The sequence below is a fragment of the Streptomyces sp. NPDC050560 genome (genome assembly GCF_044457285.1).
Taxonomy (GTDB): domain Bacteria; phylum Actinomycetota; class Actinomycetes; order Streptomycetales; family Streptomycetaceae; genus Streptomyces.
In genome coordinates this window covers 457,391-508,463 of record NZ_JBITGT010000006.1, presented here as the reverse complement: position 1 = coordinate 508,463, position 51,073 = coordinate 457,391, and the positions used below count along the sequence as shown (strand labels likewise).

Genomic DNA, 51,073 nt, shown 5'->3' with positions numbered 1-51,073 from the left:
CACCCGCTACGACAAACGCGCCCGCCACTACCAAGCCCTGGTCACCCTCGCCTGCCTACGACTGTGGCTACCCTGACTTTGCGGACACGCCCTAGGCCCCCGGGCGCGGAAGGCGGGGGCGGGGCGGCGCCCCCGGGGCCGCCGCCGTCCGCAACAGCGTTCAAGACCCCACGGCCTCCCGGGCCGCACGCTTGGCGGCATGACGGCACGCGGCTGGTTCCTGTTCTCCCTGATGTGCGTCCTGTGGGGCGTCCCCTACCTGATGATCAAGGTGGCGGTGGCGGACGTCTCCCCGTCCGCCGTGGTCTGCGCCCGGTGCGCGCTCGGCGCACTGCTGCTGTTGCCCTTCGCGCTGCGCAAGCCCGGCCTCGCCCGGTCGCTGCGCACCCACTGGCTGCCGATACTCGCCTTCGCCTGCACCGAGATCCTCGGCCCCTGGTGGACGCTCACCGACGCGGAGCGCCACCTCTCCAGCTCCACGTCGGGCCTGCTCATCGCCGCCGTGCCGATCCTCGGCATCGTCCTCGCGCGCCTGGGCGGAGCGGCGGAACACCTCGGCGTCCGGCGCCTCGCGGGACTCGTGCTCGGCCTCGGCGGCGTCGCCGTGCTGACCGTCCCCGACCTCGGCGGCGGCGACACCTGGTCGTTCGCCGAGGTGCTGCTGACCGCCCTCGGCTACGCCACCGCGCCCCTGATCACCACCCGCTGGCTGCGCGACGTGCCGACGCTGCACCAGATCACCCCCTGCCTCGCGCTGGCCGCCGTGGTGTACGCGCCCGCCGCGGCCTTCGGGTTGCCGGACACCGCGCCGCCCCTCAAGGTGTGGGGCGCGCTCGCGGGCCTCGGCGCGATCTGCACCGCGCTCGCGTTCGTCATCTTCCTTGAGCTGATCAGGGAGGTGGGCCCGACCCGCTCGGTGGTCTTCACCTACGTCAACCCCGCGGTCGCCGTCGCGGCGGGCGTCCTCTTCCTCGACGAGCCGCTCACCGCGGGCGTGCTGGCGGCGTTCGCCCTGATCCTCGGCGGCTCCGTGCTGGCCACCGCGGGCGGGGGGCGCGGCCGTGGGCGGGTAGGGTGGGGTGGGCAGGTGAGTCGGGTGGGCGGTCGCGGTGCGGCTTCTGTTGTGGGGGTCGTGGCCGAGGAACGTCCGGACTCCGCAGGGCAGGGTGGTGGCTAACGGCCACCCGGGGTGACCCGCGGGACAGTGCCACAGAGAAGAGACCGCCAGGCGGGTTTTCGGGCCGGTCTGGTAAGGGTGAAACGGTGGTGTAAGAGACCACCAGCGTCCGGGGTGACCCGGGCGGCTTGGTAAACCCCACCCGGAGCAAGGTCAAGAAGGGGGCACCCTCGTAATGGGGGTGTTCTCGCGCGGACGGTTGAGGGCGGCCCGCCCGAGTCCGCGGGTAGACCGCTTGAGGCCGGTGGTGACACCGGTCCCAGATGGATGGCCGTCTCCCCGGCCGCCGCGAGGCGACCGGGCGACAGAATCCGGCGTACAGCCCGACTCACCTGCCGGCTGTGACCCTGAGCAGGGACGGAAGCCACGATCCCAGGATGGACGGGAGGTCGGCTGGGCCTGCATGCCCTTCGGTAGGGACCACCCCACCTACTTCGCCCAGGTCGCCGAGCAGGCTGCCCGCTTGCCGCGCACCGATGCTCGCCGTGTCGTCGCGCCCGTGGGCTCCGGCACGACGCTAGCTGCCGTGGTCCGCGGCCTGGACTTCGGCACGCGCGCCGACAACCGCCTTGGCGGTCTCGTGCTCGATCCACACTACGAGGAAGGCGTTGCCACATCTCTGCCCCGGAGACGTGCTCTGGACGCTCGGCTTGCGCGCATGCAACGCGCCCCGCTCACGGCCCCGTGCCGTGGCCGGGGCGCATTTGTCGTTGGAGCGCAACTGCGTCCTGGGTTCAGAGGGCTTCGAGCCCACCCGCCTTGACGGAGGAGATGAAGGACGACCAGCCGGTGGACGAGAACACGAGCACGGGGCTTTGCGGGGACTTGGAGTCCCGGACGGGCACGGCCCCGGGGATGCCCTCGGCGACTTCCACACAGGCGCCGTTGCCCTGGCTCCTGGTGGACTTGCGCCATGTGACGCGGGCAAGGTCCACACCCGCGCCGTGTTCGCTCTTCATAGCTCCTTCACCATGTTCCGGATCAGCGCCAGCGTCTGCGGGACGCTCACGGCGGAGGCTCGTAGGTTGTCGAACAGCACCTCGTACCGCTGAACGTCGCTGGGGTACTGGTCGCTGTTGGCTTCGACGTAGACCACATCAGGGTCTTCCTGATCTGGGAATTTCAGGATAATGAATGGCCCTGCCAGTGTCCCAGGGTGGGCGCCGGTTGAGAAGGGAATCACCTGGAGCAGGACGTTCGGGAGATCTGCCACTTCCAGCAGGTGGGCCAACTGCTCGCGCATCACGTCCTTGCCGCCCACGGTCCTTCGGATCGCGGACTCGTCCAGTACCGCCCGGACCTCAAGCGGGCTCATGCCGCTGATTACCTGCTGACGTTGGATGCGGACGTCGACGCGCTGCTCCAGAACCTCATCGCTCAGCCCCGGTGCCGTGGCTCGGTTGATCTCCTCGGCGTACCGTCGGGTCTGGAGCAGGCCGGGGACCACGTGCTCGTACGTGAGGATCGATTCCGCCGCAGCCTCAAGCCCGATGTATGTCGAGTACGGGATGTCGCTGTAGAGCTGCCACCAGCCCTTTTTCCGTGCCTCGCGGGTCAGGATGGCGAGCTTCTCCCGCTGGTTCGGATCGGCCACCCTGTACAGATCGAGCAGTCGCATCACGTCCGCGAGTGAAGGGGCGACGGTTCGCCCGGCTTCCAGACGGGACAGCTTTGAGGCCGACCACTCGACGCGTTCGGCGGCCTCGTTGGCCTTGAGGCCGGCCCCTATGCGCAACTGCGTCAGCTCTTGGCCCAGTCGCCTGCGCCTCACCACGGGACTTGATGTCGTCACGGCGCCAGTCTCGCGACTTCTGGACCCTCATTGCAAGCAAATCTGCAATTGCATGTTGAAGTGGTATTGCGCAGCATGATGAAACTCGTAGACACTGACGCAAGGTTAGGTGGCGATGCAACCGCCAACCGAAGCTGGGTTGTTGGTGGGCATCGCCTTGCATGTATCGATGGCGTCTCGTCAACTGCCCAGCTCAGGCTCGTTGTGCTCGGTGATTCCAAGCGGAGGTGCAAGCGATGAGCGGGCGAGATCTCCTGTCGGAGTGGCGGCCGGCACGTACGAACGCCACCGGCGCATCGGCGCGCGGGCCCGGGGCGTCAGCCGAGCTGACAGCCAGGATCGACGCACACCAAGATCCCAAGGGCATTTTGAGGGACTGGCGCCGTGACATCCCGGCGCAGGAACGAGCCATGGAGGGACTGGCCAAGAGCCTGGCGTTCCTCTCGGCCGAGCCGCTGGACGCCTTCCGCCCGACGGAATGGCGACCGCGTGAGCGTCCGCTCGTCCGGCGTCGCCCTGGTCGCCAGACATCATCCCGGCGCTGACGGGATGACCAGGTCCGCGCTTTCTTCGCCGTGGAACACCCCAGCCCTCTCCCGTCGGTGAACCCAACATCCCGGCGGGGGAGCGAGGCGCCACCAACTCCTCCCTCGCTCTTCCGAATGTGGAGGCCACAGTGTTCGCGATCGGTATGTGTATCGACGAGCGCTATTTACTGCCATCCCTGGTGGCACTGACGTCGCTCGCCGAGCACTTGCCTCGTGCAGAGCGGCGGGAGGCCGCTGTCCGGATACTGACGCTGGATTTGAGCCGCAAGAGCGTGGAGACCTTGGCTGCGGTGTCCCGGCGGTGCGGCTTCCGTTCGTTCGACGTCCGTTGGCAGGCCCCGCTTGCCGAGAGCGTTATGGCCGACGGCGGGTACATCTCCATCACCACATATCTGCGGTTCGGTTTCACCCCCGGTTTCCTCGGCCGGCCGTACCTGATCTACGTGGACGCCGATGTCCTCGTCCAGGGAGACATCAGCGCTCCCCTGCACGAGCTGCCGCCCTACCAGGTCGGCGCGGTGCGGGATGAGTTCAACCCGGCCGTCGGCCGCTGCCCGGCGCTGCCCGGGGTCGCGGAGCGGTGGCCGCACCTGGTCGGTCGGCCGTATTTCAACGCCGGAATGCTGTGGGCGCCAGTCGGCATGCTCGGGCACATGCGCTCCGGAGTCCGCACGGCGCTCACGAAGGGCCGCCTGTACATCCTGCACAACGATCAGTGCGCGTTGAACCTGTGGCTGCTTGCATCGGGCGCCGTGCACTCGGTCGCCCCGATCTTCAACCGGTTCGAGCTTGGCCGGTTCCTGGAACGTTCCGACTGGGTTCGGCGGGTCGTTCCTCATCCCCTGCACGACCGGGACGCGCACGCGCTGCACTTCGTCGGCGAGCTCAAGCCATGGCTGCGTTCGTGTCCGAACACGCCCGAGGTCGTGGCTTACCGGGCACATCTGCGGCGCACCATACGGCACCTCGGCAGGACCGGGGACCACATCGTCCCGGAGGGATCATGACCGAGGAATCCGTACCTGTCGTCGAACTGGCCTGCACCGCGTTGGCGGGGACGAGCCTGGTCGAAGTCCGGCGCGCCTCCACGAACGCTGGGACCGCTGTGTACCGCGTCGCGCTGTCCGACGAGCGGCACGTCGTCGTGAAGCTCGTTGCGGCCGGCCGCAGTCACAGCGCCGACGATGAGGCCCGCCTGCTGGCTGCGGTCGCTGCCTCCGGCCGGGTCGCTGTCCCCGCCGTCATCGCCAGCGGCTCGATTCCCGGCCTCGGGACCACGGCTTTGATCACCGCGGACGTCGGCCCCAGCACGCTGGGAGAGGCAGTCCGCGAGGGGCAGGTGACGAAGTTGGCTGCCATGGTGAGGTTGGCCCGGCTACTGAACGTCTTCCACACCATCAAGCCGCCGGCCAACAGCCCTCTGGCGCCCGGGATCCTGGCGCAGATCAGCGCGCTGGCCCGGCACTGCCCATCGTCCGTCTTCGCCCTCCTCGCCCCGGCTCTTGAGGTGATCGCCGAAGGTGCCGCCGACGGCCGGCAGGTGTGGTGCCACGGCGACCTGCACTTCGAGAACGTCGTCCACCAGAGCGCGTCCGAGCAGAACAGCGGCCGTAACGGTCTCTCCGAAACGGTCATCGACCTGGCGGCGAGCACGGTATGCGTCCCCGAGTACGACCTGGCCCAGACGCTGGTCACCTGTGACGCCCTTGCCCCCAGCGACCGTGTGCTGCTGGCCGCCGCTTACGGATGGCCGGTTGACCACCGCCTCGTGGACGCGTTCGTGATCTTTCAGGCCGTACGCGGCTGGACCTACGCGGCGTACCGGGAAGGCCGGCACTCGCGTCTGTGGGCGGCCCGGCTCCGGCAGGCGCTGAACAGTGGTCCTGCCTGGCGATCGGAGAGGAACGGCTGATGAGCGAGCCCGCGGTTTCCGTGATCATCCCCGCCTACAACGAGGCCGCCTACTTACCGCGTTACCTGCCCACCGTTCTCGCTTCGCTCCGGCACTGGGAGGCGGCCAGCAGCCAGGCCGGCGAGATCATCGTCGTGGACAACGCGAGCACCGACCCCACGGCGGATATCGCTGCCTCCTTCGGCGCCCGCGTCCTGACCGAACGGGCTCGCGGCATCGGCCATGTACGCAACACCGGCGCCCGCGCAGCTCGGGGCAGGAAGTTGTTCTTCACCGACGCCGACGTGGCCCTGCCGCTGGAAGCCGTCACGGCATCTGTCGCAGCGATGGACGCAGGAGCCGTGGGCGGCGCCATCCCTCCCCTCTACACCCCGCACCGGCTCGGCGCGCGTCTGCTGTGCGCCTACTGGGACCACTACCGTGCTCGTCACGGCGGTGCGCAGGGTGTCGCCCAGTTCTGCACCGCGCAGGCTTTCCGGGCGGTCGGCGGGTACCGCGCCGACTACTTCATGAGCGAGGACGTGGAGTTCTTCGCACGCCTCTCCGCGCTCGGGCAGCAGACCGACGGGCCGGCCGTCATCCTCGATGAGCTGCGCGTCCGCCCCTCCACCCGCCGCTACGACCAGTGGTCGAGCCTACGAATGCTGTGGTGGCAGAACCCCGTCACCGCTCGGCTGGCTCTCACGTCGCGGCGCTTCTGGCGCCACTGGTACACCACCACGGTCCGCTGATCGGAGGAAGACGCCGTGACCGATCTGCCCATCCCGGATGCCGTCGGAATCTACACGTTTCCCACCGACCTGCACGCCGCCCACCAGGCATGGATGTCCGCCCTTCCCCAGGACGGCGATGTCTTCAACCTGACTGTCCCGCTGACCGGCGCCGCGTGCCGGATCCGACGGCGCCGCCCGGCCGGGCGACCGGTGGTCGTCATCGAGCCCCACCACGACGACTTTGCTCTCTCGGCGTCCGGCTACTTTCTCGCCCGGCCCCGTCCGCTGACCGTCATCACCGTCTTCACCCGGTCCTCCAGCGTCCACCCGTCGCTGGAGGCCACCTACGCCGACGTGGAGTCGGTCTCCCGGCTGCGCGAGAAGGAAGCGGCCCAGGCGCTGCTCCCGCTGGCAGCCGAGCGGATCCTCCTGGGCCACAAGGACGCCGACCCGCCGTACTGGGCGTACGACCCGCGACGGCTGGAAGCGATCACCAGCGAGCTCGCCGACGTGCTGGACCGCTTCCCGGACGCCGAGCTGATCGCCCCGGCCGCGGTGACCCGCCACCCCGATCACCTTCTAGTGCACGAGGCCGCCCGGCACCTGGGCTGCCGCTGGTTCTGGGAGGACCTTGCCTTCTGGTCCACGTACGCCCTCGCCGGCTGCGACCGGAACCTGTTCCAACAGCGCACGGGAGACACCCTGCGGCCGGAGACCCACGACATCACCGACGTGATCCTCGACAAACTGACGCTGCTGCACATGCACGGCTCACAGATGCACCCGGCACCCAAGATGTACCGGCCCATCCGGCACGCCTTCACCGTCGCCGCCGACATGCCGCCAAGCGGCCGGGGCCAGACGCCCGGTACCTACGCCGAGCGGCACTACCACCTGGGAGGCACCCCGTGATCGTTGCGGTCGAAGGCCCGTCGTATGCGGGCAAGACCACCGCCATAGCCGCGCTCCGCCATGCCGCTGGCATGCGGGAGGTGGTGTTCTTCGACTGCTACGTGAAGTGCATCTCCCGCCCCGAGGACATCCCGCGCCCGGCGACCACCTCTGCCGCCGAACAACTCGCCGCGTTCGAGACGTTCATGCTGATCGAGGAGGACCGTGTTCGGCGCCTGGCCGGACGTTCCGGCGTCGTCGTCATCGACCGGTCTGTGGACACCCTGCTGGCCCACGCCTACGCGCTGGACGAGATGGACGGGTTCGGCGTGTACGACGAGGCTCGCGATCGGTTGCAGGTGCTGCCGCATCTGCGCCCTGACCGCACCATCTACCTCGACGCCTCCGCCGAAGTCCTGTCGCTGCGGCGCAAGGCTGCCCGGCACGCGGACGCCGAACCGGACTACTTCCTCCACGACGCCGCCTTCCTGACGCACGCACGTGACTACTTCTGCACACCGGCACGCGAACCTGTGGCCGCGGAGATCACCGTCGTCCCCGGAAGCGGCAGCCGAGAAGACACGGCAGCGGCAGTGCAGGCCCTGGTCAGCCTCTGGTGCGGGCAGTGACCGGGGCGACGGTGCTCTTCGTGTGGCGACGCACGCCGCCGCCCCTGCTGATCGGCGGGGCGGAGGTCTCCCAGCAGTTGCTCGCGGAGGAATTCGCTCGGGCCGGCTGGAACGTCGTCTACCTGGGCAGCCATGAGGCTCCCTGGGACGGCAGCTCCCAGGCCGGTGCTCTCCGTGCCCACCTCGACGCGCACGGCGTGGCCTGGGACAAGGCCCCCGACCAGATCCGTTACTGCTGGAACGGCGTACAGTGCACCGCCGTCAGCCAGGACCGTATCGAGGACGCCCTCACCACGATGGTCCGTCAGTTGTTCCCGGCCGTCGTGATCACCTCCCAGGAGGGATCAGCGGCACTTGCTGCCCTTGCCCACCGCTGCGCGGGCCGTGTCGTCGGGTGGATCCACTCGGTCTCGAACACGGGCACGGGCGTCCTACGCGGCGGTCCGAGCGACGTACTCGTCACGTCCCGATTCGTCGCTCGCCGCGTGAGGTGCCCCGAAGGAACACGGCCGGTGACCTTCTACCCGCCGTTCGCCGCGGTGGTAGCGGACGCCCCGCTCCCGGCCGATGGACGTGCAGACTCCGCCCACGGCGGAGTTCTCATGGTCAACCCGGTACCCGCCAAGGGGGCAGCTCTCGTCCACGAACTCGTTCAACGGCTGCCCGACCACCTCTTCACCCTCGTTGAAGGGTGGTGGGACACGACCGACGAGTTCACCGGATACCCGAACGTCCGCTACGTCCCGCGTACATATGACATGGCGTCTCTGTACGCCTCCCACCGGCTGCTCCTGGTCCCCTCCCAGGTAGAGGACGCATTCCCTCGGGTGATCATCGAGGCGGGGCTCCACGGCCTGCCCGCACTCGGCTCCGACCGGGGCGGCATCCCCGAGGCAGTCATGGACGGTGGCCTGATACTGCCTCCCGACGATGCGGAGGCATGGACGAAGGCAATCATCGCCGCCGACCCCGAGCAGCTCGGGGTACGCGCTCGCCGACGTGCCCATCCGCTGACGAGACGCTGCCTGCCGGAGTTGGCCGCCGCGGGCGTCATCCCCGAGGCTGGAAGCTAGCCGGCCGCGAAGGCGTCCCGCACTTCGTCCAGGCGGTGCGTCCACCAGTGCAGCAGCGCCTCGTCGGAGAGGAAGAGCTTGCCGAACGCGGGATCCTCGCGGGTGAAATGGAACTCAAGTTGCCAAAAGTCCGTCAGCCGCTTCCACCACAACCGGTTCACGGCGTCTGCCAGAACCTCTTCCGGAAGTGCGGTCACCGACCGGTAGCCGGACACGAAGGCGGCAACCCGCTCCAGACTGAACCGGCCGCCCATGCCGAACTGCACCTGCGCGGTCCTCGCCACCTCTTCCGCGTACGGCCGGATCGCGAGCCGGTCCCAGTCGAGAATGGCCACGACCTCGCCACCGCGGCGCAACAGGTTGCGGTACTGGAAGTCGCCGTGCGTCCACCCGTACGCGCCCGCGGGCGAGTCATCCGCGGGTCGGCGGTCGCCGTACCGCTTCAGGAGCGCCTTGCGCTCACGCAGGGCCTCCACCGCCTCTTTGTCGAACACTTCGGCAGGCGCCTCGGGGAACCTTGCCGCCAGGGCATCCGCCGCCCCAGCCGCAGTGGTGGCGGAGGTGACCTGCACCGAAGGGGCGCGGTCCGGGACGGGCCCAGGCGCGTGCCGGGACAGACTGCGGTGCAGACGGGCCAGCAGGGCACCGAGCGCGTGTGCCTCGCCGAGGGGGAGATCGGCGCCCTGGGTGTGGCTGCCGTCGATCCACGGCAGAACACAGAACCCGTGGCCGCCGACTTCGAGTACGTGCCGACTGCCGGAGTCCGACAACGCGGCGGGCACGGGCAGGCCGTCGTCGGCGAGCGCTGAAAGCGCCGCCAGATTCCGCCGGACCTTCGCCAGGGGAACGTCGATGATCTGCTTGACGGCGTACGTGCCGGTCGACGTCTCCACACGCCAGTTCCGGTTCATGAGACCGTCGGCAAGATACTGGTGTCCTCGGACCTCGCCCAGGCCGAATGCACAGGCCAGAGAGGGTAGAGCAGCCGGCACGGTGGCATCGGGGGGCGCATCCTTCACTTCAGGCACGATACGCGACACAGGCACGCTGAGAGAGCTGGAACGACACTGCGTACCCGGCGGTGTGATGCTGGCTCTCTGTCACTGAAGGACACGGGACGCTGGACCACGTACCTGCGCCGTCATCCGGGCTTGAGCCGCCGCTCCCGTCCAGGTCAGAGCGTCGGGCGGCGGCCGTTTCTTCGTGTTCCCTGGGGAGTCACTGGGGAGAATGGGAAGCGCTGGGGGAGTGCGGGCGGGCAACGCCGCGACCGGACCCGTGCCCGGGTGCCGGTGTCGTCAGGTACACCACGGTCGGGTAGGTGGCCAGATGGGACCGGGGCGCCGGGATTCATAGCGTCGGGGCATGAAGAAACCATGGATTCTCGCGGTGTCCGTCGCCGTCTGCGCCGGCACGGTGGCGGTCGCACAGACCGGTACCGCGGCCGGGCCCAAGCGGGGCCCCGAGCGGGGCCGCGTCGTGTCGAGCGAGCGCATCGCCCGGCTCTCGGCCGACGAGACCGCCGCCTATCTGAGCGGACAGCACTACCCCTCGCCCGCGCCCCGCAACGGCGTCGACGCGTACCGGATCGGCTACCGGACGGTCGACGAGAACGGCGGACCCACCACCGCCAGCGGGCTCCTGGTCCTGCCGAGGAACGCCGACCGGCATCCACGTCTCGTCGCCTACGAGCACGGCACGATGGCCGCCAGGGAGGACGGCCCCTCGGTCGACGACAACGACGCACGCGCGTCGACCGTCCTCTTCGCGGGCCGCGGCTACGCGGCGGTCGCCCCCGACCTGCTCGGCCTCGGGACCGGCCCCGGGCACCACCCGTACATGGACGCCGCGACCGAGGCGTCCGCGTCGCTCGACATGCTGCGCGCCGCACGCAACTTCGCCGCCGGTCACGGCCGCACCCTGGACGGCAGGGTGCTGGTGACCGGGTTCTCCGCGGGCGGCCACGCCGCGATGGCGGTCGGCCGCACCCTGCAAGACCACGCGGACCGTCACTTCGCACTGGCCGCCGTGGCCCCCGTCAGCGGTCCCTTCGACGTCGAACACGCCGAGATCCCCGCCGCGTTGCGTGACGACACCCTCGATCCGAAGGAGGCCGTCTTCTACCTCGGCTACTGGATCACCTCCATGAACCGGCTGCACCACCTCTACGACTCGCCGTCCGAGGCGTTCCTGCCGCCCTACGACGACACGGCCGAGTCGCTCTTCGACGGCGACCACAGCGACGAGGAGGTCTTCCGGGGCCTGCCCGACACGGTGGACCAACTGCTCACCCCGCGCTTCCGGCGGCAACTTCTCCACCCGACGGGCGCGCTGCGGAGGGCGATGCGTGAGAACGACACCACCTGCTCCGACTGGACACCGGAGGTGCCGGTGCGCCTCTACGCCGCCGACGGGGACCGCGACGTGGCCATCGCCAACTCCGAGCACTGCCGCGCCCAGCTCGCGGCGAACGGCGTGGCCGCCCCGCTGACCGACGTGGGCGACGTCGGCCACTTCGACTCCCCGGTGCTGTCGATGCCCCGGATCGCCGAGTGGTTCGAACAACTGCGGCCCGCCCGCTGACACTCCGGGACGGTCCCGGCCGTTTTTTTCACCCGGCCGGAAAAGGGGTGGCAGAAATGCACCCATGACGCCACTCCTGGCGAAAACGGTAAAGGTGGAGAGGGGAAGAGCGGCCGTCCAGCGGAATACCGCTCATTGCCGAGAGGGAACGGAATCGAGCCGGTCCGGGGCCGAGCTGTCCAACTGCTCGCGATAAGCAGTTGGACAGTGGAGCGGACCCTGCGGACACCCTTCCCCCGGGCCGGGGAGACGGCATCCGCACCCCCGGTCCCGGGTGGACCGTGGGCGTTGTCGAGCGTGGCACATTCTCCGCGGTTCGCAAAGCCCCTGTCCGAGTGCCTTGTTGGACACCGCAGGCCACGGCCGTGGACACCGCGCCCACCGGCCCGGAGCCTTGGCCTTGAATCCCCTCCCCACCCCCGAAGTTCGATATTCGTACCTTCCTTTTTTGTGTTGTCCGTGTCGGGGCGAGATGCGGTTGGGTGCTCTTGCCCAAATTTTCCAAGTCGTGCCAATCTGCTCACGCAAGGAATCATTCGCCGAACGAATGGAGGGGTTATGGCTCCCAACGTTGCGGTCCTTGAGGAGAAACTCGACATCCCCGTCGAGGAACTCATGGAGGCGCTGAGCGACGAGGCCAAGGCCGAAGAACTCATCGCCGCTCAGGGCTGGACCCGGGAAGACCTTCTTGAGCGTGCCGAGGCACTGACGCGGTCACTCTCCGCGGACATCTCCACGCTCAACATGGTCTGAAGGGGCGTCTAGCCCCTGGGTCCGTCCGCGGACCCGGGCGCGCCCTGCCTTCGCGGAGACACCACGCGTGGCTCCGCGGAGGCGGCCCCCACCCGCCGCCGAAGAGGAGAACCGACGCCCGTGGCACTCGTGACAACAGATCCGCAGGTCGGGCTGCCCAGGGCCCGAGCGGCATTCCACCGGTACATCGGATCGGTCCTCGGCCTGACCCTGTGCGGAGCGACGCTCCAGGACCACAGGGGCGAGGCCCTGCACCCGACCGCCTACCGGCTGCGCTGCCGCGACCCGCACTCGGCATCCGACCACGGCCTCGGCGAGAGCATGCCGCTGACCACGCTCCAGCGCGTGCCGGACGACCCGGTCGGCGAGACCCTGACGGCGCTCCTCGACCTCACCATCCCCGAGAACGCCAAGGTCCCCCTCTTCTCCGCCGACTGGACCACGGGCGACGGCGCCGCCGCCGGCTCCTGGGAGCACACCCCCGACACCTCGGGCGACTTCACCTTCTCCTACCCCCTGCCCCCCACCGACCAGCGGCCGGACCCGCACACCTACCTGGTGTCGCTGCTCGACATCGTCCTCGACGAGGCCGACCTCCTCACGGCCGAAGGCACCGTCGTCAACGCGTCGGGCATCCTCACCGAATCCGGCCATTTCCCGCTGGCGGTACGGCCCCTGGCCCGGCCCCACCCCCTCGCGGAGCGCATCGAGAACGCCAGGGCCACCATCAGAAGGCAACCGCTGTTCTCGGTGTCCCAGACCGAGCCCACCATCCCGGTCCTCGCCCGCCACTGGTCACTCCTCGCCCCGCTCCTGCGCCTCAGCAAGAACGGCGAGCCCACCCGCCCCGAGGGCTTCCGGCTGCGGCGCACCTCGGACTGGGTGGTGCCCTCGCACGGCCACCCCTCGGAGGTCTACGAGCACCTCGCCCGCGTCTGCAACGTGGCCTGCTCCTTCTGCTACCTCTTCGGCAACCCCGACACCCTGGCCATCGCGCGGGCCAAGAAGAGCATCGCCCGCGACGAACTCGACACCCGCATGGCCTACTACCGGCCGGGACAGCGCAGGGCCCTGTTCTCCGCGCAGTGGGAGCTGAACGAGTTCCTGGTCGACCCCCGGCTGCCCGAGGTGATGCGGACACTGCGGCAGACGACGGACCGCCCGTTCTTCTTCACGACCAACGGCAACCCCCTGACGCCCCGCATCGTCGAGCAGCTCGCCCAGGTCAAACCGGTCCACTTCGTGGTGTCCACCAACACGGTCGACGAGCCGCTGCGCCAGGAGGTCATGAAGGAGCGCCCCGGCCGCACCTGGACCGCCCTCCACTGCCTCCAGGAACTGCGCAAACACGAGATCCCGTTCGGCGTCAGCCTCGTCGCCACCCCCGACTTCCCGCTCGCCGACCTCACCCGCACCATCGAGACCGTCTCGGAACTCGACCCCAACTTCATCCGGGTCAACGAGCCAGGCTTCACCCGCGACCACCCGTCCCCCATGGACTTCGACACCGACGTCCTCTGGGGCAGCGTCATCGAGTGGGCCCAGTCCATGCGCGACAGGACCCATGTCCCCGTCATCGCGATCCCCAGCGCCTACGAGGAGAACTTCTTCTACGACGACCCGCTCGCCGCCCGCGTCATCGGCACCGTCCCCGGCTCGCCCGCCGCCTCCTGCGGACTGCGGCCCGGCGACGTCATCCGCGCCGTCGGCTATCTGCGCCCCACCACCAGGTCGGAGGTGGTCAGCGCCCTGATGCTGATGAAAGGCAAGGTCACACTGCGCGTGCAGCGCTCGGGACAACGGCTCGACCTCACACTCGACACCGGCCTGCCGCCCCGCTATCCGTACACGGGCCCCTACATCGGCAAGTACCTCGTGCCGCACGGCGTGGTGACCGCCCCCTCCCTCAGCAGCGGCGACGCCCGCGGCATCGCGCGCCAGATCGAGGAGGCCGGAGCCCGGCAGAGCTGGCTCGTGACCTCCTCCCTCATGCTCCCGGCCGCCCGCGCCTTCATCGAACGCTCCGTCACCGACCACGCCGACGGCATCGACTTCGTCGTCGCCACCAACGACTACCTCGGCGGCAACATCCGGGTCATGGACATGTGCACCGTGGGCGACATCCACGCGGCGCTCGTACGCCACCAGCACAGGACCGGCCGCACCCCCGACCTGATCCTGGTGCCCGCCACCGGCTTCAACGCACACGGCCGCGACCTCGTGGGCCGCCACTGGGGCGACCTCGAACGCGCCTGGAAACTCCCCGTACGCCTGCTCGGCCACACCACCCAGTTCGTCTTCTGAAAGGGGCCGCCATGAGCAAGACCGTTCTCGTACGGCCGCCGGTCGACGTCCTGCACAAGTTCAGCAAACCCGTGGAGTGCCTCGGCATCGCCTACTGCGCGGGCGCGCTGCGCCACCACGGCCTGGACGTCACCCTGCTCGACGGCATGCTCCACGACTGGAGCGAGGAGGAGACCGTACGCCGCATCCTCGACGAGCGCCCCGACGTCGTCGGCTTCACGGTCATCCTCAACCACTTCCCCGAGCGGACCGCCCGCGTCTGCGGCCTCCTGCGCGAGGCCGGGTACAGCGGGCACATCGTCATCGGCGGCCACGCCGTCTCCTTCATCCCGCGCCGCGTCCTCGACGCCAACCCGGCCGTGGACGCCGTCGTCTCGGGCGAGGGCGAAGGCCCCCTCGTCGGCTACGCGCAAGCGGTCCGCGACGGCGCCGACCCCCGCACCGTGCCGGGCGTCCACGCCCGCTGGGACGGCGAGATCCGCTGGAGACCCGCCCCCCGCGTGCACAACCTGGACACCCTCGCACCACCGGCCCGCGACCTGACCCGCGAGATCATCGACCTCGACGGACTCGTCTGCGTCTCCACCAGCAGGGGCTGCTACGCCCGCTGCACCTTCTGTAGCATCCCCCGCTTCTACGGCCTAGAACGCGACCGCCCGCTCGCCAACGGCGGATGGCTCGCCCGGTCGGTCGCCCACACCGTCGCCGAGATGGCGGACCTCCACGAGCGCTTCGGACTCGTCGAACTCCTCATCGTCGACGACGAGTTCTTCGGCGGCACCGAGGCAGGACACGAACGCGCCCACATGGTCGGCCAGGAGCTGGAGGAGCTGGACCTGCCTGTCGGGTTCGCCATGTCGTGCCGCGCGGAGAACGTCGACGAGCGCGTCCTCACCGCCCTGGCACGCGGCGGTCTGCGGCACGTCTTCGTCGGCCTCGAAACCGGCGACGACGAGACACTGCGGCTGTACGGCAAGGGACAGTCGGTCCGGCAGAATCTGGAGGCGGTCCGGGTCATCAAGTCCCTCGGGCTGTCGTTCCAGCCGGGCTTCATGATGTTCAACCACCGCACCACCCTGCCCGAACTGCGCGCCAACTTCGACTTCCTGCGCAGCATCGACGAGTTGAAGCCCGTCACCGTGAACAGCGCGGTCGACCCTCACTTCGGCACCCCGCTCAACCGCGTCATCGAACACGACGGCGCGCTGCGCGACCACGGCGCCACCATGTCGTCCCGCTACCTCGACCCCAGGACGGCCGTCGCCAAGCGCGTCGCCGAGCTGACGGCCGCCAGGTTCGCCCCCTTCCAGGAGGTCATCGCGGGGCTCCAGTCCTCCGTCACCTACGAGTGGCGGCGCAGCGTCCCCGGCCGCAGCCCCGGCGTCACCCGCTCCATCGACCGGTTCGAGACACTCTGCAACGAGGCGTTCGTACGCGTCGTCGAGCAGACCGTCGACGAACTGTCCGGCACCGACGCCCCCACCGCGGCGGAAGCGCTCGCCGACGCCGGCCGCAGGCTCGACGAGGCCCAGTCCCGGATGGCGTTGGCCAGGGCACTGCTGCTGACCGGGGTGGCCAGGGCGGAGGGGACCGCCCGCTACTACACGCAGAACGACATCATCGCGATGCGCCGGGAAGGGCGCCAGGAGGCGACGGTATGAACGTGCTCGCGACGCTCTTGGACGGCATCGACCCCGGGCGGCCGCTGTTGCCGCAGATGGCGGCCGCCCTGCGGGAGGACACCGACTGGCGCACGGCCGTCACCGAGCACACCGCCGCCCTCGGCGACCGGGAACTGGCCGCGCTGGCGCGGCACGACGGCGAGACACCCGACGTCGACCCGCGCGTCCTGACCGTCGCCGAACGCGACGGCGTGGGACTCCTCCGGGTCAACCTCTTCAGCAGACACCGCTTCGACGCGCTCTGGCGCGCGGGCACCCTCAGCCCGCACTACCACCGCCGCTCCTTCGCCACCCGCCTCGTCCAGGGCTCGTACCACCATCTCCGGTTCGAGAACGCCGGAGGCCAGGACACCCCCCGGCTCACCTGTGTCTCCCGGGAGGTGCTGCGGGCCCCCGGGGGGTACGGCATCGAGTGGCAGGAGTACCACTTCGTCATGTTCCCCGCCGACGGCACGGTGACCGTCAACGCCCATCTGCCACCGGCCGTGCCCGCCAAGGTGACCGCACCGCCGCCCTCGCCGGCGAGCCTGGCCCGGCTGCGGGACGACATCCTGGGCGCGCTCGCCGCCGAGCACGCGCCCGCGGCCTGATGCCCGCCAGGACGGCGCCGGACAGCCTGGTCCTCGGCACCTGGGGCCTCGCGGGCCGCGGCGGCCTCCCCCTCGACCGCTCGTACGGGGAGGTCACCGAGGACGCCGCGCTGGAGACGATGGACCTGGCCTGGGCGGCGGGCCTCAGACACCTCGACACCGCGCCCGGCTACGGCGCGGGGGAGGGGCTGCGCAGGGTCGGCCGCTGGCAGGCCGACCGCGGACGGACCTGGCATGTCGCGGCCAAGCCCGGCCGCCCGCTCACCGCGCGGGGCCCGGCGAGCGATCTCAGCCCGCCCGGGCTCCTGCGCGAGATCGCCCACACCGCCGCCCTCACCGGGCCCCCGGCACACATCCTGGTGAAGGACCCGCCCCCGCGCTCCTACACCGACGGCGGCCTGGCCGGGGCGCTGCACGCCCTGGACGGCCGCTTCCCCGGCGCGCGGGTCGGGGTGGCGGGCCATCTCCCCGAAGCCCTGGCCGAGTTCGCCGAACGCCCCGAAGGGGCCGCGCCGCCGCGCGGCCGTATCGCGCAGATCGAACTGAACGCGGTGAACCACCGCGTCGCCCGCCCGGCCGCCGACCGGCTCGCCGCGCGGGGCTGGGAGGTCTGGGCGATGCAGCCGCTCGCCTATGGCTTCCTGGCACGCGCCGACCCCCCACCCGCATCCGGCAGGGACTGGCGCTCCACCCTCCCCCCGGAGGCCAGGCGCGCCCTGCGCGCCGCCGCGCGCTCCTTCGCGCGGGGCGTGGGCGCCGACCGCGCACCGACGGGCTGGACACGGGGCCCGGTCCCGCAGGCGTCCTGGGCGATCGCGTTCTGCCTCGGCATCCCCTCCGTCACCCGCACCGTCATCGGCCCCAAGAACGCGGCCCAACTGCGCGACGCACTCCTCGCCCTCGAACTCCTCTCCCATCCGGACGCGGTGGAGAGAACGCACGCCTGGGCGACAGGAACACCGAGAGAAGCGGCCGACACGGCCCGTTGAGAATCCCCCCGCAAACCCATTCGAGACAGCCGAGGAGTGCCGCCCGTGCACGCATACCGGCAAAGCTGGGAAAAGGACGGCTTCTTCCTCGTCCCCGAACTCCTGAACGAGACGGATCTGAAAGAAGCCCTGGCGGAACTCGCCCAGTTGTACCCCTCGGGCCCCGAATACGCCGCACGCAAACACCACACCCACGCCGGGGCGACGACCGATTCGCCGCAGACCCCCCGCACGAAGAACAAGCTCTTCATGCAGAACCCCGAACAGTTCGCGGGCCAGATCGACTTCCCCTGGACGGGACACGCACTCGACCGGCTCACCGTCCACCCCCGTATCACCGATATCGCCGCCGACCTCCTCGACACCACGGACCTCCGCCTCTACCAGGCCCAACTGTGGGCGAAATACACGGGCGCGACGGACTACGAGCAACCCCTCCACCTCGACTACTCCTCGCACACCCTGCTCGTCCCCAAGAAGCGTGCACGGCCGCAGCAGGTCGAGATGTTCCTCTATCTGACGGATGTCACCGAGGGCTGCGCGCCGACCCGGCTCGTGTCACGCAGCCTCACCCGGGACATGTCACCCGTGCCCTACCACGTCTGGCGCGGCACCCACCCCGAGCTGTACGGGGCCGAGGTGTCGCTCCCCGGGCCCGCGGGCAGCCTGCTCGTCTACGCGCCGGACATCTGGCACCGCGCCGTCGACATGACGGAGCCCGAGGGCGCCAGGATCTGGATGAACCTCGCCTACCGCACGGCCGGCACCGACTGGCTCGGCCTCCAGAGCTTCCCGCGCATCGCCATGGTGCCCGCCTGGGGGCGTTTCGTCGCCGCCCGCACACCGCGCGAACTCGCGCTCTTCGGCTTTCCCCCACCCGGCCACGACGCCTATGACGAGGACGTCCTGGAGGGAATGGAGCGCCGGTACCCCGGCCTCGACACCACCCCCTGGCGCGCCGCCCTCACCTCCCGTAATCCATCGAATTCCGCATCCGCACATGTCCTTCCTTGATCGGGGCAGGATGCCGTCCCTAAGGTCGAAACATGCCAGCAATCGAGGCAGTTGACCTCTGGAGAACATATGTCTCACGGACGGGTTGGCTGCGTCGCCGTCGCGATGACATCGACGCCGTGCGAGGAGTGTCCCTTGATATCGAACACGGCGAGCTTTTCGGACTGCTCGGGCCCAACGGGGCGGGCAAGACGAGCATCATCAAAATGCTCAACACCCTGCTCCTGCCCACCTCGGGAACGGCGCGCGTACTCGGATACGACGTGATCCGCGAACCCGTCCAGATCCGCCGCAGAATCGGCTACGTATTCGGTGGCGACCGGGGCCTCTACGACCGGCTCTCCGCCCTGGACAATCTGCGCTACTTCGCCGAGATCTACCATGTCGAACCCCGCGAACAGCGCGCCCGTATCGCCGAACTCCTGGAACTCGTCGGCCTTGCGGGAAGGGAGCGGGAACGCGTGGAGGGCTACTCGCGCGGCATGCGGCAGCGGCTGCACATCGCCCGCGGCCTGCTCCACCGCCCCGCCGTGCTGTTCCTCGACGAGCCCTCCATCGGCGTGGACCCCGTCGCCGCGCGCGACCTGCGGCGCACCATCCGCACCCTCAGGGAGACCGGCACCACCGTGCTGCTCACCACCCACTACATGGCCGAGGCCGACGAGATGTGCGACCGCATCGCCGTGGTGGCACGCGGCAGCGTCCAGGCGCTCGGGGCACCCGCCGAACTGAAGTCCCGCGTCCTGGACCAGGACGTGCTGGAGGTCGAGGCGTACGGGGCGGGGGAGGAGGACGTGGCACGCGTCCGCAGGCTGCCCGGGGTGCGCGCGGTGCAGGTCGAGGAGCGCGGCGTGGCCCAGACCGTCGTCGTGCAGAGCGACCGCGGCACCGACCGGCACGGCGCCGTCCTGGCGGCGCTCGGCCGGGTTCGTATCGGACGCGTCAGCAGCCGCGAACCCAGCCTGGAGGACGCCTACGTCGCCATCGTCGAGGGGGCCGCGCAGGCGCCGGGGCCCGCCCGCGACCCGCGCACGCCCCCCGGGGCGCCGGACGCGGCCCCGACGGGACGGGAGCTGACATGAGCACCACCGCCCGCCGACTGCCGCGCCTGCTCGCCGTCGGGACACGCACCCATGTCGCCTACCTGTCGCGCTCGCCCCTCGACATGGCCTTCGCGATCCTGCTGCCGGTCGTCTACGCGACGCTCGCCGCCTATCTCTTCCGGGCCGGAGGCCACCCCGACAGACTCCTGGAGGCCGCCGTGGGCGCGGGGCTCATGGGCATCTGGACCTCGGTGCTCTTCGGCTCCGGCACCGCCGTCCAGAACCAGCGCTGGCTCGGCACCCTGGAGACACTGGTCGCGGCGCCCACCCCGCTGGTGCTCGTGCTGCTGCCGGTCACCGTGGCCACCGCCGTCATCGGCACCTACGCGATGGCGGCCACGGTGCTCTGGGGCGTGCTGCTGTTCTCCGTGCCGCTGGACTTCGCCCACCCGCTGCTGTTCCTCGCCGCCGTGCCGGGATGCGTGCTCGCCATGGGAATGATGGGGCTGCTGCTGGCGAGCACCTTCGTCCTGCTCCGCCATGCGAACGCCCTGACCAACGCGCTGGAGGCGCCGGTCTGGCTGCTGTCCGGCGTCCTGACCCCCACCGGCGCGCTGCCCCACTGGACGGCCCCGCTGTCGGCGGTCCTCCCCACCACCTGGGGCGCGCGTGCGCTGCGCGCGGCGGCCTCCGGCGGTGACGTCCTCGGCCCGCTCGCCGCGGCCGTCGGACTCGGGGCGCTGTACACCGCCGTCGCCGTCGCCGTCCTCGGGCGGGTCGAACGGCGGGCACGTCAGTCGGCCACCCTGGCCCTCAGCTGAAGGAGTCCTGACGGTGCGTGCGTTCACCGCGTCCCTGCGGCTGCTGGTGGTCGGCGGCGGCATCTCCTACCGTGCGCTCTTCGTCGGCACGACGCCCTCGATGTTCGTCGGCACCCTGCTGGTGGGCCCGGTCCTGCAACTGCTGTTCTTCGTCTACCTGGGCCGCCAGCTCCAGGTGGCCGACGACACCTTCTACATCCTCGGCAACGCCGTGCTCGCCGTCTCCAACGCCTGCGTCATCGGCGGCACCATGGCCGTCGCCAACGAGCGGCGCTACGGGACCCTCGGGGTGGTGCTGCTCAGCCCGCGCAGCCGCGCCCTCCTGTGGACCGGGCGCGCGCTGCCCTACACCGCCAACGGCCTCTTCGTCACCGTGTTCGTACTCGCCTGTGGCGCGCTGCTGCTGGGGCTGCGTATTCCACCGGGCGCGGTCCCCGGGCTGCTGCTCGCCCTCCTCGCCGCCGCCCTGTCCGGCTCCGCGTTCGGCCTCGCGCTGGGCGCGCTCGGACTGCGCTTCCGCGACGTGTTCGTCGTGTCGAACGTGGCGGGCGCGCTGCTCCTGCTGCTCACCGGCGCCAACGTGCCGCCCGGCACCCTCCCCGGGTGGCTGGCGGCGGTGGGCCGGTTCCTGCCCCTCACCCACGCCGCCCGGGCGGCACGCGCCTTCGTCACGGACACCGGCGCGGGCGTGCGCGAAGGGCTGCGGCAGAGCGCCACCGAGTACGCCGTCGGCCTCGGCTACCTCCTGGCCGCCGTACTGCTGCTGCGCTGCTTCGAACACGGAAGCCGCGCCCGAGCCACCCTGGACACCCTGTGACAGAAGCCGAAAACACCACAGAGACAAAGAAATCGATGAGCGCAGCAAGAAAACGCAGCAAGAAAACGGCAGCAACAAAATGAACGAGAAGGTGATCGAATGATTGTCGGCGACATGCTCTCCGGCCGTGTCGGCCTGTCCGCGCTCACCGTGGACCGCGACAGCCAGGCCCTGGCCCAGGAAGTCACCAAGCGAGTCGAGGAGTTCGGGGCGGCCCTGGTGCCCGGCTGGCTGACCGGGAACGACCTCGGCGACCTGCAAGGCGAGTTCGAGGCCGCCTTCGCCGCGGCCAAGGGCACGGAACTGGCGCCGCTCACCCCCGAGGGCAAGGACATCTCGCACCGCTACGGGCGGACCAGGACCGGCCTGCACCTGAAGTTCAACCACGGCGACGAGCTGAAGAACGCCATGCCCCGCAGCCACGAGGTCTTCACCCAGGAGTGGATGGCCGCGGCCGCCGCCTCCTATCTGGGCCTGCCCTGCACCCTCAACCGGCACCTCATCCTGACCGACGACTTCACCCCGGACGAGGAGATCACCTGGTACCACTTCGACGAGGTCGGATCGCTCAAGTTCCTGCTCTACCTGGACGATGTGGATCGCGACAACGGTCCCTTCCAGGCGGTACCGGGCACCACCCGGGCCACCAGCCGCCTCAGGGAGAGCGAGTGGATCAAGCACGACGACTTCCGCAAGATCCGCATCGACGTCTTCAACCAGTACTCGGAGGAGCTTTTCCACACGCTCTACGGCCAGTACAAGTCCTTCCTGCTCTCCCGCGCCCTCACCTTCCAGGCACCCGCGGGATCGCTGCTCGTCTTCGACACCGACACCATCCACCGCGCGGGACCGCTCGCCGAGGGCAGGCGGCGCCGGGTGATCCGCGGCAGCTCCTACCGGGGCTACTGGCCGTGATCCGCGGCCACCACGCCGCCACGGCGGCCGACCCGAAGGGCCTCCACAGGTCCGGTTCGATCGCCGGCCTCGCGCCCCTCTGGTCCGCCGCCACCCGGGGCGCCCCGACCCTGTGCGCCACGCCGCGGTGGCTGGAGTGCAACGAGCCCCCAAACGCCGGAGGACTCCACTACGCCGTCACCGCCGACACCCGCGGCGCACTGGCCGTACGCCGGATCGACGCGGGAGGCTTCCCGGCCAACGACCCCCTCGCCCCCTTCACCGCCGACACCCCCCTGGAACCCGCCGACCGGCAGCGGGCGAAGGCGCTCGCGGCCGCACTGCGGCCGTACCTCCCGGCGCTGACACCCACGGCGGCCGCGCTGCTCCCCGGCGCCTACGCACCGGGCGTCCTCGCCCCGGAGGAACCGCCCGTCATCGCGGCCCTGCTCGACGAACTGGAGGCGACCGCGGAGCGCTGGCGCTGCCCCACGAGCGCCGTCATGCACGTCCCCGACACCGCACACGCGCTGCGCACGGCGCTCGCCGCGCGCGGATACGCGGGCGCGACCACCCTCGCGCAGACCGTGCTCCCCCTGCCCGGCGGCACGTTCGACGACTACCTCGCAGGGCTGACCAGCAAGCGGCGGCGCAACGTACGGCGGGAGGCGCGCGCCTTCGCCGCGAGCGGCATGACGGTACGGCGCGCCGGCATCGACGAGTTCACAAGCGAGCACGCCGAACTGCACGTCAGGCAGTTGCGCCGCTACGGGCACGACGCCACCGCCGCGCAGATGGTCGACATCGTCCGCCGCAGCGCCCGCTTCTTCGGCGACTGGGCGGTGTTCCTCGTCGCCGAGCGCGCGGGGCGACCTGAGGGCTTCAGCCTCAGCTACGCGCACAGCGGCGAACTCCACCCCAAGATGTCGGGGTTCTCCCCCTACGCGGACCGCCACTTCGCCTACTTCGCCCTCGTCTACTACGAGCCGGTCGCCGCCGCCCAGGAGCTGGGCCTGCGCCGGTTGGTGCTCGGCCCCGGCACCTACGACGCCAAGTCCCACCGCGGCTGCCGCATCGAGCCGCGTACCAGCTACGTCCGGGTGACCCACCGCGCCGCCGCGCCGCTGGTCGCGGATCTTGCGGCGCTCGCCGACCGGGGCGGCAGGGCCGCACTGCGCCGCGCCGCCGCCCCTGACACCCCCTGACCCCACCACCTCTCACCCCACCACCCCTCGACCCCCGCGGAAAGCGAGCCACCCCATGCCCACCCCACGGCGCACGATCGTCCTCGTCGGATTCTCCGGCGACTGGACCCTCTTCCTCGGACGGCTGAACCCCGAAGAAATCGTCGTCTTCGTGGAGGAGCCCGATGTCGTACGCAAGCGCGGGGTACGCGACAAGCTGGCCGCGCTCGACTGCCCCTGGCGACTGATCGAGTGGCCGCACCGCGACCCCGGCGCCGCGGACGCCTTCGCGGCGGCCTTCGGTGATCTGCGCGCCGCCGCGGTGGTCCCGGCGCTGGAGTACGCGGTGCCGTTCGCCGCCCGGCTCGCCGAGCGCTACGGCCTGCCCGGGGCGAGCCTGGGAGCGGCGCTCGTCCTGCGCGACAAGGCCGTACTGCGCCGGGTCGCCGCCGCGGCCGGTATCGCCAACCCCGTCTCGCGCGAGGTCGGCTCCCTCGACGCCGTCAGGGGCTTCGCCGCGGAACACGGGCTTCCGGCCATCCTCAAACCGGCCGACCTCCAGGCATCTCTCGGCACCTACGTCCTCACCTCGGAGGCGGACATCCCCCTCGCCTGGGAACAGGCCCAGGACCAGTCGGACGGCGACGCCTTCAACCCCGACCGGCTGCCCCCCTCCCGGCTGCTGATGGAGACCTTCGTCAGGGGAGCGGAGTTCAGCGTGGAACTGCTGGTCGCCGAGGGCGAGTGCCTGTTCGGGAACGTCACGGGAAAACAGCTCTACAAAGGCCCCCACCCCGTCGAGTCCGGACACACCGTCCCCGCCGACGTCCGCGGCGACACCGGCGCCAGGCTGCTGCTCGACACCCGGCGCCTCGTCGACGCGACCGGTTTCCGCACCGGCTTCGTCCACGCCGAGTGGATCGTCCCGGACGGCGTCCCGCACCTGGTGGAGGCGGCAGGACGCCTCCCCGGCGACATGATCATGCCGTTGATCAACCACGCCTACGGCACCGACCTCGTCGCCGCCTTCCTCGACGTCATGCGGGGCGCCCCCGTCTCGGTCCCGCTGCCGAACCGGGCCGCCACCCGCACCGCCGTGCGGTTCGTCACCGCGGACGAGGGCGTCGTCGAGGCCGTCGCCGGAGTGGAGGAGGCCCGCGCCGTCGACCACGTACTGGAGGCCCTCGTCTTCGCCGACCCGGGAGACGAGGTGCGCGAGCTGCGCAGCTCCTTCGACCGTGTGGGCTTCGTCACCGCGGCCGCCCCCACCACCGGCGCGGCGGTGGACGCGGCACGGGCCGCGACCGACCGCATCACGGTCAAGACCGTACCGGCGCGCCCCTGACGCCCCGGGCAATTCTGCGGAGCGCGGACACGGCGGCGCGGCTAGGCTTGCCGCCATGAAGCTCAATGGACCCGAGTCTGCTGGGACGAAGGCGTTCTACGTCAGCACCCCCATCTACTACGTCAACGACGCCCCCCACCTCGGTCACGCCTATACGACCGTGGCGGGGGACGTCCTCACCCGCTGGCACCGGCAGCGCGGCGAGGCGACGTGGTATCTCACCGGCACCGACGAGCACGGTCAGAAGATCATGCGCACCGCGGAGGCCAACGGCGTCTCCCCGCAGGAGTGGTGCGACCGGCTCGTCGACGGGTCCTGGAAGCCCCTCTGGGAACATCTGGAGATCGCGAACGACGACTTCATCCGCACCACGGAGCAGCGCCACACGGACCGGGTGCAGGAGTTCGTGCAGGCGCTGCACGACAAGGGCGAGATCTACAAGGGCGGCTACGAGGGCCCGTACTGCGTGGGCTGCGAGGAGTACAAGCTCCCCGGGGACCTCCTCGACGGCGAGGGCCCCTACGCGGGGCAGAAGGTCTGCGCGATCCACAAGCGGCCGGTGGAGATCCTCAAGGAGGAGAACTACTTCTTCAAGCTGAGCGAGTACGGCGACAAGCTGCTCGCCCACTACGAGGCCAACCCCGGCTTCATCCAGCCCGAGTCGGCGCGCAACGAGGTCGTGAACTTCGTCCGCCAGGGCCTCCAGGACCTGTCGATCTCCCGCTCGACCTTCGACTGGGGAATCCCCATCCCCTGGGACGACAAGCACATCATCTATGTGTGGGTCGACGCGCTGCTGAACTACGCGACGGCGGTCGGCTACAACGAGAATCCGGAGAAGTTCGAGTCGACCTTCCCCGCCGACGTCCACCTGGTCGGCAAGGACATCCTGCGGTTCCACGCGATCATCTGGCCCGCGATGCTGATGGCCAACGGGCTGCCGCTGCCTGGCAGGGTCGTCGCCAACGGCTGGCTGATGGTCGGCGGCGAGAAGATGAGCAAGTCGAACCTGACGGGCATCAAGCCCCAGGACCTGACGTCGCACTTCGGTGTGGACGCCTACCGCTGGTACTTCCTGCGCGCCATCGCCTTCGGCCAGGACGGCTCGTTCTCCTGGGAGGACCTCTCCGCCCGCTACACCAGCGAACTCGCCAATGACTATGGCAACCTGGCATCCCGGGTCGCCGCCATGGTCGCCAAGTACTTCGGCGGCTCGCTGCCCGAGGCGACCGCCGTCGGCGACGCGGAGCGCGCCGTCCAGGAGGGCCTGGCCACGGCGGTCGCCGAGGCCGACCGGAGGATCGGTGACGAGCTGGACTTCCAGGGCGGCATCCAGGCGGTCTTCGACTTCATCAAGCAGGTCAACGGCTACCTCACCGAGCAGGCCCCGTGGTCGGTGGCCAAGGACACCTCGGACGAGGGCAGGGCGCGTCTCGCGACGATCCTGTACACCGCCGCCGAGTCGCTGCGTGCGGTCGCGGTGCTGCTGAACCCGGTCATGCCGGACACCTCCCGCAAGCTCTGGGACTCCCTGGGGGCGGAGGCGTCCCTCGGCCCCCTCGCGGACCAGCGGACCGGCGAGGCCGGCACCTGGGGCCAACTGGCCGTCGGCGCCACGGTCACCAAGGGCGCGGCCCTCTTCCCCCGGCTGGAGGAGCCCGCGAAGGCGTGAACCGTCCGTGGGTGTCCGCCGCCGCCTTGCGGCGGACACCCACGCGGGAGCCCTCCGCGCCCCGCGGGGCGGTCCCGGTCAGGCCGCCGAGACCTCCACCAGGGTCTGGTCGACGATCTCCCGGGCGGCCTGCTCGCTGGCCGGGCCGTCGCCCGCGGAGAGCTGGTCGACCAGCGAGCGGTGGCGGCGCACCGAGGCGGGGGTGGACGCCGGGCGGAAGAAGTGCTCCTCGGAGTAGCGGGACGCCAGGGCCGCGGCCACCGTGTGCGACAACTGCCGCAGCACCGTGTTGCCGCAGGCGTCCAACAGCAGTACGTGGAAGCGGATGTCGGCCCGGAAGTAGACCTCCCGGTCGCGGCGGCGGTAGGCGTCCGCCATCGTCTCGCAGCACTCGCCCATCTCCGCGAGCGCAGGCCCGGCCACCGCCCCGGCGGCCAGCCGCGCGGCTATCGGCTCTATCCCGGCGCGCAGTTGCAGCAGCTCACGGCGCTGCTCGACGGCGCCGGGACTGTGCGCCGACCAGTCGATGACCCGTGGGTCGAGCAGGTCCCAGCACTCACGGGGCAGCACCCGGGTGCCCACATGGGGCCGGGCCTGGACGAGCCCCATGGACTCCAGGACCCGTATGCACTCGCGGACCACCGGCCGCGACACCTCGTAGCGCCGCACCAGCTCGTCCGCGTGCAGCACCGTGCCCGGCTCCATGCGTTGCTCCACGATGGCCCGGCCCACACCCTCCACCACCATGCCGTGCAGGCCCTTGCCGTACGACCGGTCATGGTTCACCGGGACGCGGAACGGAGGCTGGGCGCCTGCGCCGAGAGGGCCTTGGGGGTGCATATCGCTTCCTTCGAACAGCGGGCACCCCGGGGTGCCACGTGGCGGGGAGAGGTACGGCAAAGCCGCAGTCCGGACGACCTGACCACTCTAGAGAGTGCCGTGACGTCGTCACAGATGGCCGCGGAACCGCATCGTTGTCTGATGCACGCGTATTGACCGTGCATATAAGTCAGACCTATATACAAGTGTTGAGCGGTACTTTGCTTCGTCTGCATCCCCCCGCGGCCCCCCGCTTCACCGCGCCGTGGCGCACCACTGCACCCATCCGTCCGACGCACGGAAGGTACGCATGGAGAACGAACCGTCCGCACCCGTCCCCCCACCCGCATCCGCACGCCGCGCCCCCGCGCCCCACCAGGCACCGCCCCGGCGGCGCCGCCGCGGGTTCATGGCCACCGTGGCCCTCGGCACCGCGCTCGCCGCCCTCACCCTGACCGCCGGGCGGCCCGCGCTGAACGGCGCCCCCACCACGCCCACCGCGGCGAGCGCCCACACCGCCTCCTACGACAAGTCCAAGCCCTGGATGAACACCGCCCTCCCCCCTGACCGGCGGGCGGACCTCATCGTCGAGAAGATGACCCTGGCGGAGAAGTCCAAGGTGCTGGAGGGCGGCTGGCCGTCCTGGATCGGCATCCCGCAGCCGCAGGGCGCCGACGGCGGCATCGGTATCGACGGCGGTCTCCAGATGCCCGCGCCGATCTCCCTCGCCGCCACCTTCGACACCGGGGCCGCCCAGAAGTTCGGCTCGGTCCTCGGCAAGGAGACCCGCGAGCTGGGCAAGAGCGAGGTGCTCGGCCCCACCATCAACCTCGCCCGCTCACCGCTCGGCGGCCGTACCGCCGAGTCCTTCGGCGAGGACCCGTTCCTGGTCTCCTCCATCGACGTGCCCGAGACCAAGGCCATCCAGGACAACAAGGTCATCGCCGAGGCCAAGCACTTCGCCGCGAACAACGTCGAGACCAACCGCCGCGGCCTAGACGAGCAGATCGACGACCGCACGCTCAACGAGATGTACCTGCCCGCCTTCCGCTCCGTCGTGGAGAAGGGCGGCGCGGCCAGCCTCATGTGCGCGTACAACCAGATCAACGGCGTGCACGCCTGCGACGACGAGGACCTGCTGAGCCGCACCCTGCGCGACCGCTGGGGCTTCGACGGCTATGTCGCCTCCGACCACTCCGCCCATCTGACCACCCAGTCCGTGCGGCACGGGCTCGACTTCGAGGGGCCGCCGTGGATGGAGCTGTTCGGACAGCACCTGATCGACGCGGTCCATGACGGCACCGTCCCCGAGGCCCAGGTGGACCGCGCCGTCCACGACCATCTGGTCGCACTGCTGCGCACCGGCGCCTTCGACAACCCGCCGGACCGGCCGGGCGACGACACCGACGACAAGATCCGCGCGGACATCCCCGCGGTGAAGAACCTGGCCGCCGACTCCGCGGTGCTGCTGAAGAACCAGTCGGGCGTGCTGCCGCTCGACCCGGACAAGACCAAGTCCCTCGCGGTCATCGGCTACGACGCCAACACCACCGCGGCCTCCATCGGCGGCAGCGCGGCCCGCTCCCCGCTGACGAAGGACACCGTCCTCGACGGCATACGCAAGCGGGTGCCCGACACCGACGTCACCTTCGCACCCGGCACCGACGAGACCGCGGAGGCCAGTGCGCTCGGCGGCGACGACGTCGTGCCCTCCTCCGTGCTCACCAGCGACGACGGCCAGCCGGGACTGACCGCGACCTACTTCTACGCCGACGACTTCACCCTCACCGACAACCAGCGCGTCGAGCCCAACGTCCTCCAGTCCGACCAGGACGACTCCGGCGTGCGCACCAAGATGGGGACCGAGCGCCCCCAGATCACCCGCGGCATGGACAAGAGCGTGGAGTGGACCGGCACCCTCACCGCTCCGTCGAGCGGCAGCTACGAGTTCGACCTCTCCAGCTTCAACGACAGCCGCTTCTTCCTGGACGGCAAGCTCGTCGTGGACAACATGGGCAAGCACCTGGACACGCCGAAGGCGGGCCATGTCACCCTCAAGGCGGGGCAGAAGTACCAGGTACGCGTCGACTACTGGCCGGACGGGCTCAACCCGCACGTCGACTCCATCCAGGACGACGCCCAGGTGATCAAGTGGGGCTGGAAGCCGCCCGCCGGGACCGTCGACCCCGCGATCAAGGCCGCCGCCGCGGCGGCGGCCAAGGCCCAGACCGCCCTTGTCGTCGCCCGTGACTACTCAAGCGAGATGCTGGACAAGCGGGACCTGTCCCTGCCCAACTCGCAGAACGAGCTGATCGAACAGGTCGCCAAGGCGAACCCGAACACGATCGTGCTGCTGACCACCGGGTCCGCGGTGACGATGCCCTGGCTGAAGGACGTCAAGGGCGTCATCGAGGGCTGGTGGGGCGGCTCGGCCCAGGGCGCGGCCGCGGCGTCGGTGCTCTTCGGCGACACCAACCCCTCGGGACATCTGCCGCTGACGTTCCCCGTCAAGGACTCCGACATGCCCACCGCCGACCGGGCGCAGTTCCCCGGCAAGGACAGGGTCGCGCAATACTCGGAGAAGCTCGGCGTGGGCTACCGCGGCTACCAGAAGTCCGGCACCGAGCCGCTGTTCGCCTTCGGCTACGGCCAGTCGTACACCTCGTTCTCCTACTCAGGACTCAAGGCGACCCGCACCGTCGACGCCGGGGCCGCAGGGCACGACGGCACGCTCGGCGGCAAGAAGGCGGCCACCGTCTCCCTGAAGGTGACCAACACCGGCAAGCGCACCGGGGCCGCGGTGCCGCAGGTCTACCTCGGCTTCCCCAAAGCGGCGGGCGAACCGCCGCTCCAGCTCAAGGGGTTCAGCAAGGTCACGCTCAAGCCGGGCCAGTCGAAGCGGGTCACCATCCCGATCGGCGAACAGGACCTCGCCGTGTTCGACACCGCCGCGAACCAGTGGAAGGTCGTCCCCGGCGACTACCAGGTCCGGGTCGGCGACTCCAGCGACCACACCCCGCTGCACGCCACCACCACCGTGCGCCACAGCGCGGGCGCCCCGCATGTCGAACCTGCCGCCCACCCCTTCTTCACGGCGGGCAGGACCACCACGGTCCCCGGCACGGTCGTCAACGACGGTGACGGCACGCTGACCTCGGTCACACCGAGACTGACGGTGCCCTCCGGCTGGAAGGCCGAGCTGTCCGAGAAGGCCCCGGCCACCGTCGAGGCGCACGGCAAGGCCGAAGTCGCCTGGAAGGTGACCGCGCCGGACAAGCCCACGTCCGAGGGCGTCAGGCTCTCCGCCGAACTCGGCTACCGGACCGGCGGCAAGCAGGCCACGAGCACCGTGGACACCACCGCGTACGTTCCGTACGGCTCGCTGGCCGACTCGTTCGACAACGTGGGCGTCACCGACGACGGCAAACCCGGCGCAGGCGACCTCGACGGCCGTAAGAACTCGCTGTCCGCCGCCGCCCTTTCGGACGCCGGTATCGAGCCCGGTGGGAAGGTGACCGTGGGACCCACCACGTTCACCTGGCCCAAGGCGGCCCCGGGAAGCAAGGACAACACCGACGCCTACGGCCAGCCGATCCGGGTCGAAGGACAGGGCGGGGCGGTGTCACTGCTCGGCACGGCCACCGCGATGGACCGCAACTCGGGACCCATCACCACCGCCGACCTCCAGATCGTCTACACGGACGGTACGGTCGGCCACCAGCCCGTCAGCCTCAACGACTGGAAGTACACGACCAGTTCACCAGGCCAGCGGACCGCGGCGGTGCTCTCCCACTACCACGGCGGCCTCACCTGCCAGCCGCCCGACGCCGGGACCGCCTGCCACAGCAAGGTGCGCCTCTACACCACCTCGGTGCACGCCGACGCCGGCAAGAAGATCGCCGGTGTGGTGCTCCCGCGGCTCAGCCCGAGCCCCGCGGGAGGCAACGAGACGATGCATGTCTTCGCGGTGGGGGTGAGCAAGTAACCCGCAGGTTTCGACGGGCCGTCAGCGTGCATGCGAGTAACGGAAGTTGGTCGAGTGAAGGAACGGAGTTCACACGGATGTTCCCCGCCTCGCCATCCTCCCGGGTGCTTCAGGGCCTCAGTGACGAAACGGTGACAGTGGCGGCACAACGGTGTGCGCCTGTCGCGGGTCTCACATGCGGATGCCCAAGGCACCCATGACCAGAGCCGAAGACTCCATCATGTTGGGGGAAACATCATGATCATGTCTCGTCGTATCGCCGCTGCGGGAGCCATCGCGGCTGTCGCACTCGGCGGTGCCACCGCCCTCGCCGCTCCCGCCTCCGCCGCCCCGGCGGCCACACCCACCGCCAAGGCCGCCCCGGCCAAGGCCGCGCCCGCCAAGCCCGCCAAGGCAGCGGCGGCGTACAACGGGGCCTGCGGCACCGGCTACACCGTGATCGACTCCCGTGCCGTCTCCAACACCGGCACGGTCTACCTCACCTACAACAGCTCGCTCGGCAAGAACTGTGCCGTGACCATCCGCAACACCACGGGCTCCGCCGTCCCGATGAGCGTCAGCCTGGCCGTCGTCGGGGGCGACCCGGTCACCGACACCGGCGACTACACCTCCTACGCGGGACCCGTCTACCTGGACGCGGCCAAGCAGTGCGTCCAGTGGGGCGGCAGCATCGGTGTCGACGAGGTCTCCAGCAGCGGCCACTGCGGCTGACCCCGGCAGAAACCGCCGGCCCCGGACGTTCTTGCCGTCCGGGGCCGGCGGTCTGTCAGCCGACGCGCCGGGTCACTTCGCCGACGGCGCGGTGGGGGACACCGTCTGCGGGGGCTTCCGGTAGGGGAAGGCCGCCTTCACCCCGATCTTGTCGTACTGCATCTTGGACGCGTCGAAGCCGTCCATCCAGTTGTCGTTCTCGGTCGTGTTGCACTGGTAGCTCTGGTACGACTGGTCGGTGGTCCTGCCGACCTCGACGTTGCGGAAGTCGAAGCCGCAGCCGCCGGAGTCCATGTGCACGCCCCTGGTGCCGCTGTCCGGCATCGAGTCGTCGGGGATGACGTCGCCGACGACCATCTGGGACACATGGTTGTTCACGGGGTGCGGCTCCTGGTTGCTGACGCCGTAGGCGTAGAACGCGCCCATGTCGCCGCTGTCGAGCCCGGCCTGCTGGATGTTGAGGTACTTGAAGGTGTTGCCGGTGCTGTAGGTGTCCGCGTTCAGGACCTCGGGCCTGGACTCCAGGCTGATGCCGTAACGGGCGCTGTGCGAGATATAGCTGTGGCTGACCTCGTTGCCGCCGGTGTCCATCAGCTCCACGCCCGAGGCGTCCCCCGGCACCAACTCGCCGAAGTGGTCGATGTAGTTGTCGGTGAAGAGGTTGTCGTGCGCGACGTCGCCCTCGCCGGGGAAGCCGCCCTCGACCTTGATGCCGTCGGCGCCGATGTTCTCCAGCAGGCTGTCGCGCACGGTGTCGTGGTCGTTGGCGAACAGCATGTACACCCCGGTGAAACCGGTGTTGGCGATGTGCATGCGGCTCAGTGTGATGCCCCGGGTGTTCGTCATCAGGACGGCGCCGAAGCGATTGCGCGGCATCTCGATCTGGCGCTCGTACTCGGGGTACTTGTGCACCTCGCCGGAGTCCCCGGCGCTGATCCAGCCGTTGCGGTACCAGTCGACGAAATCCGTGTACTCGGTGCTCAGGCCGTCCAGGGTCACGTCGTGCACACGGCTGGTGGCGGAGCTGCCCGCGAAGCTGAAGACGGTCTTGACGGTGGGGCGCAGCACCGAGGTGTCGTCCACGCTGCCGCCGCGCGGCCAGTAGTACAGCTCGCCCGCCTTGGAGTCGAGGTAGTACTCACCCGGCTGGTCGAGGAAGTCCAGCGAGTTCTGGAGGAAGTAGCGGGAGCCGCCGTCGCTGTTGACCATCGCGTAGCGGGTCCAGTACTTCAAAGTGAGCTGGTTCTTGGGGAAGTTGACGTCGAGGATGGGCACGGTGTCGGTGAACCAGCTCCAACTGCCGCCCGACCAGATGACGGCGGACGCCTGGCTCATGTCCCAGCTCGGGTCCCAGTCGCCGGGCTTGGACCACAGCCAGTTGTGCACGTCCATCTTGTCCTCCTGGGTGAGCGCGGAGGTCAGATAGGGGGCCCAGGTGTCGTCGCTGCCCCGGTTGGGGTAGCGGGCGGTGGTGGCGCGCTTCCCGTCCTCGAAGAGGGTGAAGAAGGGGCTGTTCTTGTCGACCGGGGCCTTGTAGATGTGGTCCTTGTACTTGGTCCAGCCGGTGACCGGCTTCGCGCCGAGGAACCGCGCCTTTCCTGGGCCGTCGTAGCTGCGGTAGACGACCTGGTGGCCGTTCGCGCCCGAGTCCTTGTCGCCGAAGGTGATGGTGTCGTCGACCTCGTAGTCACCCGCGCGCAGGTTGACGTCGATGTCGCACTTCATCTTCCCGGCGCTGTTCAGGCCCTTGGCGCTGATGTGGTCCCTGGCGTGCTCGACCGTCCTCCAGGGGTGCTTCTTGCTGCCGTTCGCATGGTCGGAGCCCGAAGGCGACACGTAGAACTGCCGGGGCGAGCACGGCTTCTTCGCCGAACCCCTCTGTCCTCCGGCCGCGTTGGCCGGTACGGCGATACAGGCGACGGCGACGGCCGTCGCGAGGACGGCTCTCAGCCGCCGCAGTCCTGATCTGACGGGTGACGGCTCTCCACGACTGGACATTCCGCTCCTGACTCATGGCGGCCCGACGGGGCCGCTGACTCTGGCCGCCGCCCCCACGGGCGACGCGACGGCGCTGCGTGTGTCCCGCGCCGGCGGCAGGGCCCTGGCGCGGTTGCTGGTCGCAGGTGTTGGTGGTGTGTCCCGCCCACTACCCATACTATGTAATACGTCTTACCTATTGAGGGAGTCAACGGGTGTGACAGGCGGGAATGCGGAAGGCGGCATGCCGGAGGCGCCGCACGGCAGTAGGGAGACGCCCCGGCCGTCAGGGCGTACGGGTGCCGGGGGAGGGGCCGCGCCGCGGACGGTCGCGACCGGGCCAGAGACGGACGGGTGCCCGGCGGCGCGCGGACGCCGCCGTCAGCGCCGAGGACCGCTCAAGGCGCCGCGGGCGGCGGGCGGTTGCTGCGCGAGGCAGGGGCAGGGAGCGCCAAGTGGCGTGCCGGGCGGCGGACTTCAGCCGCGGCGGCGGTCGCCCGGGTGCTCCGGGTCGACCAGGCGCTCCCACTCCGGGTGCTTGTCGAGGTAACGGCCCACGGCCGGGCAGTGGTTGGTGAGGGTGCCGCCCCGGGCCGCGATGTCCTCCAACGCGCCCTCGATCAGCGGCTTGGACAGGCCGCGGCCCTGGAACTCCTCGCCGACCTCGGTGTGCAGCAGCACCCGCCGGTCGCCGTCGGCCGCCTGGTAGACCAGCATGCCCGCGGTCCTGCCGCCGACCCTCAGCTCGTAGCGCGGGCCGGAAGGATCGTCGGGGCGGTCGACCACCTCGATGTCCTCCGCACCGTCGCCCCGGGATGCCTCCGCCATCGCGCCCACGCCCCTTCCCGTCCGTAGCAGGACCGCCGCACCGTCCTGCGCGCCGCGGCCTCCCCCCCCATCATGCCGCCTGCCGCGCCGAGCGGCAGCGGCGCCGCGGGTGACGGCGGCGGCCCCGGTGTGATTGCCTGCCTCTTCCGCGCCGCCCGCGCCCGGGCGGACCTCCGGAGGTGACCCGCCCTGACGTCCGACAACGCCCCCGTACCCCACCCCCACCCGCCGACCGACGCGGAACTCGTCGAGGCGCTGGCCCCCTGGGGCCGCCGCACCGCCCGCGTCACCCGCCTCACCGGCGGCTGGAACTCCACCACCTGGCTCGTCCACGACCCGCCCGACGCCACCGCCCCGGCCGCCGTCGCCAAGCTCGCCGACGCCGAGGACGCCGAGGCGTTCCGCGCCGGGCTGCGCACGGCGGCACGCGCCGCCGCGCACGGACTGCGCAGCGGGCCCCCGCTGCCCACCGCCGACGGACGGCTCTCGGTGGCCATGCACGCCGGGGAACTGGCCCTGCTCGCCCACGTCCCCGACACCCCGCCCGACGCCCCCCGTGCGGACACCGCGCGCCGCGACGGCGCCACCCTCGCCCGCGCCCACCGCGCCCTCGCCGACGCCGCCGACGCCCTCGACCCCCGGCGCACCTGGCCCTGGACCTGGGCCCCGGCCGCGCTGACGGACATCCCCATGCCCGAGCGGGTGCGCGGCGCCGGATTCCGGGTGCTCGACGCCGCGGAGCGCGCCGCCGCCCGCGGCGGGCTGCGTCTCGGCGTCACCCACGGCGACCCCAACCCGGACGCCTTCCGCCACCACCCGTCGGACCCGGGCCGCGACGGCCTCATCGACTGGGCGGCCACCATGGGCGGCCCCCTGCTGTACGACCTCGCCTGCTACGCCGTGATGACACGGGACGACCCCCTGCTGCTCGACCGGTGCCTCGCCGGTTACCGCGCCCACACCCCCGGCCTGACCGCGGAACTCGTCCACCTCGACACCTTCGTACGGCTTCGCTGGATGTGCAGCGGCATCTGGTTCGCGGCCCGCGCGGCCCGCGGCATCCTGCGCGGCCCCAGGCCCGACCCCGACAACGAGCGGGGCATCGCGGAAGCCCTCCGCGGCATGACGGAACGCACCCCCTGGTGACCAGGTGTGACGGCGCGCCCTGGTACGGGTGCCGTATCAACCGTTCGGACGACCCCCGTATCGGCCCCACGGAGCGCGAGCGGCACCCGCAGGGCAGATCCCGCGCGGGCGCCACGATGGCACCCTGGGGGTGTCCGCCGTCCCCGGCGGCGCCGTGACCAGGACAGGAAGCCGCGATGCCCGTGCCAGCCGACCAGCGCCCGCCCGCGCCGCACACCGCCGACGCACCGTCGTGCCGCCGCCCCCGGGCATGAGCCCGCGCGGGCCGCGGCCGCCGGTGCGCACCGAGCCGGCCTGGCTGTCGTACCGGCTGGCCTGGTCGGGGCTGCCGTATCTGCTGCTGCTCGCCTCGCTCGCCACCCTGTTGTCCCAGCCGCGGGAGCTGGAGCCCGGTCGGCTCGCCGTCACCCTGCCGCTGTCGGCGCTCGCCGCCGTCTGGATGGGGTGGGCGATCCACACCAGGCCCGTCTGGGACCGCAGGCCCGGCCTGGTCCTCGCCTACTACTGCGGGCTCCTGCTGATCGTCGGGGGGCTGCTCAGCAGGAGCGGCGCGTTCTCGCCCATGGTGACCGTGGGCTACTCCTTCGCGCTCGCGCTGTTCCCGGTGCGCTGGCTTGTGCCGGCCGCGGGCGCGACGGCCGTGGTGTCCATGCTGGCCCAGAACGTGCCCGCCTGGACGGGGCACGACCGGCCGTCGACCTGGGGCGTCGCCGTCTCGCTGGCGATCCCGCTGCTGCTCGCGGGCTGGTTCGTCGGCGTCCTCAGCAACCGGCAGGAGCGCACCATCGCCGAGCTTGAGGAGACCAACGGGCGGCTGACCGCGAGCATGGAGGAGAACGAGGGCCTGCACGCCCAGCTCCTCGCGCAGGCGCGCGAGGCCGGTGTCCACGACGAGCGGCAGCGCCTCGCCGGGGAGATCCACGACACCCTCGCCCAGGGCCTCGCGGGCGTCCTCACCCAGCTCGAAGCCCTGGAGCACGCCGACGCCGCGGACGGCGACTGGCGCGGCCGGGTCGCCCGCGCGCGCGAGCTGACACGGCACAACCTCGTCGAGGCCCGCCGCTCGGTGCGGGCCCTCACCCCCGTGGGCCTGGTCGGCTCCCGGCTGCCCGACGCCCTCAGGGAACTGGCCGACGGCTGGACGGGGACCGGCGGCGGGCACGCGGGCGTCGAGGTGCACGGCGACACCGGGGCGCTCACCCCCGCCGTCGAGGTCACCCTCTACCGGGTCGCCCAGGAGGCGCTTGCCAACGCCGCGAAACACGCGGACGCCACCCGGGTCGGTGTCACCCTGTCCTGCATGGACGACACGGTGCTGCTGGACATCCGCGACGACGGGCGGGGCTTCGCCCCCGCCACCCAGGCGGCCACCGCCCCCGGCGCGGCCACCGGCGGCCCGGACCGCGGCGGCCCGGGGCCCGAACACCCCGACCACGGCTCAGGCTTCGGGCTCGCCACGATGCGCCGCCGCCTCGAAGCAGTGGGCGGCAGCCTCGACATCGACAGCACCCCGGGAGAGGGCACCACCGTGAACGCGACGGTCCCGACACGCCCGGCGGCCGCCGCGGACGCGGGCCCGCCCGGCGGCACGGAGACACCCCAGACACCCCAGACACCCCAGACACCCCAGACACCGCAGACACCCGAGGCACCGGAGACGGAGGGCACCGCATGAAAGGCACCGACCGCACGGGCGCCGGGGACCCGCCGGAGGTCGTCAGGCTGCTGCTCGTGGACGACCACCCCGTCGTACGGGACGGGCTGCGCGGCATCTTCGAGAGCGAGGAGGGCTTCGCGGTGGCGGGGGAGGCGGGCGGCGGCGCGGAGGCGGTGGCCCTCGCACCGACGCTCGACGTCGACGTGGTGCTGATGGACCTGCGGATGCCGGGCATGCCGGGCGCGGAGGCCATCACCCGGCTGCGGGAGGCCGCGCCGCGGGCCAGGGTGCTCGTCCTGACCACCTTCGACAGTGACACCGACGTACTGCCCGCCGTCCAGGCCGGGGCCACCGGCTACCTCCTCAAGGACGCGCCGCGCGCCGAACTCCTGCGCGCCGTGCGGGCCGCCGCCAGGGACGAGACGGTGCTCTCGCCCTCGGTGGCAGGACGGCTCATCGGCCTCACCCGGCAGCCGCCCACCCAGGTGCTCAGCCCCCGCGAACTCCAGGTACTCGCGCTCGTCGCCGAGGGCGCCAGCAACAGGGAGGCCGCGGCACGCCTGTTCGTCAGCGAGCCCACCGTGAAGACCCATCTGCTGCACATCTACGGCAAGTTGGGGGTGCGCGACCGGGCCGGGGCGGTCGGCGAGGCGTACAAGCGCAGGCTGCTGCCGCTGCCCGAGTGACCGACCCGCGCCCGCACCCGGGACGGGCTCACGGCCCCGCCGCCCACCCTTCCGGGCCGCACGGCGTCACGCCCGCGACGCCCGGGAGCCCCGCTCCGCGCCGCGCAGCCGCTCCGCGTCCCGCCCGGGCGGCAGCCCGTACTGCCGCCGGTACTCGCGGCTGAACTGCGAGGGGCTGTCGTATCCGATGGCGTAACCGACGTCCTCGACGTCGTCGTCACGGCTCATCAGCAGCAGCCGCGCCTGCTGGAGCCTGATGTTCTTCTGGAACTGGAGCGGCGTCATCGCGGTGACCGCGCGGAAATGCCGGTGGAAGGACGACGCGCTCATCGCGCACATATCCGCCAGCTCCCCGACCCGGAGCGCCGACGCGTGGTGGTCGCGAATCCACCGGACGGCGCGGCCGATCTGGGAGAGGGTGCTGTCGGCCAGCCCGATCTGCCGGATCACCGCGCCCTGTTCACCCGTCACGAGCCGCCACAGGATCTCCTTCTCGATCAGCGGCGCGAGCACCGGCCGGTCGGCCGGGCGCTCCAGCAGCCGCAGCAGCCGTACGAGCGCGTCGACCAGTTCGTACGGCGCCGTGCTGACCGCGATGCCGGACACCGCGCCGCCGGGCGGGCGCGCGGGCCCCGGCGCCGTGGCGTGTTGGAGCAGCAGGTCGGCGATGGCCGCGGGACGCAGTTCAAGGCCGACGCCGAGGAACGGGCGGCCGGGGCTCGCCTCGGAGAAGTGGCCGGTGACCGGCAGGTCGACGGTGACCACCAGATACTGCCCCGCCCGGTACTCGTAGGTCCGCTCACCGAGCCCCGTGCGCTTCGCGCCCTGCGCGACCAGTGCGAGCACGGGCCCCGTCAGGCTCGGCTCGGGCGCGGTCGGCCGCTCCGACCTGGACAGCAGCAGCCCCTCGACCGGGGGCGTCCCGCGCCGCGCGTGGCGGTCGATCAGCGCACACAGCTCCTCAAGGCCCACGTCCTCCAGTGAAGCACCGTGCCCGCAGGCCGACAACTGCCGACGTTGACAGGATCGTGCAAGAGACTGCCGCTTTTGGGCGCACCCGCCGACGCCCCGCCGAGTTCAATGGAGAACACACCCCGACATTCACTTTCCCCCTTTTTGGAGCGCACTGATGGGTCTCGACTCCTATGTCAGCCTCGGCCGTTCAGGGCTCGCGGTCAGCCCCTTCTGCCTCGGCGCGATGAATTTCGGCGAGGACTTCGGAACCGGATGCGGTGTCGAGGAGGCGGAGGAGATCATCAGCCGCTATCTCGAACGCGGCGGCAATTTCGTCGACACCGCCAACTTCTACACCAACACGCACTCCGAGAAGATCATCGGTGACTACTTCGCCGCCCGCCCGGGACTGCGGGACCGCGTCGTGATCGCCACGAAGTTCTTCACCAACCTGCACCCCGGCGACCCCAACGGCGGCGGCGCGAACCGCAAGGCCGTCCTCGCCCAGGTCGACGAGTCGCTGCGGCGGCTGCGCACCGACTACATCGACCTCTACTGGCTGCACAACTACGACGCCGCCACCCCGCTTGAGGAGACCCTGCGGGTCCTCGACGACCTGGTCACGGCCGGCAAGATCCGCTACGTGGGCTTCTCCGACACCCCGGCCTGGTACACGGCGCGCGCCGACGTCGTCGCCGCCTTCCGCGGCTGGTCTCCCGTGGTGGCGCTCCAGTTGGAGTACTCCCTGCTGGAGCGCACCATCGAGGGCGAACTGATCCCGCTCGCCGAGCACACCGGCATGGCGGTGCTGCCCTGGGGGCCGCTCAAGAACGGCTTCCTCGCGGGCACGTACACCCGCGAGCGCCCGGTGCCCGCGGACAGCCGGCGCGCCGGGGTGTACGGCATCAGGCCCACCGACGCCCAGTTCGACGTCATCGAGGCGGTCACCGCCGTCGCCGAGGAGAGCGGTGCCAGCCCCGCCGCCGTGGCCCTGGCCTGGGTGCGCGGCCGCCCCGGGGTGACCTCGACCCTGATCGGTCCCCGCCGTCTCGACCACCTGGAGGCCAACCTCGCCGCCCTCGACCTCACACTCACCCGGGACCAGCGCGCGGCCCTGGACTCCGTGTCGTCGCCCGCGCTGAACTTCCCCGCCGCGCTCAACCGCGAGTCCGCCCCCATGCTCCAGTACGCGGGCGCCACCGTGAACGGGCGGCCCACCTCGGTGTACCCGCTGCTGCTCGACAACCCCGCACGGTACTGAACCCGTACCGAACGGCGCTCAGCCCAGGGCGTCGAGGACCCGCTCGGGCGTGAACGGCAGGGTGCGCAGTCTGACCCCCGTCGCCGCGAAGACCGCGTTGCCGATCGCGCCGCCGAGGGTGCCGATGGTGGGTTCGCCCGCGCCGAGCGGCGGCTGCTCCGGCCGGTCGAGGAGGATGACCTCCACCTCGGGGACCTCGTTGAAGCGGATCACCTCGTACTGCTTGCCCGGGTGGTAGTCGCTGCTCTGCCAGACCACCGAGGTGACCCGGTCCGCGGCGTACGTGACCTCCTCCCGCAGGGTGCGGCTCACGCCCTGGACCACGTTGCCCTCGATCTGGTTGCGCAGCCCGTCGGGGTTGACGATCAGGCCGCAGTCGTGCGCGACGACGACCCGCTCGACGCGTACCTGCCCCGTCGCCTTGTCGACACGGACCTCCGCGTAGCTGGCCACGTAGGCGTTCTCCACCTCGTACTGCTGGAACGCCACCCCGGCGCCCCGCCCGTCGCCCCCGCCGGGGCGGGCGCGCCACGCCGGGCGCAGCGCCTCGCACACCGCGACCGCCCGGGGGTCGGGCAGCGAGGCGATCCGCAGTTCCAGCGGGTCGTGGCCCCCGGCGTGCGCCAGCTCGTCGAAGAAGGACTCGTTGGTGAAGCTGTTGGAGAACCCGCCGAGCGACCGCAGCGCCGTCGTCCGCGGAATCCGGTACGTCAGCGGGCTCACCGGCTCGGCCGAGTCGGCGCCCGCGGTCTCGAAGGTCCTGACGAGCCGCGTCTCCACCCGCTGGAGGATGTCGTACGTGACCGGCGAGTTGCGGCCCGACGAGTCCACCGAGGAGCCGGGCAGCGGGTCGGGCAGCAGGCCGCTGAGGGCGCCCGCGAGGAGGGTGCCGGGGTTGTCAGCCGAGGGCCTGCTGTTGGCGGTGGGCGCGTAGTTGAGGTGGGACCAGGCGGTGATGCCGCCGGGGCCCACCGAGCCCTTCATGTCGTGGGCCTGGGCGCCGCCCAGCGGTTCCCAGCCGTGTTCGTCCATCCGCGTCCACTGCACCCGCACCGGGCGGCGCACCGCGGCCGACAGCAGCGCCGCGTCCGCCGCCGCGTCGTCGGCGCCGTTGTGGCCGTAGCAGCCGGTGGCCTCCTCGTAGACGACATGGACCCGCGACGCGTCAAGGCCGAGCAGCCCGGCGACGGCGCCGCGCAGCGCCGTCACGTTCTGGGTGCCCGACCAGACGGTGGCCTGGATGCCGGTGACCGGGTCAGGCTTGGTGCGCACGTCGGCGACCCCGGTCGACGCGCCCATGCCGCCGTGCATCTGGAACGGCGAGAAGTACTGCGCGCTGAGCACGGTGTCGGCGTCCTCGAAGACGGGGTCGACGTCGCCGTCCACCTCCACGTCGGCGCCGTAGTGGTGGGCGGGGTCGCGCAGCGCCGTCGGCAGCTCGGACTGCGCGATCATCGCCGGGCCCTCCTCCCAGGCGACGGTGATCCCGGTGTCCGGGTCGGCGGCGCGCTGGGCGGCCCACTCGGTGGTGCCGACGACACCGATGAACCGGTCGTGGCGCACCACGTCGACGAACCCCTCGACGGCACGGGCCCGTTCGAGGCCGCTCAGCACCGGGTTGCGGGAGTTGCGGCCAGGCGGGCGCACCACGCGGCCGTGCAACACGCCCTGCGGCGCGATGTCGTGGAGGTAGCGGAAGGTCGCGTCGACCTTGCCCGGCAGGTCGACACGGGGCTGCGCGGTGCCCACCACCACATAGTCCCCGGGCGCCACCAGCGGGGCGTCCTCGTCGAGCGGCACCACCGAGGTGCCGTGCCGCAGCAGGTCGGCGTACGGGACGGACCGGCCCGTACGGCCCTTGACCGTGAACCGGCCGTCGGCGGCGTGCAGTTGGTCCGCCGGTACGCGGAAGTGGGCGGCGGCGCGGGCAAGCAGCTCACGGAAGGCGGTGGCCGCGGCCTGGCGGAGCTGCACCCCGCCGTTCTGGATGCTCTTGGAACCCGTCGTGCCGCCCTGGCCCACGCTCAGCAGCGTGTCGCCCTGCACATACGCCACGTCCCCGACGCCGAGCCGCAGCTCCTCGACCACGATCTGTGTCAACGCCGTCTGGATTCCGGTACCCAGCTCCACCTTGCCGCTGTAGACGGTGGTGGTCTCCGGCGTCAGGATCAGCCACGACTCGCCGTCGCCCGCCGAACCGTCCTCCGCCGTCACCCGCACCCGTCCTCCGCCGCGGCCTGAGGCGCCGTCCGCGGCGGCGGCGCTGCGGGCCGAGAGGAACGAGAAGCCGACGGCGAGCGATCCCGTGCCGACGAGGAAACCGCGCCGTGTGGTCTCGACACTCACTTGACCATCTCCTTCGCGGCCGAGCGGATCGCGGCCGTGATGCGGTTGTGCGCGCCGCAACGGCATAGGTAGTTACGGGTGTTGTCCTCGCTCGCCCCGGAGAGGAAGTCCCGTATCTCGCCCTCGGACGGCACCGCGCGCTGCCCCGCCGCGATCCTGCCCTCCAGCCAGCCGAGCGCGCCCATCACCATCGCGTTGACACAGAAGGCGCACTGGCCCGCCTGGAACTCGACGAACGCCCTCTGGAGCGGGTGCCGCCGCCCGCCGTGCGCGAGCCCGTCGAGGGTGCGCACCTCCGCGCGCTCCGGGACGGTGTGCACATCCGTCGTGCAGGAGCGGGTGGGTGCGCCGTCCACCAGGACGGTGCAGGCGCCGCACTGCGACACCCCGCAGCCGTACCGCGGCCCGCGCTGGTCGAAGTGCTCCCGCAGCCAGTACAGCAGCGGCTCCGAGGTCTCTGTGTCCTCGCCGCCGTCCCCGCTGCCCTCGCCGTCCCCGGTGCCGCCCGCCGACTGGTACTCGGCGCCGACCCTCTTGCCGTTCAGGCTGATCGTCCGTCGTGGCACCCGTAGCCTCGCGATCTCGTCGAGTCCGTCCTCGCCGGGCGCGAGAAGCGGGGTATCCCCGCGCACGCTAGGCGTAGTTCCTTTATCTTTCAAGCTTTGGGATCGGACTTCGGAAGTCCCGAACTCGGGGGCTGCGAAAGGGTGGTGGCCGGTTCTCGGGGGCGTGCGGGGGTGCGGGGCGGTGTGCGGTGGCGGAACGGGGCGGGGGAGTGTGGGGATGCTCCGGGACGTGGGGCGCGGGGGTCGGAGAGCGCTCTCCGATCGGTTAGAGTTCAGCCATGACGAGAGAGCCACGGATGACGGGGGGCGGTGCGCCCACACTGGAGGACGTGGCACGGGTGGCCGGGGTCTCACGGGCCACGGTCTCCCGGGTCGTCAACGGCATCCGCAACGTCGACCCCGCCATCCAGGAAGCGGTCAGACAGGCCGTGGCCGAGACCGGCTACAGCCCCAACCGCGCCGCGCGCACCCTTGTCACCCGCCGCGCCGAGACCCTGGCGCTCGTGGTGTCCGGCGCCGGCGACGACTCGCCCGCCGAGCAGGCCGCGTTCGCCTCCCGGGTGTTCGCCGACCCCTTCTTCGGCCGCGTCACCAGCGGCGTCATCGGCTATCTGAGGCCGCGCTCCATGCACCCGGTGCTGATGTTCGCCGAGACCCCGGACGCCCGCGACCAGGTCGTCGACTATCTGCGCCAGGGCAGCGCGGACGGCGCGCTCGTGGTGTCCACCCACGCCCGCGACCCGCTGCCCGGGATGCTGGCGGATGAGGGGCTGCCCGCGGTGCTGTTCGCGCGGCCCGCGCAGCCGGTGCCGATCAGCTACGTGGACCTGGCGCACCAGGACGGCGCCAGGCTCGCCGCCGAGCACCTGCTCGCGCGCGGCTGCCGCCGGGTCGCCACCGTCTCGGGCCCGCTCGACATACCGGCGGGACAGGACAGGCTCGCCGGCTTCCGCGACGCCATGGCCCGCCGCGGCCACCCGTACGTGCCGGTGGTCGAGGGCGGCTTCACCCTGGAGAGCGGCGAGGAGGCCGCCCTCAGGCTGCTCGCGGAGGAGCCCGACGTGGACGGCGTCTTCGCCGCCAACGACCTGATGGCCCGCGGCGTCTGCCGGGTGCTGCGCGAGCGCGGCATCGACATCCCCGACGAGGTCGCGGTCGTCGGCTTCGACGACAGCCCCGCTGCACAGTCCGCGGAGCCCGCCCTCACGACGGTGCGCCAGCCGGTCGAGGACATGGCCGCCGAGATGGCCCGCCTGCTGCACGTCCGCATAGAGACCCAGGAGCCCGAGGTCAGGTCGGTCATCTTCGAACCGGAGCTGGTGGTACGGGAGTCCGCCTGAACGGCGGTTGGGGTTCGGGCGGTTGGGGTTCGGGCGGTTGGTTTGGGGCGGATGGCGGGTGGGCCGAGGCTGGCGCGCACGCGCGTACGCGCGTGCGGGTGGCCGGGCGGTACGCGCGCGTGCCGGGAAAACGCGACCACGCGCGCGTGCGGGCCGGACGGCCGTACACGCGCGCGCGGAAGCGGGGTCGGCGGCACGCGCGCGGGCCGGCGAACCGTGCCCCACGCGCGCGTACCGCTTGCCCACGAGCAGCTCCCTACGAGTCCGTCCTCACGAGTAGATCCCGAACTCGAACAGCGAGTACCCCCAGGCCGTTCCGCGCCCCGTGCCGTTCATACGGACGTAGCGGCCCTTGCCCGACACGTCGAAGTCGTCGACCCCGCCGTTGCCGTCGGTGACCTCCTTCACGGTGGTCCAGCTCTGCCCGTCCTCCGAGGTCTGGATGGTGTACGCCTTCGCGTACGAGGTCTCCCAGACGAGCTGCACATGCCGGAACGACGTGCTGGAACCCAGGTCGACCTGGAGCCACTGCGGGTCGCTCCAGTCGCTCGCCCAGCGGGTGTCCGCCTTGCCGTCCACGGCGTTGCCTGCGGTGCAGGGGCACTCCTGGCCCGTCGGCTGCTCCGACGACGCGGTGGCGGCCCTGCCGAGCGCCACGTTCGTCCCGTCCACGGGCGGCGGCACGACCCGCGCGGACCTGGTCTCCACGCCCACGTTGCCATGCCCGTCGGTCGCCTTGACGTAGAGCTTCCAGACGCCGGGCTTGTCGGGCGCCGTGACGCGCAGCCTGCCGCCGCCGAGGTCGGTGGTGGTCAGGGGGTGCAGGGCCTTGTCCTGGTCGATGTAGTTGCTGCTCGCGAACGCCTCGTAGGTGATCGCGTCGCCGTCAGGGTCGGTGGCGGGGGCGTTCAGCGTCAGGTCGCCGCCCGCGGGGACCGCGGACGCGTCGCCGTCCAGCGTCAGACCGGAGATCACCGGGGGAGTGTTGTCGCCCGACGAGTCGCCGCCGTACGCCTTCTTCACGGCGTAGTACGAGAGCCGCTTCTGCCCGCCGGGCAGCAGGTTGAACCAGATGCCGCCGAAGTCGTCCTCGATGCCGTAGTGGAACATCGTCGCGCCGAGCGCCACGCCCTGGTGGCCCGTGATGCAGTCCCACGCCTTCGTGTAGCCGTCGGCCTTCGCGGTGTCGGAGGGCTCGTCGGGCACGCCGTTGGCGTCGTTCTCGACCTCCCACTCGCCCGCGGGGCCCGTCTCGGTCACGATGTACGGCTTGGTGTAGCCGCCCGCCTCCCAGTCCGCCCTGATGCCGCACACCGCGTTGTAGGCGTTGACGGCGTACAGGTCGAGGTCGGGGGCGTTCTTCTTGAAGTACGGCCAGGCGCCGGTCCAGGCGTCGGTGGAGGTCACCGGGTGGTTGGGGTCGACGGAGTGGATCTTCTTCGCGACGTCGTTCACGAAGGTGGTGTACGCGTCCCGCTCCTGCTCCAACTGGTCACCGCTGTAGCAGTTCTGGAGCCCCAGCACGGACTCGTTGCCCACGTTCCACATGAGCACACCGGGATTGTCCTTGTAGGTGTCGACCCACTTCGGAAACTCCTCCAGCATCTCGTTCTTGTACGCGGCGTCGTTGACGTAGTCCACGCAGCCACCGCTGCCGGGACCGCCGCCCGGCTGGAGCCAGAAGCCCGCGATCACCTTGATGCCGTGCGCCGCCGCCGAGTCGAACAGCGGCTTGCTGGTGGCGTCGGTGCCCCAGGTGCGCACCGTGTTCACGCCCATCGATTGCAGGTCCGGCATGTACTTCTCGGCATCCCCCACGGCGGGGCCCCAGGTCAGACCCTTGACCTGGTACGGGGAGCCGTTCACCGTGAGCTGCCAGTTCCCCTGGGAGCCGGTGACCTTCACGACGTCTCCCGCGGCCCCCGCGCTCTGGGCGGGCAGCGCGAGGGCGCCGAGCGCGAGCAGGCCCGCGGTGACGGGCGCCGCGACCCGGCGGACCGCACCGCCGGATCGGGAAGGCGGGGTGGGTGAGTGCATGGGGGTTCCTCCTGAGTGCGGGCGGTGCGGTGCCGGGGGCCGCGGGGGATGGGCGCGCCTGGGGCGCGGGGGTGTTGTGTGGGGTGGGGTGATGTTGTGCGGCGTGGTGTGGTGCGGCTTGGTGTGGTGCGGCTTGGTGGGGTGTGGGAGAGCGCTTCCCCGGGGGTCTGTGGACAGAGGCGAGTGCGGCAGGGGAGCTACGGGCGCACGTGCCGGGTGGGTGGGGGAGAGCGCGTACTGGGTGGGCTGTGGAGATGGGGGGCGTGCGGTGCGGGGGTGCGCCGGGTGTGGGAGAGCGCCGGGTGGGGGAGAGCGCATTCCGGGCGTGCTGTGGGCCCGGGCCGTCCGCCGTGTGCGGGGGAGCGGCCCGGGCGGTGCGGGTCAGGGCAGTTCGTAGTTGTCGTCGAGGGCCGCTCCGGCCTCCGGGTGGGTCTCGTCGTAGCCGCGCGCATCGCACTGGAGGCCGCCGACGATGCAGTGGTCGACCAGGGCGGCGAGGGTGGCGTCGTCCCACGCGTTGAAGAAGTCGTAGTGGAAGGAGTAGCTGGCGCCGCTGGAGAGCCGGACGTCGGAGAGGTCGCCGTTGACCGGGAACGCCATCTTGAACTCGATCATCGGCAGCGCCACCGGGTGGTCGGCGGGGCAGACGTTGTCGTTGGTGCCCTCGCGCACCACCGGGTACGCCATGTGGCTGACGTGGTCCGGGGTGTCCAGATTCACGCCGTCCCAGCAACTCGGAGCCTGGAAACGGATGTTGAGCTGGACATCCTGGCTGTCCGGGCAGTCGGTGGGGAAGTCCACGTTGAAGTAGCTGTCGCCGCACTCCCAGCCCTCGACGAAGCCGGGGTTGTCGCGGAACTGCTGCGCCGTCTGCATCGGGTTGGCCACCACGAACCGCAGGCCCTTGGGGAAGGGGCGCACGCTCGTGTAGTCGGTGACGCCGGCCTTGTAGTAGATGGTCTGCGGGCCGACAGGGGGCTGCGGAGTGTCGCCCCTGAGCAGCGTCGGCACCCAGTAGCCCGACTTGTCGCCGGGAGCCTTGCAGGTGGTGCCGCCCGCGTCCAGGGACGCCGTGGTGCTGGCGGCGTTCGTCGTGGTGTTGCCCATGAAGGTGTGATCATGGGACTTGCCCGGCTGGCCGGGGAAGACGATGGGGTCGTCGGGGGCGGCGTGGGTGTAGGAGCAGTTGGCCTGGAACTCGTGGAAGTAGCGGTGCGGGGGCTCCGCGGCGGACGGCTCAACGCCGGTCACCGGCGGGTTCGCCGGGATGTAGCCGTCGCCGTCGGGGTCCTCCGCCGACGACTTCGTGGACGGCGGCATGGCTCCCATCGCCTGCCCCGCCCCGGTGGCGTCGCCCGCCATGTCGGCGGCGTGCCCGCCGTGTGCTGCGTGCCCGGCGTGTGCGGGGGCCGCCGCGCTCGTCCGCGCGGCGCCCGCGCTGTCCGTGGCGCTCGCGGCGAGCGCCGTCGCGCCGACCCCGGCCGAGGTCATCACCAGTGCGGCCGCTATCAGAAGACCTGGGACGAGCTTCGATCTCCGTGGCATGGAGACCTCCTGTCGCTCCGTGGAATGGGGGGTGGTGCGGCCGGGCGGTGAGGAGCCCGGCCGCCGGAGCACCGCCGGACGCGCGAGGTCGGGCACGCGCGCTCGCCCCCTGCGGGGCACCGGCACCACTGCGGCGACCGGACCGCACCACCTCCGACCGCGGCGTACGACACCTCAGGACCGCGGACAGTTCCGCGCTCGCGGGGCTTGAACACTGTGGGAGAGCGCTCTCCCAACCCCTGTGGAGTCTTCCGTTTATGGCGAGAACGTGTCAAGAGAGGGGAAGCCACGGCTTCGCCAGGCGAGGGGCGCTCCGGCTCCGTGTGCCGGAGGCCGACACTGCCACGCAGCGGGTCAGCGGACACGACTTTCCCTGGCCAAATGCCCTTGCAGGGGCCCGGAGTCGGGGCCGAGAGCGGGGAACGGGAGCGGCGGGCAACAGAAGCGGGTAACGGGGCGGGTCGGCTGGGCAGTTTCGGAGCGTCGCCGCACGGTGGGCTCGGGTCAAGTCGCGTACTCCCAGGCCCGCTTCCCGACCGCAGGCACTCTTTCTGATCTGCCCACCGCCATAGGGAAGTTGCCCGGTCCCGGAGGCCATTGGGCGGGAAGGCGATGTCACGGGGCATCGTGATCGACGCGCCATTCGCCGGTGTCGCGCCTCGCGCTGCCGTGTGTTCCGTGTCTGTCCTTCTGTCGGTGCTGGTCGTCGGTGCTGGTCGTCAGCGCTGGTTGTCGCCGGTGTGGGCGGGATCGGGGAGGTCGGCGGAGAGCAGGTGTTCGGCGCCGCCCTGGAGAGCCCGGGCGGTTTCGACGGAGCGGGGGAGCATGGTCTTCTCGTAGGCGCGGACGGCGTCGGCGACGGTGGCGGCGTTCGCGAGGGCGAGGGCGAGTTCGGCGGCGTCGAGCATGGCGAGGTTGACGCCGACGCCGAGCGGGGGCATCAGGTGGGCGGCGTCGCCGAGCAGGGTCACCGTCGGGTTCTGTTCCCAGGTGTGCGGGACGGGGAGCGCGAAGAGGGGGCGGTCGACGTAGGGGCCGTCGTTGTCGGTGAGCAACTGTCGCAGCCGGGGCGACCAGTTGGCGTACTCGTGGCGCAACACGGCGCGGATGCCGTCGGTGTCGGCGATGGTCAGACCGCTGCCGGTGATCCAGTCGGCCGGGACCCGCCTGATGAGGTAGACGCGGATGTGGTCGCCGCTGTTGCGCTGCGCGAACAGCCCGCGGTCGCCGTCGGCAGCGGCGGCGCTGCCCGCGCCGACGAGTTCGGCGATGTCGGGGTGCTTGTTCTCCACGTCGGAGAACCACGCCTCAAGGAAGCTGACACCGGTGTACTCGGGCACGGCGGCGGACAGGGCCGGGCGCACCCGGGAGTAGGCGCCGTCGGCGCCGATGACGAGATCGGTCTCGACGGTCGTACCGTCGGCGAAGCGCAACTCCCTCGGCCCGTCGGCCGGTCCGCCGACCTCTTCGAGCGCCCGGCCCCAGCGCACGGTGTCCGGAAGCAGCGAGTCGAGGAGCAGGTCGCGTAGGTGGCCGCGGTCGATCTCCGGCTTGAAGAGTTCGTCGGCCTCCGGAACCTCGTGGAGCGCGATCCTGCCGGTCGGGTCCATCCAGCGCATCTCCTGCCCCTCGGGGCGGGCGAGGCTGAAGAACTCGTCGAGCAGGCCCGCCTCACGCAGGGCGAGTTGGCCGTTGTCGGCGTGGAGGTCGAGCGTGCCGCCCTGGTTGCGGGCGTGGGGGCCCGGGTCCCGGTCGTGGACGGTGACCTTGAGGCCGTGCCGTTGCAGGATGCGGGCGCAGGTCAGCCCACCGGGGCCGGCGCCGATGACACTGATCCTCGCGTCAACGGGACGTGGAGAGTTCATGGTTGGGGGTCCTTTCGCTACGGGGGAGGGGCTGGGGCGTGGTGGGGGGTCTTGGTGGCGGGTCCCGGGGTGTGCGGTCCCGTGGGTGGTCCGGGACGCGGAAGCCGTGCGGTGGTCCCGGGTGGCCAGAGCCGGGGTGCCCGGGCGGCCCCGCGTTATGTACGAGCCGCGGAGCCACCGTCGAGCGGGGCCCACGGGACGCGACGCACGCACGAGGCCGAAGAGGCCGCGCGTGTCCGTCGCCCGTCGCGGGGCGGTGGGGACTCACGGGGTCTCGGCGCCGCCTCGGCGCTCACACCCGGTGCTCACGGAACCCAGAAGAGCACACTCGTTTAAAAAGTGCAACGAGTCAACTTTGCGAATGAGGCAACTGTCGCATACGCTCAACCCATGACCGCAACCCCCGTCGGCCGCCGTGAGCGCAAGAAGGCGGCCACCCGTCAGTCCATCGCGGACGCCGCCCTGCGGCTCTTCCTGGAGCGTGGATACGACCAGGTCAGCATCCGTGACATCGCCGACGCGGCCGATGTGTCGACCACCACCGTGTTCAAGCACTTCACCGGCAAGGAGGCCCTGGTCTTCGACCAGTCGGCCGACCGTGAGGCGGGACTGATCGCCGCGGTGCGTGAGCGCGCCGCCGGGCAGGGCCTCCTGGACGCCCTCCGTCAGCATGTCCTCGACACCTGGCTGCCGATCGCGACGCATCCTCAGCGCGCCGACTTCGTCAACCTGGTGGAGTCCACACCGGCGTTGCGCGCCTACGCAGAACGCATGTGGACCCGGCACGCCGAGGCCCTGGGCGCGGCCATCGCCGACGACCTGGGTGTCGACCGCGACGACGTCGCGTGCGCGGCTCTCGCCCGTTTCGTACTGGAGGTCCCGACCCTCGCCCGAGGCCGCGTCGACCACCGCGCGGCGGTCGAC

The 51,073-nt window shown here is 71.1% G+C and carries 40 protein-coding genes, 1 other RNA gene and 1 pseudogene (1 of these 42 only partly in view); 30 read left to right on the top strand and 12 right to left on the bottom strand.

The window, feature by feature from the left end:
* Positions 1–199 precede the first annotated feature (199 nt).
* Positions 200–979, top strand: a pseudogene (locus ACIBIW_RS16940) (DMT family transporter); the annotation flags it as partial.
* 109 nt (positions 980–1,088) lie between these two features.
* Positions 1,089–1,512, top strand: an RNA gene (gene rnpB, locus ACIBIW_RS16935) — RNase P RNA component class A.
* Between the two features lie 399 nt (positions 1,513–1,911).
* On the opposite strand, the gene ACIBIW_RS16930 is transcribed toward rnpB, so the two are convergent.
* On the bottom strand, positions 1,912–2,136 hold the full coding sequence (locus tag ACIBIW_RS16930) for a DUF397 domain-containing protein (RefSeq protein WP_399336698.1): 225 nt from the start codon (positions 2,134–2,136) through the stop codon (positions 1,912–1,914).
* Positions 2,133–2,969, bottom strand: a complete 837-nt coding sequence (locus tag ACIBIW_RS16925) for a helix-turn-helix domain-containing protein (RefSeq protein ID WP_399336696.1) — start codon at positions 2,967–2,969, stop codon at positions 2,133–2,135. The genes ACIBIW_RS16930 and ACIBIW_RS16925 overlap by 4 nt, the downstream gene beginning before the upstream one ends.
* 676 nt (positions 2,970–3,645) lie before the next feature.
* Between ACIBIW_RS16925 and ACIBIW_RS16920 the strand changes: the two genes are divergently transcribed.
* The 6 genes from ACIBIW_RS16920 to ACIBIW_RS16895 are packed head-to-tail and all read left to right on the top strand — an operon-like array spanning position 3,646 to position 8,735.
* Positions 3,646–4,524 carry a glycosyltransferase family 8 protein gene (locus ACIBIW_RS16920; RefSeq protein ID WP_399336694.1) on the top strand — a complete coding sequence of 293 codons (879 nt, stop codon included), beginning with the start codon at positions 3,646–3,648 and terminating at the stop codon, positions 4,522–4,524.
* Positions 4,521–5,429, top strand: a complete 909-nt coding sequence (locus tag ACIBIW_RS16915) for an aminoglycoside phosphotransferase family protein (protein WP_399336692.1) — start codon at positions 4,521–4,523, stop codon at positions 5,427–5,429. The genes ACIBIW_RS16920 and ACIBIW_RS16915 overlap by 4 nt, the downstream gene beginning before the upstream one ends.
* Entirely contained in the window at positions 5,429–6,160 is a 732-nt protein-coding gene (locus ACIBIW_RS16910) for a glycosyltransferase (protein ID WP_399336690.1), read from the top strand. The genes ACIBIW_RS16915 and ACIBIW_RS16910 overlap by 1 nt, the downstream gene beginning before the upstream one ends.
* Before the next feature lie 15 nt (positions 6,161–6,175).
* Positions 6,176–7,054, top strand: coding sequence for a PIG-L deacetylase family protein (locus ACIBIW_RS16905; protein ID WP_399336688.1), 879 nt, complete (start codon positions 6,176–6,178; stop codon positions 7,052–7,054).
* Positions 7,051–7,662 (top strand): dTMP kinase, encoded by a 612-nt coding sequence (locus tag ACIBIW_RS16900; protein WP_399336686.1) that lies wholly within the window; start codon positions 7,051–7,053, stop codon positions 7,660–7,662. Before ACIBIW_RS16905 ends, ACIBIW_RS16900 begins: the two co-directional genes overlap by 4 nt.
* On the top strand, positions 7,659–8,735 hold the full coding sequence (locus ACIBIW_RS16895; RefSeq protein ID WP_399336684.1) for a glycosyltransferase: 1,077 nt from the start codon (positions 7,659–7,661) through the stop codon (positions 8,733–8,735). The genes ACIBIW_RS16900 and ACIBIW_RS16895 overlap by 4 nt, the downstream gene beginning before the upstream one ends.
* Here ACIBIW_RS16895 and ACIBIW_RS16890 read toward each other — a convergent pair.
* Positions 8,732–9,754 carry a phosphotransferase gene (locus ACIBIW_RS16890; RefSeq protein ID WP_399336682.1) on the bottom strand — a complete coding sequence of 341 codons (1,023 nt, stop codon included), beginning with the start codon at positions 9,752–9,754 and terminating at the stop codon, positions 8,732–8,734. The two genes, ACIBIW_RS16895 and ACIBIW_RS16890, sit on opposite strands and share 4 nt — an antisense overlap.
* 346 nt (positions 9,755–10,100) lie before the next feature.
* On the opposite strand from ACIBIW_RS16890, the gene ACIBIW_RS16885 reads away from it, so the two are divergent.
* The 14 genes from ACIBIW_RS16885 to metG all read left to right on the top strand — a co-directional run bounded on the left by ACIBIW_RS16885 (position 10,101) and on the right by metG (position 26,426).
* The gene (locus ACIBIW_RS16885) at positions 10,101–11,318 is read left to right on the top strand and encodes a dienelactone hydrolase family protein (RefSeq protein WP_399336680.1); all 1,218 of its coding nucleotides are present in this window, start codon (positions 10,101–10,103) and stop codon (positions 11,316–11,318) included.
* Positions 11,319–11,876: 558 nt separating this feature from the next.
* Complete coding sequence (locus ACIBIW_RS16880) at positions 11,877–12,071, top strand: hypothetical protein (protein WP_399336678.1); 195 nt, start codon at positions 11,877–11,879, stop codon at positions 12,069–12,071.
* Positions 12,072–12,191: 120 nt separating this feature from the next.
* On the top strand, positions 12,192–14,375 hold the full coding sequence (locus tag ACIBIW_RS16875) for a radical SAM protein (RefSeq protein ID WP_399336676.1): 2,184 nt from the start codon (positions 12,192–12,194) through the stop codon (positions 14,373–14,375).
* 11 nt (positions 14,376–14,386) lie between these two features.
* Positions 14,387–16,036, top strand: coding sequence for a B12-binding domain-containing radical SAM protein (locus ACIBIW_RS16870; protein ID WP_399336673.1), 1,650 nt, complete (start codon positions 14,387–14,389; stop codon positions 16,034–16,036).
* Entirely contained in the window at positions 16,033–16,647 is a 615-nt protein-coding gene (locus ACIBIW_RS16865; RefSeq protein WP_399336671.1) for a hypothetical protein, read from the top strand. The genes ACIBIW_RS16870 and ACIBIW_RS16865 overlap by 4 nt, the downstream gene beginning before the upstream one ends.
* Entirely contained in the window at positions 16,647–17,636 is a 990-nt protein-coding gene (locus ACIBIW_RS16860) for an aldo/keto reductase (protein WP_399336669.1), read from the top strand. The genes ACIBIW_RS16865 and ACIBIW_RS16860 overlap by 1 nt, the downstream gene beginning before the upstream one ends.
* Before the next feature lie 45 nt (positions 17,637–17,681).
* Complete coding sequence (locus tag ACIBIW_RS16855; protein ID WP_399336667.1) at positions 17,682–18,650, top strand: phytanoyl-CoA dioxygenase family protein; 969 nt, start codon at positions 17,682–17,684, stop codon at positions 18,648–18,650.
* Between the two features lie 128 nt (positions 18,651–18,778).
* Positions 18,779–19,732: an ATP-binding cassette domain-containing protein gene (locus ACIBIW_RS16850; RefSeq protein ID WP_399336665.1), complete on the top strand. Its 954-nt coding sequence runs from the start codon at positions 18,779–18,781 to the stop codon at positions 19,730–19,732.
* Positions 19,729–20,514 (top strand): ABC transporter permease, encoded by a 786-nt coding sequence (locus tag ACIBIW_RS16845; RefSeq protein ID WP_399336663.1) that lies wholly within the window; start codon positions 19,729–19,731, stop codon positions 20,512–20,514. Before ACIBIW_RS16850 ends, ACIBIW_RS16845 begins: the two co-directional genes overlap by 4 nt.
* A 13-nt stretch (positions 20,515–20,527) precedes the next feature.
* The gene (locus tag ACIBIW_RS16840; RefSeq protein WP_399336661.1) at positions 20,528–21,331 is read left to right on the top strand and encodes an ABC transporter permease; all 804 of its coding nucleotides are present in this window, start codon (positions 20,528–20,530) and stop codon (positions 21,329–21,331) included.
* A 99-nt stretch (positions 21,332–21,430) separates the two neighbouring features.
* Positions 21,431–22,246, top strand: a complete 816-nt coding sequence (locus tag ACIBIW_RS16835) for a phytanoyl-CoA dioxygenase family protein (protein WP_399336659.1) — start codon at positions 21,431–21,433, stop codon at positions 22,244–22,246.
* Positions 22,243–23,430 (top strand): GNAT family N-acetyltransferase, encoded by a 1,188-nt coding sequence (locus tag ACIBIW_RS16830; protein ID WP_399336657.1) that lies wholly within the window; start codon positions 22,243–22,245, stop codon positions 23,428–23,430. Before ACIBIW_RS16835 ends, ACIBIW_RS16830 begins: the two co-directional genes overlap by 4 nt.
* Positions 23,431–23,485: 55 nt before the next feature.
* Positions 23,486–24,754: an ATP-grasp domain-containing protein gene (locus tag ACIBIW_RS16825; RefSeq protein WP_399336655.1), complete on the top strand. Its 1,269-nt coding sequence runs from the start codon at positions 23,486–23,488 to the stop codon at positions 24,752–24,754.
* Between the two features lie 55 nt (positions 24,755–24,809).
* Positions 24,810–26,426 carry a methionine--tRNA ligase gene (gene metG / locus ACIBIW_RS16820; RefSeq protein ID WP_399336653.1) on the top strand — a complete coding sequence of 539 codons (1,617 nt, stop codon included), beginning with the start codon at positions 24,810–24,812 and terminating at the stop codon, positions 26,424–26,426.
* A 78-nt stretch (positions 26,427–26,504) separates the two neighbouring features.
* Here the strand turns inward: metG and ACIBIW_RS16815 are convergent, their stop codons facing one another.
* Positions 26,505–27,212 carry a FadR/GntR family transcriptional regulator gene (locus ACIBIW_RS16815; RefSeq protein WP_399336651.1) on the bottom strand — a complete coding sequence of 236 codons (708 nt, stop codon included), beginning with the start codon at positions 27,210–27,212 and terminating at the stop codon, positions 26,505–26,507.
* Between the two features lie 442 nt (positions 27,213–27,654).
* Here ACIBIW_RS16815 and ACIBIW_RS16810 point away from each other — a divergent pair, with 442 nt between their 5' ends.
* Positions 27,655–31,230, top strand: a complete 3,576-nt coding sequence (locus ACIBIW_RS16810) for a glycoside hydrolase family 3 C-terminal domain-containing protein (protein ID WP_399336649.1) — start codon at positions 27,655–27,657, stop codon at positions 31,228–31,230.
* Positions 31,231–31,473: 243 nt separating this feature from the next.
* Positions 31,474–31,941, top strand: coding sequence for a spore-associated protein A (locus ACIBIW_RS16805; protein ID WP_399336647.1), 468 nt, complete (start codon positions 31,474–31,476; stop codon positions 31,939–31,941).
* 72 nt (positions 31,942–32,013) lie between these two features.
* Here ACIBIW_RS16805 and ACIBIW_RS16800 read toward each other — a convergent pair whose 3' ends face one another.
* Together ACIBIW_RS16800 and ACIBIW_RS16795 are read right to left on the bottom strand one after the other, a co-directional pair.
* Entirely contained in the window at positions 32,014–33,939 is a 1,926-nt protein-coding gene (locus tag ACIBIW_RS16800; protein WP_399336645.1) for a right-handed parallel beta-helix repeat-containing protein, read from the bottom strand.
* Positions 33,940–34,395: 456 nt separating this feature from the next.
* Positions 34,396–34,746, bottom strand: coding sequence for a GNAT family N-acetyltransferase (locus ACIBIW_RS16795; protein ID WP_399336643.1), 351 nt, complete (start codon positions 34,744–34,746; stop codon positions 34,396–34,398).
* 489 nt (positions 34,747–35,235) lie between these two features.
* Between ACIBIW_RS16795 and ACIBIW_RS16790 the strand changes: the two genes are divergently transcribed.
* The 3 genes from ACIBIW_RS16790 to ACIBIW_RS16780 all read left to right on the top strand — a co-directional run bounded on the left by ACIBIW_RS16790 (position 35,236) and on the right by ACIBIW_RS16780 (position 38,235).
* Positions 35,236–35,892 (top strand): phosphotransferase, encoded by a 657-nt coding sequence (locus ACIBIW_RS16790; RefSeq protein WP_399336641.1) that lies wholly within the window; start codon positions 35,236–35,238, stop codon positions 35,890–35,892.
* A 250-nt stretch (positions 35,893–36,142) separates the two neighbouring features.
* Entirely contained in the window at positions 36,143–37,567 is a 1,425-nt protein-coding gene (locus ACIBIW_RS16785; RefSeq protein WP_399336639.1) for a sensor histidine kinase, read from the top strand.
* Positions 37,564–38,235, top strand: a complete 672-nt coding sequence (locus ACIBIW_RS16780; protein WP_399336637.1) for a response regulator — start codon at positions 37,564–37,566, stop codon at positions 38,233–38,235. The genes ACIBIW_RS16785 and ACIBIW_RS16780 overlap by 4 nt, the downstream gene beginning before the upstream one ends.
* Positions 38,236–38,301: 66 nt before the next feature.
* On the opposite strand, the gene ACIBIW_RS16775 is transcribed toward ACIBIW_RS16780, so the two are convergent.
* Entirely contained in the window at positions 38,302–39,207 is a 906-nt protein-coding gene (locus ACIBIW_RS16775; protein WP_399336635.1) for an AraC family transcriptional regulator N-terminal domain-containing protein, read from the bottom strand.
* 157 nt (positions 39,208–39,364) lie between these two features.
* Between ACIBIW_RS16775 and ACIBIW_RS16770 the strand changes: the two genes are divergently transcribed.
* Positions 39,365–40,450 carry an aldo/keto reductase gene (locus tag ACIBIW_RS16770; RefSeq protein WP_399336633.1) on the top strand — a complete coding sequence of 362 codons (1,086 nt, stop codon included), beginning with the start codon at positions 39,365–39,367 and terminating at the stop codon, positions 40,448–40,450.
* A gap of 18 nt (positions 40,451–40,468) precedes the next feature.
* Here the strand turns inward: ACIBIW_RS16770 and ACIBIW_RS16765 are convergent, their stop codons facing one another.
* Both ACIBIW_RS16765 and ACIBIW_RS16760 read right to left on the bottom strand, forming a co-directional pair.
* Complete coding sequence (locus tag ACIBIW_RS16765; protein ID WP_399336631.1) at positions 40,469–42,796, bottom strand: molybdopterin cofactor-binding domain-containing protein; 2,328 nt, start codon at positions 42,794–42,796, stop codon at positions 40,469–40,471.
* A complete protein-coding gene (locus tag ACIBIW_RS16760) occupies positions 42,793–43,428 on the bottom strand; it encodes a (2Fe-2S)-binding protein (RefSeq protein ID WP_399336629.1) in 636 nt (211 codons plus the stop codon). The genes ACIBIW_RS16765 and ACIBIW_RS16760 overlap by 4 nt, the downstream gene beginning before the upstream one ends.
* 212 nt (positions 43,429–43,640) lie before the next feature.
* Between ACIBIW_RS16760 and ACIBIW_RS16755 the strand changes: the two genes are divergently transcribed.
* Positions 43,641–44,702: a LacI family DNA-binding transcriptional regulator gene (locus tag ACIBIW_RS16755; RefSeq protein ID WP_399336627.1), complete on the top strand. Its 1,062-nt coding sequence runs from the start codon at positions 43,641–43,643 to the stop codon at positions 44,700–44,702.
* Between the two features lie 270 nt (positions 44,703–44,972).
* On the opposite strand, the gene ACIBIW_RS16750 is transcribed toward ACIBIW_RS16755, so the two are convergent.
* The 3 genes from ACIBIW_RS16750 to ACIBIW_RS16740 form a co-directional block, all read right to left on the bottom strand.
* Positions 44,973–46,739, bottom strand: coding sequence for a discoidin domain-containing protein (locus ACIBIW_RS16750; RefSeq protein WP_399336625.1), 1,767 nt, complete (start codon positions 46,737–46,739; stop codon positions 44,973–44,975).
* A gap of 381 nt (positions 46,740–47,120) precedes the next feature.
* A complete protein-coding gene (locus ACIBIW_RS16745; protein ID WP_399336623.1) occupies positions 47,121–48,284 on the bottom strand; it encodes a DUF1996 domain-containing protein in 1,164 nt (387 codons plus the stop codon).
* A gap of 719 nt (positions 48,285–49,003) precedes the next feature.
* Positions 49,004–50,149, bottom strand: coding sequence for an FAD-dependent oxidoreductase (locus tag ACIBIW_RS16740; protein ID WP_399336621.1), 1,146 nt, complete (start codon positions 50,147–50,149; stop codon positions 49,004–49,006).
* Between the two features lie 390 nt (positions 50,150–50,539).
* On the opposite strand from ACIBIW_RS16740, the gene ACIBIW_RS16735 reads away from it, so the two are divergent.
* Positions 50,540–51,073 carry the 5' portion of a TetR/AcrR family transcriptional regulator gene (locus tag ACIBIW_RS16735; RefSeq protein WP_399336619.1) on the top strand. 69 nt of this gene lie beyond the right edge of the window, so the window shows 534 of its 603 coding nt (coding positions 1–534); it begins with the start codon at positions 50,540–50,542; its stop codon lies beyond the right edge, outside the window.

Excerpts from the sequence above, each read along its gene's own strand:
- ACIBIW_RS16930 (WP_399336698.1), bottom strand. The coding sequence starts at position 2,136 with ATGAAGAGCGAACACGGCGCGGGTGTGGACCTTGCCCGCGTCACATGG.
- ACIBIW_RS16915 (WP_399336692.1), top strand. The coding sequence starts at position 4,521 with ATGACCGAGGAATCCGTACCTGTCGTCGAACTGGCCTGCACCGCGTTG.
- ACIBIW_RS16910 (WP_399336690.1), top strand. The coding sequence starts at position 5,429 with ATGAGCGAGCCCGCGGTTTCCGTGATCATCCCCGCCTACAACGAGGCC.
- ACIBIW_RS16885 (WP_399336680.1), top strand. The coding sequence starts at position 10,101 with ATGAAGAAACCATGGATTCTCGCGGTGTCCGTCGCCGTCTGCGCCGGC.
- ACIBIW_RS16880 (WP_399336678.1), top strand. The coding sequence starts at position 11,877 with ATGGCTCCCAACGTTGCGGTCCTTGAGGAGAAACTCGACATCCCCGTC.
- ACIBIW_RS16870 (WP_399336673.1), top strand. The coding sequence starts at position 14,387 with ATGAGCAAGACCGTTCTCGTACGGCCGCCGGTCGACGTCCTGCACAAG.
- ACIBIW_RS16865 (WP_399336671.1), top strand. The coding sequence starts at position 16,033 with ATGAACGTGCTCGCGACGCTCTTGGACGGCATCGACCCCGGGCGGCCG.
- ACIBIW_RS16860 (WP_399336669.1), top strand. The coding sequence starts at position 16,647 with ATGCCCGCCAGGACGGCGCCGGACAGCCTGGTCCTCGGCACCTGGGGC.
- ACIBIW_RS16845 (WP_399336663.1), top strand. The coding sequence starts at position 19,729 with ATGAGCACCACCGCCCGCCGACTGCCGCGCCTGCTCGCCGTCGGGACA.
- ACIBIW_RS16835 (WP_399336659.1), top strand. The coding sequence starts at position 21,431 with ATGATTGTCGGCGACATGCTCTCCGGCCGTGTCGGCCTGTCCGCGCTC.
- ACIBIW_RS16825 (WP_399336655.1), top strand. The coding sequence starts at position 23,486 with ATGCCCACCCCACGGCGCACGATCGTCCTCGTCGGATTCTCCGGCGAC.
- metG (WP_399336653.1), top strand. The coding sequence starts at position 24,810 with ATGAAGCTCAATGGACCCGAGTCTGCTGGGACGAAGGCGTTCTACGTC.
- ACIBIW_RS16810 (WP_399336649.1), top strand. The coding sequence starts at position 27,655 with ATGGCCACCGTGGCCCTCGGCACCGCGCTCGCCGCCCTCACCCTGACC.
- ACIBIW_RS16805 (WP_399336647.1), top strand. The coding sequence starts at position 31,474 with ATGTCTCGTCGTATCGCCGCTGCGGGAGCCATCGCGGCTGTCGCACTC.
- ACIBIW_RS16800 (WP_399336645.1), bottom strand. The coding sequence starts at position 33,939 with ATGTCCAGTCGTGGAGAGCCGTCACCCGTCAGATCAGGACTGCGGCGG.
- ACIBIW_RS16795 (WP_399336643.1), bottom strand. The coding sequence starts at position 34,746 with ATGGCGGAGGCATCCCGGGGCGACGGTGCGGAGGACATCGAGGTGGTC.
- ACIBIW_RS16785 (WP_399336639.1), top strand. The coding sequence starts at position 36,143 with ATGAGCCCGCGCGGGCCGCGGCCGCCGGTGCGCACCGAGCCGGCCTGG.
- ACIBIW_RS16780 (WP_399336637.1), top strand. The coding sequence starts at position 37,564 with ATGAAAGGCACCGACCGCACGGGCGCCGGGGACCCGCCGGAGGTCGTC.
- ACIBIW_RS16770 (WP_399336633.1), top strand. The coding sequence starts at position 39,365 with ATGGGTCTCGACTCCTATGTCAGCCTCGGCCGTTCAGGGCTCGCGGTC.
- ACIBIW_RS16755 (WP_399336627.1), top strand. The coding sequence starts at position 43,641 with ATGACGAGAGAGCCACGGATGACGGGGGGCGGTGCGCCCACACTGGAG.
- ACIBIW_RS16750 (WP_399336625.1), bottom strand. The coding sequence starts at position 46,739 with ATGCACTCACCCACCCCGCCTTCCCGATCCGGCGGTGCGGTCCGCCGG.
- ACIBIW_RS16745 (WP_399336623.1), bottom strand. The coding sequence starts at position 48,284 with ATGCCACGGAGATCGAAGCTCGTCCCAGGTCTTCTGATAGCGGCCGCA.
- ACIBIW_RS16740 (WP_399336621.1), bottom strand. The coding sequence starts at position 50,149 with ATGAACTCTCCACGTCCCGTTGACGCGAGGATCAGTGTCATCGGCGCC.